54 protein-coding genes and 1 rRNA gene (1 of these 55 running past the window's edge) are annotated in these 57,671 nt (G+C 60.3%); 23 read left to right on the top strand and 32 right to left on the bottom strand.

What is annotated here, in order from left to right; translation table 11 throughout:
* A protein-coding gene (locus N6L25_RS15245; protein ID WP_271981933.1) for a DUF2066 domain-containing protein crosses the window boundary here: on the bottom strand, positions 1-251 show its start. It extends 1,075 nt beyond the left edge of the window; 251 of the gene's 1,326 nt are visible here — the first part of the coding sequence; the start codon lies at positions 249-251; its stop codon lies beyond the left edge, outside the window.
* Positions 252-421: 170 nt separating this feature from the next.
* Between N6L25_RS15245 and purM the strand changes: the two genes are divergently transcribed.
* From purM to N6L25_RS15230, 3 genes are all read left to right on the top strand, one after another.
* Positions 422-1,486 carry a phosphoribosylformylglycinamidine cyclo-ligase gene (gene purM, locus N6L25_RS15240; protein WP_271981931.1) on the top strand — a complete coding sequence of 355 codons (1,065 nt, stop codon included), beginning with the start codon at positions 422-424 and terminating at the stop codon, positions 1,484-1,486.
* Positions 1,487-1,500: 14 nt separating this feature from the next.
* Positions 1,501-2,151 carry a phosphoribosylglycinamide formyltransferase gene (gene purN / locus N6L25_RS15235; RefSeq protein ID WP_442915261.1) on the top strand — a complete coding sequence of 217 codons (651 nt, stop codon included), beginning with the start codon at positions 1,501-1,503 and terminating at the stop codon, positions 2,149-2,151.
* A gap of 203 nt (positions 2,152-2,354) precedes the next feature.
* Positions 2,355-3,119: a DUF3108 domain-containing protein gene (locus N6L25_RS15230; RefSeq protein WP_271981929.1), complete on the top strand. Its 765-nt coding sequence runs from the start codon at positions 2,355-2,357 to the stop codon at positions 3,117-3,119.
* A gap of 13 nt (positions 3,120-3,132) precedes the next feature.
* Here N6L25_RS15230 and N6L25_RS15225 read toward each other — a convergent pair whose 3' ends face one another.
* The 4 genes from N6L25_RS15225 to apbC form a co-directional block, all read right to left on the bottom strand.
* A complete protein-coding gene (locus N6L25_RS15225) occupies positions 3,133-4,395 on the bottom strand; it encodes a valine--pyruvate transaminase (protein WP_271981927.1) in 1,263 nt (420 codons plus the stop codon).
* A 66-nt stretch (positions 4,396-4,461) separates the two neighbouring features.
* The gene (locus tag N6L25_RS15220) at positions 4,462-5,061 is read right to left on the bottom strand and encodes a YjaG family protein (protein ID WP_271981925.1); all 600 of its coding nucleotides are present in this window, start codon (positions 5,059-5,061) and stop codon (positions 4,462-4,464) included.
* 46 nt (positions 5,062-5,107) lie between these two features.
* A complete protein-coding gene (gene dcd / locus N6L25_RS15215; protein WP_271981923.1) occupies positions 5,108-5,674 on the bottom strand; it encodes a dCTP deaminase in 567 nt (188 codons plus the stop codon).
* Between the two features lie 107 nt (positions 5,675-5,781).
* The gene (gene apbC, locus N6L25_RS15210) at positions 5,782-6,882 is read right to left on the bottom strand and encodes an iron-sulfur cluster carrier protein ApbC (protein WP_271981921.1); all 1,101 of its coding nucleotides are present in this window, start codon (positions 6,880-6,882) and stop codon (positions 5,782-5,784) included.
* A 184-nt stretch (positions 6,883-7,066) separates the two neighbouring features.
* Between apbC and metG the strand changes: the two genes are divergently transcribed.
* The 8 genes from metG to nth are packed head-to-tail and all read left to right on the top strand — an operon-like array spanning position 7,067 to position 15,685.
* On the top strand, positions 7,067-9,100 hold the full coding sequence (gene metG, locus N6L25_RS15205; RefSeq protein ID WP_271981919.1) for a methionine--tRNA ligase: 2,034 nt from the start codon (positions 7,067-7,069) through the stop codon (positions 9,098-9,100).
* A 22-nt stretch (positions 9,101-9,122) separates the two neighbouring features.
* A complete protein-coding gene (gene rsxA / locus N6L25_RS15200; RefSeq protein WP_271981918.1) occupies positions 9,123-9,704 on the top strand; it encodes an electron transport complex subunit RsxA in 582 nt (193 codons plus the stop codon).
* 16 nt (positions 9,705-9,720) lie between these two features.
* Positions 9,721-10,299 carry an electron transport complex subunit RsxB gene (gene rsxB / locus N6L25_RS15195; protein ID WP_271981915.1) on the top strand — a complete coding sequence of 193 codons (579 nt, stop codon included), beginning with the start codon at positions 9,721-9,723 and terminating at the stop codon, positions 10,297-10,299.
* Positions 10,299-12,563, top strand: coding sequence for an electron transport complex subunit RsxC (rsxC, locus tag N6L25_RS15190; protein WP_442915259.1), 2,265 nt, complete (start codon positions 10,299-10,301; stop codon positions 12,561-12,563). The genes rsxB and rsxC overlap by 1 nt, the downstream gene beginning before the upstream one ends.
* A gap of 37 nt (positions 12,564-12,600) precedes the next feature.
* Positions 12,601-13,653 carry an electron transport complex subunit RsxD gene (rsxD, locus tag N6L25_RS15185; protein ID WP_271981913.1) on the top strand — a complete coding sequence of 351 codons (1,053 nt, stop codon included), beginning with the start codon at positions 12,601-12,603 and terminating at the stop codon, positions 13,651-13,653.
* 3 nt (positions 13,654-13,656) lie between these two features.
* Positions 13,657-14,307: an electron transport complex subunit RsxG gene (rsxG, locus tag N6L25_RS15180; protein ID WP_271981911.1), complete on the top strand. Its 651-nt coding sequence runs from the start codon at positions 13,657-13,659 to the stop codon at positions 14,305-14,307.
* A gap of 2 nt (positions 14,308-14,309) precedes the next feature.
* Positions 14,310-15,026 (top strand): electron transport complex subunit E, encoded by a 717-nt coding sequence (locus N6L25_RS15175; RefSeq protein ID WP_271981910.1) that lies wholly within the window; start codon positions 14,310-14,312, stop codon positions 15,024-15,026.
* A gap of 17 nt (positions 15,027-15,043) precedes the next feature.
* Positions 15,044-15,685 (top strand): endonuclease III, encoded by a 642-nt coding sequence (nth, locus tag N6L25_RS15170; protein ID WP_271981908.1) that lies wholly within the window; start codon positions 15,044-15,046, stop codon positions 15,683-15,685.
* A gap of 42 nt (positions 15,686-15,727) precedes the next feature.
* Here nth and N6L25_RS15165 read toward each other — a convergent pair whose 3' ends face one another.
* The 17 genes from N6L25_RS15165 to N6L25_RS15085 form a co-directional block, all read right to left on the bottom strand.
* Positions 15,728-16,255, bottom strand: a complete 528-nt coding sequence (locus N6L25_RS15165) for a chalcone isomerase family protein (protein ID WP_271981906.1) — start codon at positions 16,253-16,255, stop codon at positions 15,728-15,730.
* Positions 16,256-16,530: 275 nt separating this feature from the next.
* A complete protein-coding gene (rpoS, locus tag N6L25_RS15160) occupies positions 16,531-17,538 on the bottom strand; it encodes an RNA polymerase sigma factor RpoS (RefSeq protein ID WP_271981904.1) in 1,008 nt (335 codons plus the stop codon).
* A gap of 176 nt (positions 17,539-17,714) precedes the next feature.
* Entirely contained in the window at positions 17,715-18,584 is an 870-nt protein-coding gene (locus N6L25_RS15155) for a peptidoglycan DD-metalloendopeptidase family protein (RefSeq protein ID WP_442915258.1), read from the bottom strand.
* Positions 18,585-18,871: 287 nt separating this feature from the next.
* The gene (locus N6L25_RS15150) at positions 18,872-19,843 is read right to left on the bottom strand and encodes a DUF368 domain-containing protein (protein ID WP_271981901.1); all 972 of its coding nucleotides are present in this window, start codon (positions 19,841-19,843) and stop codon (positions 18,872-18,874) included.
* The gene (locus tag N6L25_RS15145) at positions 19,840-20,505 is read right to left on the bottom strand and encodes a protein-L-isoaspartate(D-aspartate) O-methyltransferase (RefSeq protein WP_271981899.1); all 666 of its coding nucleotides are present in this window, start codon (positions 20,503-20,505) and stop codon (positions 19,840-19,842) included. The genes N6L25_RS15150 and N6L25_RS15145 overlap by 4 nt, the downstream gene beginning before the upstream one ends.
* On the bottom strand, positions 20,505-21,254 hold the full coding sequence (gene surE / locus N6L25_RS15140; protein WP_271981897.1) for a 5'/3'-nucleotidase SurE: 750 nt from the start codon (positions 21,252-21,254) through the stop codon (positions 20,505-20,507). Before surE ends, N6L25_RS15145 begins: the two co-directional genes overlap by 1 nt.
* 196 nt (positions 21,255-21,450) lie before the next feature.
* The gene (gene truD / locus N6L25_RS15135; RefSeq protein WP_271981895.1) at positions 21,451-22,506 is read right to left on the bottom strand and encodes a tRNA pseudouridine(13) synthase TruD; all 1,056 of its coding nucleotides are present in this window, start codon (positions 22,504-22,506) and stop codon (positions 21,451-21,453) included.
* Positions 22,503-22,982, bottom strand: coding sequence for a 2-C-methyl-D-erythritol 2,4-cyclodiphosphate synthase (gene ispF, locus N6L25_RS15130; RefSeq protein ID WP_271981893.1), 480 nt, complete (start codon positions 22,980-22,982; stop codon positions 22,503-22,505). The genes truD and ispF overlap by 4 nt, the downstream gene beginning before the upstream one ends.
* Positions 22,983-22,996: 14 nt before the next feature.
* Entirely contained in the window at positions 22,997-23,734 is a 738-nt protein-coding gene (ispD, locus tag N6L25_RS15125) for a 2-C-methyl-D-erythritol 4-phosphate cytidylyltransferase (RefSeq protein ID WP_271981892.1), read from the bottom strand.
* 52 nt (positions 23,735-23,786) lie between these two features.
* Positions 23,787-24,059 carry a cell division protein FtsB gene (ftsB, locus tag N6L25_RS15120; protein WP_271981890.1) on the bottom strand — a complete coding sequence of 91 codons (273 nt, stop codon included), beginning with the start codon at positions 24,057-24,059 and terminating at the stop codon, positions 23,787-23,789.
* Positions 24,060-24,189: 130 nt separating this feature from the next.
* Entirely contained in the window at positions 24,190-25,485 is a 1,296-nt protein-coding gene (gene eno / locus N6L25_RS15115; RefSeq protein WP_271981888.1) for a phosphopyruvate hydratase, read from the bottom strand.
* A 65-nt stretch (positions 25,486-25,550) separates the two neighbouring features.
* Positions 25,551-26,396: a 3-deoxy-8-phosphooctulonate synthase gene (kdsA, locus tag N6L25_RS15110; RefSeq protein WP_271981886.1), complete on the bottom strand. Its 846-nt coding sequence runs from the start codon at positions 26,394-26,396 to the stop codon at positions 25,551-25,553.
* Positions 26,397-26,478: 82 nt separating this feature from the next.
* A complete protein-coding gene (locus N6L25_RS15105; protein WP_271981884.1) occupies positions 26,479-28,104 on the bottom strand; it encodes a CTP synthase in 1,626 nt (541 codons plus the stop codon).
* Positions 28,105-28,194: 90 nt separating this feature from the next.
* A complete protein-coding gene (gene tilS, locus N6L25_RS15100; protein WP_271981882.1) occupies positions 28,195-29,469 on the bottom strand; it encodes a tRNA lysidine(34) synthetase TilS in 1,275 nt (424 codons plus the stop codon).
* 49 nt (positions 29,470-29,518) lie between these two features.
* Positions 29,519-30,472, bottom strand: a complete 954-nt coding sequence (accA, locus tag N6L25_RS15095; RefSeq protein ID WP_271981880.1) for an acetyl-CoA carboxylase carboxyl transferase subunit alpha — start codon at positions 30,470-30,472, stop codon at positions 29,519-29,521.
* 241 nt (positions 30,473-30,713) lie between these two features.
* Complete coding sequence (gene dnaE, locus N6L25_RS15090) at positions 30,714-34,208, bottom strand: DNA polymerase III subunit alpha (RefSeq protein ID WP_442915256.1); 3,495 nt, start codon at positions 34,206-34,208, stop codon at positions 30,714-30,716.
* 39 nt (positions 34,209-34,247) lie between these two features.
* Positions 34,248-34,712: a TlpA family protein disulfide reductase gene (locus N6L25_RS15085; protein WP_271981876.1), complete on the bottom strand. Its 465-nt coding sequence runs from the start codon at positions 34,710-34,712 to the stop codon at positions 34,248-34,250.
* Between the two features lie 84 nt (positions 34,713-34,796).
* Between N6L25_RS15085 and arsC the strand changes: the two genes are divergently transcribed.
* From arsC to N6L25_RS15065, 4 genes are read left to right on the top strand one after another with little or no spacing between them, the layout of a single operon-like run.
* Positions 34,797-35,150, top strand: a complete 354-nt coding sequence (gene arsC / locus N6L25_RS15080; RefSeq protein ID WP_271981874.1) for an arsenate reductase (glutaredoxin) — start codon at positions 34,797-34,799, stop codon at positions 35,148-35,150.
* A gap of 21 nt (positions 35,151-35,171) precedes the next feature.
* On the top strand, positions 35,172-35,780 hold the full coding sequence (wrbA, locus tag N6L25_RS15075; protein WP_271981872.1) for an NAD(P)H:quinone oxidoreductase: 609 nt from the start codon (positions 35,172-35,174) through the stop codon (positions 35,778-35,780).
* Positions 35,781-35,783: 3 nt separating this feature from the next.
* On the top strand, positions 35,784-36,161 hold the full coding sequence (locus N6L25_RS15070) for a DUF2069 domain-containing protein (RefSeq protein WP_271981869.1): 378 nt from the start codon (positions 35,784-35,786) through the stop codon (positions 36,159-36,161).
* A gap of 9 nt (positions 36,162-36,170) precedes the next feature.
* Complete coding sequence (locus N6L25_RS15065; protein ID WP_271981867.1) at positions 36,171-37,955, top strand: GspE/PulE family protein; 1,785 nt, start codon at positions 36,171-36,173, stop codon at positions 37,953-37,955.
* 19 nt (positions 37,956-37,974) lie between these two features.
* Here N6L25_RS15065 and N6L25_RS15060 read toward each other — a convergent pair whose 3' ends face one another.
* The 9 genes from N6L25_RS15060 to smrA form a co-directional block, all read right to left on the bottom strand.
* Positions 37,975-39,033 carry a DUF3080 family protein gene (locus tag N6L25_RS15060; protein WP_271981865.1) on the bottom strand — a complete coding sequence of 353 codons (1,059 nt, stop codon included), beginning with the start codon at positions 39,031-39,033 and terminating at the stop codon, positions 37,975-37,977.
* A gap of 126 nt (positions 39,034-39,159) precedes the next feature.
* The gene (gene mtnC, locus N6L25_RS15055; protein WP_271981863.1) at positions 39,160-39,861 is read right to left on the bottom strand and encodes an acireductone synthase; all 702 of its coding nucleotides are present in this window, start codon (positions 39,859-39,861) and stop codon (positions 39,160-39,162) included.
* Positions 39,861-40,418, bottom strand: a complete 558-nt coding sequence (locus N6L25_RS15050) for a 1,2-dihydroxy-3-keto-5-methylthiopentene dioxygenase (RefSeq protein ID WP_271981861.1) — start codon at positions 40,416-40,418, stop codon at positions 39,861-39,863. Before N6L25_RS15050 ends, mtnC begins: the two co-directional genes overlap by 1 nt.
* Positions 40,415-41,056, bottom strand: coding sequence for a methylthioribulose 1-phosphate dehydratase (locus tag N6L25_RS15045; protein ID WP_271981859.1), 642 nt, complete (start codon positions 41,054-41,056; stop codon positions 40,415-40,417). Before N6L25_RS15045 ends, N6L25_RS15050 begins: the two co-directional genes overlap by 4 nt.
* A 40-nt stretch (positions 41,057-41,096) precedes the next feature.
* Positions 41,097-42,065 carry an XdhC family protein gene (locus tag N6L25_RS15040; RefSeq protein WP_271981857.1) on the bottom strand — a complete coding sequence of 323 codons (969 nt, stop codon included), beginning with the start codon at positions 42,063-42,065 and terminating at the stop codon, positions 41,097-41,099.
* On the bottom strand, positions 42,062-44,269 hold the full coding sequence (locus N6L25_RS15035) for a xanthine dehydrogenase family protein molybdopterin-binding subunit (protein ID WP_271981855.1): 2,208 nt from the start codon (positions 44,267-44,269) through the stop codon (positions 42,062-42,064). Before N6L25_RS15035 ends, N6L25_RS15040 begins: the two co-directional genes overlap by 4 nt.
* 1 nt (position 44,270) lies before the next feature.
* A complete protein-coding gene (locus tag N6L25_RS15030; RefSeq protein WP_271981853.1) occupies positions 44,271-44,738 on the bottom strand; it encodes a (2Fe-2S)-binding protein in 468 nt (155 codons plus the stop codon).
* Positions 44,739-44,806: 68 nt separating this feature from the next.
* Entirely contained in the window at positions 44,807-44,998 is a 192-nt protein-coding gene (locus N6L25_RS15025; RefSeq protein WP_271981851.1) for a hypothetical protein, read from the bottom strand.
* A gap of 63 nt (positions 44,999-45,061) precedes the next feature.
* On the bottom strand, positions 45,062-45,643 hold the full coding sequence (gene smrA, locus N6L25_RS15020; RefSeq protein WP_271981849.1) for a DNA endonuclease SmrA: 582 nt from the start codon (positions 45,641-45,643) through the stop codon (positions 45,062-45,064).
* Between the two features lie 164 nt (positions 45,644-45,807).
* Here smrA and N6L25_RS15015 point away from each other — a divergent pair, with 164 nt between their 5' ends.
* The 8 genes from N6L25_RS15015 (at position 45,808) to N6L25_RS14980 (ending at position 57,295) form a co-directional block, all read left to right on the top strand.
* The gene (locus N6L25_RS15015; RefSeq protein WP_271981847.1) at positions 45,808-47,721 is read left to right on the top strand and encodes a putative nucleotidyltransferase substrate binding domain-containing protein; all 1,914 of its coding nucleotides are present in this window, start codon (positions 45,808-45,810) and stop codon (positions 47,719-47,721) included.
* A 51-nt stretch (positions 47,722-47,772) separates the two neighbouring features.
* Positions 47,773-48,480 (top strand): 3'-5' exonuclease, encoded by a 708-nt coding sequence (locus N6L25_RS15010; RefSeq protein WP_271981845.1) that lies wholly within the window; start codon positions 47,773-47,775, stop codon positions 48,478-48,480.
* Between the two features lie 219 nt (positions 48,481-48,699).
* A complete protein-coding gene (locus N6L25_RS15005; protein ID WP_271981843.1) occupies positions 48,700-48,963 on the top strand; it encodes a DUF4212 domain-containing protein in 264 nt (87 codons plus the stop codon).
* 5 nt (positions 48,964-48,968) lie between these two features.
* Positions 48,969-50,735 (top strand): sodium:solute symporter family protein, encoded by a 1,767-nt coding sequence (locus N6L25_RS15000; protein WP_271981841.1) that lies wholly within the window; start codon positions 48,969-48,971, stop codon positions 50,733-50,735.
* 98 nt (positions 50,736-50,833) lie between these two features.
* Positions 50,834-51,337: a hypothetical protein gene (locus N6L25_RS14995; protein WP_271981839.1), complete on the top strand. Its 504-nt coding sequence runs from the start codon at positions 50,834-50,836 to the stop codon at positions 51,335-51,337.
* A gap of 87 nt (positions 51,338-51,424) precedes the next feature.
* Positions 51,425-54,943, top strand: a complete 3,519-nt coding sequence (locus N6L25_RS14990; RefSeq protein ID WP_271981837.1) for a hybrid sensor histidine kinase/response regulator — start codon at positions 51,425-51,427, stop codon at positions 54,941-54,943.
* A complete protein-coding gene (locus N6L25_RS14985) occupies positions 54,943-56,586 on the top strand; it encodes a tetratricopeptide repeat-containing response regulator (protein ID WP_271981835.1) in 1,644 nt (547 codons plus the stop codon). Before N6L25_RS14990 ends, N6L25_RS14985 begins: the two co-directional genes overlap by 1 nt.
* Complete coding sequence (locus N6L25_RS14980; RefSeq protein ID WP_271981833.1) at positions 56,579-57,295, top strand: sensor histidine kinase; 717 nt, start codon at positions 56,579-56,581, stop codon at positions 57,293-57,295. Before N6L25_RS14985 ends, N6L25_RS14980 begins: the two co-directional genes overlap by 8 nt.
* A 259-nt stretch (positions 57,296-57,554) precedes the next feature.
* On the opposite strand, the gene rrf is transcribed toward N6L25_RS14980, so the two are convergent.
* Positions 57,555-57,670, bottom strand: a 5S ribosomal RNA gene (gene rrf, locus N6L25_RS14975).
* Between the last annotated feature and the right edge of the window lies 1 nt (position 57,671).

The following is a 57,671-nucleotide window of genomic DNA, read 5'->3' as shown; positions in this document are numbered from 1 at the left end:
AGTGACTCAGCCCGTTCTAGCAACGCACCGGTTTCCTCTCGCTGCAACACCTCCCGACTGCCACTGACCCGCAACAACACCCTACGCAGCCCCTCGACATAGCCCGCCTGAAGCTGCTGCGGCGACGATCCGGCAACCGGCACCTCCACCGAATACAAGCCGTCAACAGAGACTGCCTGAGCGGGCGCGAAATAACCAAGCAGGAGTGACAGCAGGGGGAGAGTCTGCAGGATGAATCGGTAAGTTGGCATCGTCTTTCGACCGGAATCTGGCATGAAGCACCCTGTATGTCAGTGTGATGGCGCATAGGATACACCAAGCCCCCAACGCTGAGTAGCAAAGAGGCAATTGCATTTGGAGCGTCACCTCGCACCTGTTAAAATTCCGCGCTTATCTCACTGCCAAAACGGTTTCCACTACCATGAGCGAACAGAAGCCCTCCCTCACTTATCGCGACGCCGGCGTTGATATCGACGCCGGGAACGAACTTGTCAACCGGATCAAAAACACCGCTGCCCGCACCCGGCGTCCGGAAGTGCTCGGCGGTCTGGGGGGCTTCGGCGCCACCGTGGCCATTCCGGCTGGCTACAAGGAGCCGGTTCTGGTCTCCGGCACTGACGGTGTGGGCACCAAACTGCGCCTGGCCATGCAACTCAACCAGCACGACAGTATCGGCATCGATCTGGTGGCCATGTGCGTGAACGATCTGGTGGTGGGCGGTGCCGAGCCGCTGTTTTTCCTGGACTACTACGCAACCGGCAAGCTCAATGTGGATGTTGCGGCTCAGGTTGTTGAGGGTATTGGCGCCGGCTGCGAACTGGCCGGATGCGCGCTGGTTGGTGGCGAAACCGCAGAGATGCCGGGCATGTATGAAGGCGACGACTACGACCTGGCCGGCTTTTGTGTCGGAGTTGCCGAACGCAGCGAGATCATCGATGGCAGCCGTGTTCAAGCCGGCGATGCCCTGATAGCCCTTGGTTCTTCTGGCCCTCACTCCAACGGCTACTCGCTGATCCGAAAGATCCTCGAGGTCAGCAATGCCGATCTCAACGAGCAGGTCGGTGACCAGAGCCTGGCCGATGCCTTGATGGCGCCCACCCGCATCTACGTCAAGAACCTGCTTCAACTGAACAAAGAAGTCGACATTCGCGCCATGTCCCACATTACCGGCGGCGGTCTGCCGGAGAATATCCCCCGGGTCTTGCCCAAGGGCAGCCGGGCCGCCATCGACACCAACAGCTGGGCCCTGCCGCCGGTCTTCCAGTGGCTGAAGGACGCCGGCGGCGTTGAGGCAAACGAGATGTACCGAACCTTCAACTGCGGCGTTGGCATGATCGTCTGTGTTCCCGCCGATCAGCAGCCCAAAGCCCTGGAGGTCTTGTCCGCCATGGGCGAACAGGCCTGGCCGATTGGCACCATCGAAGCGCTCGACAGCCCAGAAGCCGAACCTGAGGTTCGTTACGCGCCGGGACTGCTGGCAGGATGATGACCGCCGACGTCATGGAACCCAGGATTGTGGTGCTGGCCTCTGGCAGCGGCACCAACCTGCAGGCGCTGATCGAGGCCACCCGGGAACGGGATTTTCCGGGTCAGATCGTGGCGGTGGGCTGCAATCGCCCGCAGGCTTTCGCCCTCGAGCGCGCTCGCCAGGCGGGGATCGAAACCTTCACCGTGGACCACACCGAGTACCCGTCACGGGCAGAGTTCGATGCTGCCTTCAGCGCCGAGATCGAACGACACAGCCCGGACCTGGTGGTGCTGGCCGGCTTCATGCGCATTCTCACCCCCGAGTTTGTACGGGCCTTCCACGGCACCATGCTCAACATCCACCCGTCGCTGTTGCCCAAGTACACCGGGCTGAACACCCATCGGCGCGCACTGGAGGCCGGTGATTCCCTGCACGGCGTATCCATCCATTTCGTCACCGAAGATCTGGATGGCGGGCCGGTGATTGCCCAGGCCCAGGTGGACATCTCTGCAGACGACACCCCGGATTCACTGGCGGAAAAGGTGCAGCAGATGGAGCACGTCCTGTACCCCATCGTCGTTCGCTGGTTCTGCGAAGGCCGGCTGACTCTGTCCGAAGACGGAGCCTGCTTTGACGGCCTGCCCATGACGACCCCCATGGTACTACCCGCCAACGACGCCTGACTCCAAAGCCGGCTCGGGTATCCTTACACGCCCGGGCCGGCCCGCATTCCTGACGATATTGTCATGCTCCTGTCTGCCTTCGCCGGCTACACTTACCAAGTCCATGAATAATAACGCACGCTGCCAGCCGCCGCCGCACACCAGCGGCCTGACGCAGCGCCCGGCGCAAGTCGGGCGGAGGCGATGACCAGGAGTAACAGCCAATGCCTAGCAAGGAGTACCGACCCCGCATCGCCCCCCGGATTGGCGGACTGATCGTTCTGGCAGTGCTGACCCTATCGGCTTACGGCCAGCCACAGGCAACGCCTGCCGCTGATTCCCAAATGCCACCGCCCGCGCCATTCAGCGCTACGTTCCGGGCGTCACTCGACAAAGGCGTAGCGATCGATGGCACCGCCACACGCTCCCTTGAGCAGCTGGACAGCGGCCTTTGGCGCTACCAGTTTCGAGTGGACTCGTTTATCGCCGACATTGAGGAGTCGACCATCTTTCGCTGGGAGAATGACCATGCGGTGCCGCTGCGCTACCGCTACGAACTCTCCGGCATGCTGATCCGCGACCGGGAGCGGACCATCAACTTTGACTGGAGCAAAGGCACGGCCAGCGGCCACCATGAAGGCAAGGCATTCAGTTTGCCGCTGAAATCGGGCGCTCTTGACCCCCTAAGCTACCAATTGCAGCTGCACCAGGATCTACGGGCCGGTCGCACCGACGTGACCTACCAGGTGATCGACAAAGGCCGCTACGACGAAGACCGCTTTGCAATTATCGGTGAAGAGCAGCTGCAGACGCGCCTGGGCACGGCCCAGACGGTGAAGGTGGAAAAAGTTCGAAACGATGACAGCAAGCGGGAAACCCTGATGTGGTTTGTACCGGATTGGGACCACCTGATGGTCCGCCTGACCCAGACCGAACCGGACGGCTCGTTCTACGAAATCCACATTGAGGACTCCAGCCTGACTCCGTGAGGCGCTCGACGCCTCAGTGCTGCGCCCAGACGGCCAACACTTCCTCAGCGATGATACGCAGCCCCGCGGCCACCTGATCGTCGTCCTGGGAATAGGTCACCCGCAGGCATTCATGGCGATGGCGCCAGCCATCCTCTGGCAAACCGGGGAAAAAGTAGTGGCCAGACACCACCAGCACGCCCCTCGCCTTGAGACGCTGGTACAGCTCCAGACTGCTGATGGGCAGATCGGGAAACCATAACCACAGGAACATCGCGCCCTCGGGCTTATGAATGTACCAGCGGCAACGCTCGCCCATGGCCTCCGAGAACACCGTCACCGCCCGCTCCATCTTGGCCCTATAAAACGGGCACACCACGTCCCGGCTCAGCGACAGAATTTCACCGCTGCGCACCAGCGGCTCCGCCAGCATGGCACCAAAGCTGCCGGTGGCCAGATTCATGATGGCGTTGACGCTGGACAGGGCCTTGATAATCCGCTCATCGGCGATCACGATGCCGGTACGGGCCGCCGGCAAGCCCAGTTTGGACAGGCTCAGGCACAACACGACCTGATCATTCCAATGCGGCGTGGCGTCAACAAACAGCAAGCTGGGGAAAGGGGTGCCGTAAGCGCCGTCCACAATCAACGGCACGTCGTGGCTTCGGGCCAGGACCTCCAGACGCGCCAACTCTTCGTCGGTGACCACATTGCCGGTCGGGTTGGTGGGCCGGGACACGCAGATGGCACCGGTTTCCGCCGTCACCTCCACGGCGCCGAAGTCGACCCGGTACTTGAATTCGTGGGCGTCGGTGAAGCTGATCTCGGGCCGCACCGCCTTGAACAACTCCGGCGCGATGCCGGCATCCGCGTAGCCAATGTACTCGGGCGCCATGGGCAGCAAAATGTGCTTGCGCTTACCGTCACCGTACTCGCCACCGAACATGTTGAACAGCATGAAGAACGCCGCCTGACTGCCGTTGGTCAGCGCCACATTCTCCGGCCGCAACCCCCAGCCATACTCCCGGTTCAGCAGCGCCACCAGCGAGCTGATGAACTGCTTTTCACCCTGGGGCGGATCGTAGATTCCCACCAGCCGCCGCATGGCGTCGGAATCGTCCGCCAGCCGTGCCAGCTCCTGGGTCAAGCGCTCCTGCACCTCGGGCACGTGACCGGGATTGCCACCGCCCATCATGATCATATCGTCACCGGAGGCCAGGGCATTGCCCAGGTCTTCCATCAACGAGGTGATACCGGCATCAGCAGAAAATTTGCGTCCGAAGGCAGACAGTTTCATGGGCGGCGTGCCGTGTGCTGGTTTTGAATAAATGTTGAGTGGGTTTTGAGTGAGTGTAGAAGCGAATCAGTCGTTCAGCGAAATGCCCAGGTTGCTGACGCCGTCGTTGGCCGCCAGTTGGCGCAGTTCGGCAATGAACGAGACCGTGGGCACTCGCTGTCGCTTGACGGCAAGCACCAGGTCACGCTGGAACGCCTTATCCGCCTTCATCAATGCATGCTGGTCCAGCAGTCTCACCAGCTCGTCGTCGTCCAGGCCATCACCTTCGGAGACCTCGATAAACTTCAGCACGGTTTCCATGGCCCACTGCGCCGCCTCGCTGGCGCGATGGTTATCGGGATTCAAACGGCACAGCAGGGCCTGCTCCAGCAGACGACAAAAATCGAACGCGGGATAGACTCCGTAGGCATCGTAGGCATCCACATCGGGCGACAGACTCTCCAGTTTGGCCAGTAACTGTGGAATTGCCGACTCGGAGGGGGTCTCCTGCAGCAGGTTCCAGCCCAGATCCAGCAACTGCCGCATCTTGGCACCGGTTTTCAACCCCAGGGCATCGGCGAACAGGGCGTAATTGGGAAAGCCCCGCTCCGCCAGCGCCAACAGAAAGGCACACTCGCGCCAGCCGTGAAGCTGCTCAAGCGCCTTAAGGAACTGATTGGCATTCATCGCAACGACACCTCCAACTGCGGAGATTCAGACGGCATGGTCCGGATCATGTTTTTGGCAACGTGACGCCAGTCTGACCGAGGTACTTGCCACCGCGATCCTTATAGCTGGTCTCACACACCTCGTCGGATTCGAAGAACAGCATCTGGGCCACACCCTCATTGGCGTAAATCTTCGCCGGCAGATTGGTGGTGTTGGAAAACTCCAGGGTCACCTGCCCTTCCCACTCCGGCTCCAGCGGTGTGACGTTAACGATGATACCGCAACGGGCATAGGTGGACTTGCCGAGACAGACGGTCAGCACATTGCGGGGAATGCGGAAGTACTCGACGGTGCGGGCCAGGGCAAAGGAGTTCGGAGGGATAATGCAGACATCCCCGGTCACGTTAACGAAACTGTTCTCGTCAAAGTTCTTCGGGTCTACCGTAGCCGAGTGGACGTTGGTAAAAATCTTGAACTCGTTGCTGCAGCGAACGTCATAGCCGTAGCTGGAGGTCCCGTAAGAGATCACACGCCCTTTTTCGGACTCTCGCACCTGCCCCGGCTCAAACGGTTCGATCATGCCCGCCTCTTCGGACATGCGGCGGATCCACTTATCGGATTTTATGCTCATCGGTTACGTCTCGTGGTGAATTCGAAATTCGTAAGAAAGTCGTAAAAATTTCTGGCGCGGTAGTTTACCTTCCCGCGCCACTCAACGCCAAAGGCTCCTTGACAGCCTCAGTCGTCGCTGATGGAGATGCTCGGAATCGGCGAGCTCAGGTTACGGGCTCGTTGGGACAGTACCGCGCTGACCCGGCGGGCAATGTCCCGATAGCGTCGCGCCACTTCCGAGTCCGGCTCTGCCACCACCGTCGGGTTGCCGCCATCGGTCTGCTCGCGGATGGTCATGTGCAGTGGCAGTTGCCCCAACAGCGTGGTGTCGTACTGCTCCGCCACCCGCTCGCCTCCGCCGTGACCGAACAGCGCCTCCTCGTGACCGCAATTGCTGCAGATGTGGACGCTCATGTTTTCCACCACGCCCAGCACCGGGATATCCACCTTACGGAACATTTCGATCCCTTTCTTGCAGTCCAGCAGAGCGATGTCCTGCGGCGTGGTCACGATCACCGAGCCGGTCACCGGAACCTTCTGCGCCAGGGTGAGCTGGATGTCGCCGGTGCCGGGCGGCATGTCGACGATCAGGTAGTCGAGCTCATCCCACAGCGTCTGGGTCAGCAGCTGCTGGACGGCACCGCTCACCATCGGCCCCCGCCACACCATGGGGGTCTTGTCGGTCACCAGGAAGGCCATGGAGATCGCCTGCAGGCCGTGCGCCTTCACCGGGATGAAATACTTGTTTTCCTTGGTGTCGGGACGGGTACCTTCCTTGATGCCCAGCATCATGCCGATGCTCGGGCCGTAGATGTCGGCATCCAGGATGCCCACTCGCGCGCCTTCCTGGCTCAACGCCAGGGCCAGATTGACGGCGGTGGTAGACTTGCCGACACCGCCCTTGCCAGAGGCCACCGCAATGATGTTCTTGACCCCGGCAATGGATTGCAGATCCCGCTGGGCCTGATGGGCATGAATGCGCTGACTCACCGTGATGGCCACGTCCTCCACACCATCGACGTTGTCCAGGGCGTTGCCCACCAGCTGCCGCAGAGCACCCGCAATGCCTTCAGAGGCATAGGGCAATTCCAGCGCCAGGTTAACCGTGCCCTGCTCGTCCACCGCCAGCGACTTCACGGCGCCCAGCTCGTAAAGATCCTGCTCCAGGTAGGGGTCTTTGTACTCTTTGATGGCGGCTTCCAGTGCTTGCCGGGAAACTTCGGTCATGCCTATCTCCAGGGGTTGCGACACAAAACGGGGAACATCGAACCAAGTCACCGGTCCGAATTAATCAAAACCGCCCACCAGACAACAAAATTGGGGCGTCCAGATGAAAATTTGCCGCCCGGAAGGTATCATCTGTGCCCGCTTCTGACCACAACCATTCTTGATCAAGGTTCGGACATTTAACATGACGCAAGCGAGTGCACAGAAACAGCGCGATATTCTGGTAACCAGCGCCCTGCCCTACGCCAACGGCCCCATCCACCTGGGCCACCTGTTGGAGTATATCCAGACCGATATCTGGGCCCGCTACCAGCGAATGCGCGGTCAGAACTGCTACTACGTTTGCGCCGACGACGCCCACGGCACTGCCATTATGCTACGGGCCGAACGCGAAGGCATCACCTCCGAAGCCCTGATCGACCGTATCCGTCAGGAGCACCAGGACGACTTCGCCGGCTTTCACATCCGCTTTGACAACTACCACTCCACCCACTCGGAGGAGAATCGGGAGTTCTCGGCGTACATCTATCGCCGGCTGCAGGAAAACGATCACATCGCTACCCGCAAGATCACCCAGGCCTACGACCCGGAAAAGGAGATGTTCCTGGCCGACCGCTTCATCAAGGGCACCTGCCCGAAGTGCAAGTCGGAGGACCAGTACGGAGATAATTGCGAGGTCTGTGGCGCCACCTACACCCCGGCGGAGCTGATCAATCCGAAGTCAGCGGTATCCGGCGCCACGCCGGTGGAAAAGGAATCTGAGCACTACTTCTTCCGCCTGCCGGAGTTCACCGATTTCCTGCAGAACTGGACCCGCAGCGGCACACTGCAGCCGCAGATTGCCAACAAGCTGGCGGAGTGGCTCGACGCCGGCCTGCAGGAATGGGATATCAGCCGGGACGCGCCCTATTTCGGCTTCGAGATTCCGGATGCGCCGGGCAAATACTTCTACGTTTGGCTGGATGCCCCCATCGGCTACCTGGCCAGCTTCAAGAACCTGTGCGACCGCGAAGGCATCGACTTCGACCACTTCTGGAACGCCAACTCCGAGGCCGAGGTCTACCACTTCATCGGCAAGGACATCATCAATTTCCACGCCCTGTTCTGGCCCTCCATGCTGCACAGCGCCGGCTATCGCACCCCCAGCGCGGTCTGGGCCCACGGCTTCGTGACGGTCAACGGCAAGAAGATGTCCAAGTCCCGCGGCACCTTCATCATGGCCCGTACCTACCTGGATCACCTGAATCCGGAGTACCTGCGTTACTATTTCGCCGCCAAGCTGGCCAGCGGCGTCGATGACATGGACCTGAACCTGGAGGACTTTGCCTCACGGGTCAATTCCGACCTGGTGGGCAAGGTGGTCAACATTGCCAGCCGTAGCGCCGGCTTCATCACCAAGCGTTTCGATGGCCAGCTTGGTGCTGTCACCGAAACCGACAAACTGAAGGTGTTCGTGGATGCCGGCGATGAGATTGCCGAGTGTTACGAGGCCCGCGAGTTCGGTCGCGGCATGCGCCGGATTATGGAGCTGGCGGACATCGCCAACCAGTACGTCAATGACGAGCAACCGTGGGTCATCGCCAAACAGGACGGGAAGGATGCACAGCTGCAGGCCATCTGCACCAACGCCATCAACATGTTCCGCCTGCTGATGACCTACCTGGCACCAGTGCTGCCGAAGACCGCCGAGGCCTCCGCCGAGTTCCTCGACAGTCCGCTGGACTGGAACAACCGTGGCGAGCTGCTGGAAAACCATGGCATCCACAAGTTCAAGCCGTTGATGAACAGGGTCGAAATGGCACAGATCGAAAAAATGCTGGAGGCATCCAAGGAGCAGGTACCTGAGCAGACCGCAAAGCCCGCCGCCGCAGCCAATCTGGAACCGGTGGCCGATGAGGTAGAATTTGGGGACTTCGCCAAGGTGGATCTTCGGGTGGCCAAGATTGTCAAAGCCGAACACGTCGACGGCGCCGACAAGCTGCTGCGGCTGACTCTGGACATCGGCCACGGCGAGCGCAATGTCTTCGCTGGTATCAAATCCGCCTACCAGCCCGAGCAGCTCGAAGGCCGGTTGACGGTGATGGTGGCCAACCTGAAACCACGCAAGATGAAATTCGGCCTTTCCGAAGGCATGGTGCTGGCAGCAGGCCCCGGTGGTAAGGAGATCTTCATCCTGTCCCCGGATTCCGGCGCCACCCCCGGCATGCGGATTATGTAAGTACCGCAGGAGCAAATGAGCGATGACGGAATACCTGCTGATCCTGGTCAGCACCATTCTGGTGAACAACTTTGTCCTGGTTCAGTTTCTCGGACTGTGCCCCTTTATGGGGGTCTCCGGGAAGCTGGAAACCGCCATGGGCATGTCTCTGGCCACCACGTTTGTGCTGACCCTGGCGTCGGTTTGCAGCTACCTGGCCTACACCTACCTGCTGGCACCACTGGATCTGGCGTTCCTGAAGACCATCACCTTCATCCTGGTGATCGCCGTGGTGGTGCAGTTCACCGAGATGGTGGTGCGCAAAACCAGCCCACTGCTGTATCGGGTGCTGGGCATTTTCCTGCCGCTGATCACCACCAACTGCGCAGTGTTGGGCGTCGCCCTGCTTAACCTCAACAAACAGAACAACTTTGTTGAATCGGTGCTGTACGGTTTTGGCGCCGCCGCCGGCTTCTCGCTGGTGTTGGTGCTGTTCGCCGCCATGCGCGAGCGGATTGCGGTATCGGATGTCCCCGTTGCGTTCCGCGGCGCCGCCATCGGCATGGTCACAGCCGGCCTGATGTCACTGGCATTCCTGGGCTTTACCGGCCTGGTCGGCGTGTAAACGGAGCAAGATCACCATGTTGACCAGCATTCTCATTGCCGTCGCGGTCCTGTTATTGCTCGCCGTCATTTTTGGCGGCCTGCTGGGTTTCGCGGCCGAACGCTTCCGGGTGGAAGGCAACCCCCTGGTGGATCAGATCGACGCCCTGCTGCCACAAACCCAGTGCGGCCAGTGTGGCTTCCCCGGCTGCCGCCCCTACGCCGAATCCATTGCCGATGGCGATGCCATCAACAAGTGCCCGCCCGGTGGCGACACCACCATCAAGGCGCTGGCCGACCTGCTGGACGTCGAGCCGCAACCGCTGGATGCCGAACACGGCGTCGAACAGGACAAGCGGGTCGCGGTGATCCGGGAAGACGAATGCATCGGCTGCACCAAGTGCATCCAGGCCTGTCCGGTGGACGCCATCCTCGGCGCCGCCAAGCACATGCACACGGTGATTGAAAGCGAATGCACCGGCTGCGATCTGTGCGTGGAGCCCTGTCCTGTCGACTGCATCGACATGGTCACCATCGAGCCCGACATCCGAACCTGGACCTGGAACCCGCCGGCCAGCAACATCATTGCGACTGACCGGCAGGGGGTGACCGCCTGATGAGCACCTTGTGGGATTTTCCGGGCGGCATTCACCCGGTAGAAAACAAAGACCTCTCCACCACCCGCCCCATCGCGAGTGCGGGCTTTCCTGAGCTGCTGACGCTGCCGTTACAGCAGCACATCGGTGAGCAGGCCAGCATGCTGGTCTCGGTCGGCGACCAGGTACTTAAGGGCGAGGTGCTGGCCACTGTGGAAGGCCCTGTGGGGGTGCCGGTGCATGCCCCGACCTCCGGCACCATTGAGGCCATTGCTCAGCTGCCCGTCCCCCACCCGTCCGGCATGACCGACTGGTGTATCACCCTGCGCCCCGACGGCGAAGATACCTGGTGTGAACGCCGTCCGGTTGAGGATTTCCATACCCTGGACCGGGAAGACGTGCTCGCTGCCATTCGCGGTTTTGGCATCGCGGGCATGGGCGGTGCCGGCTTCCCCACCAACATCAAGTTGCGCCCACCCAAGGATCGCAAAGTCAGCACGCTGATCCTCAATGGCGCCGAATGCGAGCCCTACATCACCGCCGACGATATGGCGATGCGCGAGCGCGCTGCCGAGGTCGCCGAGGGCATGAAGATCATGGCCTGGATCCTGCGGCCCGAGCGCTGCGTGATCGCCATTGAGGACAACAAGCCCCAGGCGGTTCAGGCCATCCGGGCGGCCTGTGCCGGCACCCAGATTGAAGTCGACGTCATTCCCACCAAGTATCCTTCCGGCGGCGAAAAGCAGCTGGTGCAGATTCTGACCGGCATGGAAGTGCCCCACGGTGGCATCCCCGCGGATATCGGCGTCATGTGCCAGAACGTGGGCACCGCCATTGCCGTACACCGGGCCATCAACCTCGGCGAACCGCTGATTTCCCGCGTGACCACCATCACCGGCGAAGCGGTGGCCAATCCCGGCAATTTCGAGGTGTTGCTCGGTACGCCCATCAGCTACCTGCTGGATCAGGCCGGCCTGCAGGACGACCGTCTGCACCGGCTGGTACTGGGCGGGCCGATGATGGGCTACACCCTGCAGACCACCGCTGTCCCGGTGATCAAAACCACCAACTGCGTCATCGCCGCTACCGCCGAGGAGCTGCCGGACCCGGCCCCGGAGCAGCCCTGTATCCGCTGCGGCACCTGCGCCGAAGCCTGCCCCATGGACCTGCTGCCACAACAGCTGCTCTGGTATGCCAAGGCGGACGAGTTCGACAAGGCCGAACACCAGAACCTGTTTGACTGTATCGAGTGCGGCGCCTGTACCTACGTTTGCCCCAGCTCCATCCCGCTGGTGCAGTATTACCGCTACGCCAAGGGCGAGATCCGGACCCAGCGCGCCGAACAACTTAAGGCCGACAAGGCCCGGGAACGTTTTGAAGCCCGCCAGGCCAGGCTGGAGCGGGACAAGGCCGAGAAAGAAGCCAAGCGCAAGGAGCGCGCTCGAGCCGCCGCGCAAGCCCAGGCCCAGAAACAGGCCGAAGCCAGCAAAGCGGAAACCGACGCTAGCAACGACCGGGCCGTCAAGGCGGCCATGGTGCAAGAAGCCCTGGCCCGCAAAAAGGCGGCCGCCAGCCAGCCCCAGACCGACAACACCGCCCCTGAAGTCGACCTTGACGCCCTGACCAAACAACTAGAGCAGGCCACCGCCAAGCTGGCGAACATGCAGACCCTGCTGGACGAGGCCAAGGCGGCCGGCGGTGACAACGTGGATAAGTTGGAGCGGGCAGTCGGCAAAAACCAGGAGCGAGTGCAACGGGCCCAGGAGGCTCTGGATGAAGCCCGGGCGAAGGCTGCCCCGGCGCCGTCACCCGCCCCCGTAGCCAACGATCAGACCGACGTCCCAGCCCTGGAAGCCCAGCTGGACAAAGCCCGCGCCAAGCTTGAGAACATGCAGGGATTGCTCAACGAAGCCCTCGAAAGCGGCGCCGACACCGCCGAGAAGCTTAAGCGTGCGGTGGCCAAGAACGAAGAGCGCGTGCTACGGGCCGAGGAAACCCTCACCCTGGCGCGGTCCACCAATGCCGGTGCCAATCCCACTGAACCCGTTACGGTGGGGGCTAAGTCTGAGGACCTTCCAGACATAGCCGCCCTTGAGTCCCAGCTTGAGAAAGCCAAGGCCAAGCTGGACACCATGCAGGGTTTGCTTGACGAAGCGCGCACCGCAGGCGGCGATAATGCCGAGAAACTGGAGCGGGCCGTGACCAAGAATCTGGAGCGGGTAGAACGAGCCCAACAGGCACTCAGCCAGGCCCAGCAGCAGCCGATGGAACAACCCGCCGACTGAGCCGTTGGCAACCTTTACGAATCAGGCATAGACCCACATGGCATTACGACAGCAATCCTCCCCCCACGCTCGAGGCGCGCGGCCCACCTCCAGGGTCATGCTCTGGGTGATTCTCGCGGCCTTGCCGGGGCTATTGGCCCAGACTCTGTTCTTTGGCTGGGGCAACCTGATCAACGTGATCTGGTGCATTTCGGTCGCCCTTGGCGCAGAGGCAGTGATGTTGACCCTGCGCAAACGGCCTTTGGCGTTCTTCCTCAAGGACAACACAGCGGCGGTCACCGGCCTGTTGCTGGGGCTGTCGCTGCCCCAGTTCGCGCCCTGGTGGGTGTCGGCGATCGCGGTGATCTCGGCCATCGTACTGGCCAAACAGCTTTACGGCGGTATTGGCGCCAACCCATTCAACCCCGCCATGGTCGGCTACGCCCTGGTGCTGGTGTCGTTCCCGGTGGCCATGACCACCAACTGGGCGGAAGCCGGCCTGCTCTGGGGCAGCGCCCCGGGATTTAGCGAAACCCTGGCCACCATTGCCTCCGGACAGCACACCGCGGTGGACGCCTTCACCATGGCCACACCGCTGGACGAATACAAACACCAGATCGCCACCCACACCGCGGCCGAGGTGCTGCAACACCCCACCTTCGGCGACGGTGTTGCCCGGGGCTGGGAGTGGGTCAACGCCGGCTTCCTGGCCGGAGGGCTGTTGCTGCTGGCGCTCAAACTGATCACCTGGCACATTCCGGTGGCCATGCTCGGCGCCATGACATTGCTGAGCCTGGCGTTCGGCGGTAACGAAGACCTGTACGCTCCGCTCAGCCTGCACCTGCTGGCCGGCGGCACCATGCTGGGCGCCTTTTTCATCGCCACCGATCCGGTGTCGGCCGCCACCAGTCGCCAGGGCAAGCTGATCTACGGTGCCGGGGTGGGCATGCTGCTGTATGTAATCCGCACCTGGGGTAATTATCCGGATGCCGTGGCGTTCAGTGTGCTGCTGATGAACTTCGCGGTACCCTTTATCGACCACTACACCCGGCCACGCACCTACGGTCACCATAAGCCCAGGCGCGGCATTCCCACCAAGACTTCGGGGTAAGTTATGGCAGCTCTCGGACAATCCATTCGCCGCAGCGCCATTGGCCTCGGCCTGTTTGCGATCATTACCGGCGGCACCATCGCCGTAACCCAGGTTATGACCGAAGCACGGATCGACCAGCAGATCGCCCGTGCCGAGGCCCGGGCGCTGTTCGAAATCATTCCCGAACAGCACCACGACAACGACATGCTGGCCGACGCTTTCCAGCTGCCGGCCGATCCCGAGCGGGGTTTTAACCAGCCGTTCACGGCCTGGAAGGCCACCTTACAGGGGCAACCGGTGGGCCTGATTCTCCCGGTCACCGCGCCGGATGGCTATTCCGGTGACATCAAACTGCTGGTTGGCATCGATCCGGCTGGCGAGGTGCTGGGGGTGCGGATTACCAGTCACAAGGAGACTCCCGGACTGGGCGATAAGGTCGAACGGAAAAAGTCCGACTGGGTTCTCGACTTCAACGGCCGGGCTCTCGACAACCCCGCAGCCGAGGGCTGGACGGTGGCGAAAAACGGCGGCGTCTTTGACCAGTTCACCGGCGCCACCATTACCCCGCGCGCCGTCACCAAAGCCGTTCACAAGGCCCTGCTCTACTTCCGGAATCACCAGAGCGACATCCAACTGCAATCCGGCGACGCGAACCCTCAGGAGCAATCATAATCATGGCCACCAAGAGCAACGCCGAGATTATCAAGGACGGACTCTGGCTCAATAACCCGGCCCTGGTCCAGGTACTTGGCCTGTGCCCCCTGTTGGCGGTCACCAGCACCGTGGTCAACGCCATCGGCCTGGGGCTGGCAACCTTGCTGGTACTGATGGGCTCCAACCTGGCGGTTTCGCTGATCCGCAACTACGTCGGTGACTCGGTCCGGCTGCCCGCCTTTGTGATGATCATCGCCTCCTTCGTTACCTGCGCCGAGCTGTTAATGCAGGCCTTCACCTACGAGCTGTACCAGATCCTGGGCATTTTCATTCCGCTGATCGTGACCAACTGCGCCATTCTGGGCCGGGCGGATGCGTTCGCCTCCAAGAACCCGCCACTGCCCGCCCTGCTCGATGGCGCGATGATGGGACTGGGCTTTTTCTCGGTGCTGGTGGTACTCGGCGGACTGCGTGAGCTGGTGGGCCAGGGTACGCTGTTTACCGATATGGAGCTGCTGCTTGGCCCCATGGCCGCAGACTGGGGTATTCGCCCCCTTGAGAACTACCCGGATGTGCTGTTCATGATCCTGCCGCCCGGTGCGTTTGTTGGCCTTGGGCTGTTGATCGCCCTCAAGAACGGCATCGACAACCGCCTCAAGGCCCATCGGGCCGCACGCACCAAGGACACCGTGGTCACCGGCAGCAAGCGGGTGCGGGTGACCGGCAACGTGTCGTAACCCAGGCAGCCAGCAAGATGAACAAGCACAAACGCACAGAAATCTTCACCCGGTTGCGGAATGCCAACCCCAACCCCACCACCGAGCTGAATTACACCACGCCGTTTGAACTGCTGGTGGCGGTCATTCTCTCGGCACAGGCGACCGATGTGGGGGTCAACAAGGCGACGGACAAGCTGTTCCCGGTGGCCAATACGCCGGAGAGCATTCTCGCGCTCGGTGTCGACGGCCTCAAGCAGTACATCAAGACCATTGGCCTGTTCAACAGCAAGGCGGAAAACGTCATCAAGACCTGCGGGATGCTGATTGAACGGCACAACAGCCAGGTTCCGGATAGCCGGGAAGCGCTGGAGGCGCTGCCTGGGGTCGGTCGCAAGACCGCGAACGTGGTGCTGAACACCGCCTTTGGGCAACCGGCCATGGCCGTGGATACCCACATCTTCCGGGTCTCAAACCGCACCGGCATCGCCCCCGGCAAGAACGTGCTGGAGGTGGAAAAACGCCTGCTACGACTGGTGCCCAAAGAGTTTCTGCTGGATGCCCACCACTGGCTGATCCTGCACGGCCGCTACACCTGCACCGCACGTAAGCCCAAGTGTGGCGCCTGCCTGATCGAAGACCTGTGCGAGTTCAAACACAAACGGGATTACATGGAATAAAGCACCGACCGGCGCTCCCCCACCGGTCGGTCGCAAGTGGGATTAGCGCTGTCCCAGCATCTTCTCTTTCAAATCCTGCTGCGCGGGTTGCTCCGACAGCCAGATGCCAAACAGCGCTTTCTTGAAAGTCAAATCTCCGATGGACGCCCTGGCTGCACCGTTCTTCAACACCTGCACGCCCTCCGCCGGCAGATACACCAGATCGAAGACGTCACCTTCTTTGATTTCCTCGGCGAACACCTTGAGGAACGCGTCCACTTCGGCCTGGATTGCGGACAAGTCGCCACCGGTGGCGAGTTCAAAGCCTTCCAGGGTTGCCGAGGTCATCTTGTCGCTGGTGATCAGCCCGGAGATGATGTGCAGGGTAAGGGCCTGCGGCTCGTCGGCGTCGATGATGGCTTGGGCATCACTGCCCTTATGCGGGGTGTACAAACCGCCGACGTAAAGATCCATAAACCATTTGGAGCGGACCCCCGCGCCGTTCAGGGTCAACTCGGTTTCGTCGGCCGAATAGGTATCCGGTACATCGACACCGTCTACGGTCAGGGCGGCAGCAGGTGCGATGAGCACCGCTGACAACAATATGGAAGATAGTACTGTGGAAGCTAGTACCGTGGAAGATAGTACTGTTGAGAAGGCCTTGTTCATCGTTCTGTCCTTAATCGAATTGTTATAGGTTCTCTGAACCGCCGAAGGCTGACTTCCTGACCACCCTCGACCCGGTGATTGTAACAAGGCGACTCAAAACGCTGACGCAACCTGGTTCTCAAATGCAGCGCAATAAAAAACCGACCAGTCTCCTGGTCGGTTTTTTATTGCCAGCCGCCTGAGAAACGGCGGTTTGGTTATTTGAACAGCATGGTTCCGGACAAGCCTTCTTTTTCAAGAATTTCCCGCAACCGGCGCAAGGCCTCAACCTGAATCTGGCGAACCCGCTCCCGGGTCAGGCCTATCTCCTGACCCACTTCCTCCAACGTACTGGTAGGGTAGCCACGCAATCCGAAGCGTCGGGACAAAACCTCCTGCTGTTTGTCGCTGAGCTGATCCAGCCAGCTCTCAATGCAGGAACACATGTTGTTATCCTGAAGCAAATCGGCCGGATCCGAAGCACCCTCGTCTGCAACCGTATCCAGCAGCGACTTTTCGCCACTGCTACCGATGGGCGTGTCCACCGATGCCACCCGCTCGTTCAGCCCCAGCATGCGCTTAACATCGGAAACCGGCTTATCCACCATCCGCGCAATTTCCTCTGCGGAAGGTTCGTGATCCAATTTTTGGGTTAGCTCCCTGGCCGCACGCAGATACAGATTCAGTTCTTTCACCACGTGAATCGGCAGGCGAATGGTGCGGGTCTGGTTCATGATGGCCCGCTCAATGGTCTGACGAATCCACCAGGTGGCGTAAGTTGAAAAACGGAAGCCTCGTTCCGGATCAAATTTCTCAACGGCGCGGATCAGACCGAGATTACCCTCTTCGATCAGGTCCAGCAGGGTGAGGCCACGATTGACATAACGACGGGCGATTTTGACCACTAACCGGAGGTTGCTCTCGATCATCCGTTTGCGGCCTGACTCCTCGCCTTTACGGGCCAACCGGGCGAAGTACACTTCCTCTTCCGGCGTTAACAGTGGCGAGAAACCAATTTCATTGAGATAGAGCTGGGTTGCGTCCAGCTGTTTTTGGCTACCCAGGTATCGACCGTGGGTTGGAAAGTCTGTTTTGGTGCCTGTTTTGGTGTCTGGCTCGTTCTGAGTTGATGCCTTTTCGTCTGGCGATGTGGTCATCAGTTCTTCCTCAGCGTCCTCCGCTTCAGAATCGCGCTCGATGATGAGATCTTCATGTGCTACTGACATAATGCTAGCCCCGCCTTCAATGACCCTGTTTCCGCTTACTGGTTGTTGTTCTGTTAGTAAGCGCCTGCTGAAGTTTCGTTTTCTTGTTAGATCAGGAACATTTTGTCGGCTGGTCGTTTACGGACCACCCTGCATTTATCTGCGGTATTCTATGCGCCAGCGTCTCGCGACTACTGCTAGCGGGGGGGTAGGTATCGCGCGGGGTCGACCGGATTACCGTTCTTTCTAATCTCGAAGTGCAATTTTGGTCGATCTGCTCCGCTACTCCCCAACTCGGCGATGACTTGTCCGGCTTCGACATCCTCCCCTTCCTGCACCAGGATAGTTCGGTTGTGAGCATAAGCGCTGAGGTAATGCTCATTATGATTTACGATAATAAGATTTCCGTACCCAAGCAACCCACTTCCAGCATAAACGACACTACCTGCTGCAGCTGCCCGTATCCGGTCACCGGCATTGCCAGCGATGTCCAATCCTTTGTTAACCTTACCCGAGGTTGAAAATCCAGCAATTACGGTGCCAACGTGCGGCCAGTGCCATTGGATATTGGCGACGGTCTGCGACCGGCCAGGAGCTGGCGTGGACGTCGCGGGGCGTGGAACCACCGGTGCGGTTGCTGTGGTAGTGCCCCTGGAACTGTCCCTGGAACTATCCCTAGCACTATCCCTGGTACCGCCTCTGGCAGTGGCCCCGGTCGTTGCCGGCGGCGCGGTGCGCTCGGCCGTTTGGGCAGGCTGGCCCCGGTTACTGGAAGTAGTCTGCCCGCTGGATGTTACCGTTCCGCGAAGGTCCAACCTAAGCACCTGACCGGCCTGAATAGGGTACGGCGGCGCAATCCCGTTGGCATTGCCCAATTCCCGGTAGTCTCGTCCGTAACGCCAGGCAATGCTGTAGAGGGTTTCGCCCCGTTTAACGACGTGCTGGCCCCAATACACGGGCGGATTATAGGAAGCGTCCTGATAGATTGATGACGTATTACAGCCAGCGAGCGAGGACAGGAGGATGAGGAGCAGTCCGAGGCCCGCCGCCCGAACGCCCGTTGCCAATGCGGCAGATAAACCACAGCGGGACGTCCCCTCCCCGAAACAATGGCGGAAGGGAGCCTGGGCAATGGCAATCAGTCTAGGCCCCGAACACACAAATATAAAAACACCTTTAATATTTCTAATTAGTATAAAAAATACGGCGCCATCTAAACTACATCCAATAACTTACTAATTTATTGCACATTTCCTGGGCAAAACCAAGTTACACCCCATCACCTTTGTTACTTTAAGAAACAGCACAAAGGGCCAAATAGTAACATCTGGATCAGCCTCCCCAAGCTGAACCCTCAGGATTGCTGGGGACGGCCCAACCCGGCTTCCATCTTGCCCAGCCACTCTACCAAGAGCACCAGCGCAAAGCCCAGAATCGCACAGAGCAAAGCCAGTCCCCATTGGGAGGGTTCACCGGTCAGCTCTGCATACTGCAGCGGAGAAATACTGGCTTCGCTCAGAGGCACCTGCTCGCCGGCGCTATTGAGGCGCCAGCTGAGCGTTTCCTTCCAGGGCCAGACCTTGTTGAGGGCTCCCACCATAAACCCGGTGAGTACGGCCAGCACCAGGTCGTGATAGTGACGAATGGCCCAGGTCAGCACCCGGGCGATGGACAACAGGCCCGCCAGGCAACCCACCGCAAATAACCCCAGCGCCGCCAGTTCGGCTCCCTTGATGGCGGCGAGCAACGGCGCGTACATGCCGAGGATGACAAGGATGAAGCTGCCGGAGATGCCCGGCAAAATCATGGCGCAGATCGCCAAAGCTCCCGAACCAAAAAATACCAGACCGGTTGGCGAGGCCTGTCCCGCAGGCAAGGTCGTCACCCACCAGGCGAAGGCAATGCCGAACAGCAGCGGCACCAGCAGAATGCCTTCGAGATTTTGCACCTGGCGTGCCACATGCCAGACAGAAGCCACGATCAAGCCGAAGAAAAAACTCCAGAGCAGAATGGGATAGGCCACCAACAGGTAGCTGATGCCTGAGGCCAGTGTGGCGATGCTAATGACAATGCCCGCCAGCAGGGTCACCAGGAAGTTGCCGTCGCAGCGTGTCCAGAAGGCTTGGAACCGCCCTCTGAGCAAGTCACTGTATAGCGCGCCCGGCACCTCGCCGATGGCCGTCAGTAGACGGAAATAGATACCGGTGATGAATGCGATGGTGCCACCGGAAACTCCGGGAACGATGTCGGCAGCCCCCATCGCCACCCCGCGCAGGAACACCCCCAGCGGACGCTGATTGCGCTCACAGGAGCCCACGTCGGTCATCGGACCACCCCACCCAACAGCGGCACGAAGCGGACGGGTTCGATTTCAGTCGTGACAAACTGGTCTCCCTGTCGCACCACCCGGACCAGCATCTGGCGTGCCTCGCCGACCGGCGCCACCATAATTCCGCCATCGGCCAGTTGCGACATCAGCTCCCGGGATAACTCCTTCGGAGCCGCCGTCACAATGATGCCGTCAAAGGGGCCCTTCTCCACCCAGCCTATGCCGCCATCCGCGTGTTTCAGGATGGCGTTGCGCAGGGACAGCTTACGCAGTCGGTCCCGGGCCCGGTCCTGCAGGGGCTTGATCCGCTCCACGCTGAACACCTCGGCCACCAGTTTGGCGAGGATGGCGGTCTGATAGCCGGACCCGGTACCCAGCTCGAGCACCCGTTTGGGCGGCTCGGGTTGATGCTCAAGCAGGATTTCCGTCATTTTGGCAACGATATAGGGTTGCGACAGAGTCTGGCCGTAACCGATAGGCAACGCGGTGTCTTCATAGGCGCGGTGCGAAAGCGCCTCATCCAGGAAAATGTGACGGGGAACTTCCGTCATCACTTCCAGCACCCGTTCATTACGGATGCCATGATCTCGTAACCGCTGAACCAGCCGTAACCGGGTCCGACGGGATGTCATACCAATGCCCTGCAATTCCTCAACCATCAGCGCACCCCCTCAAGCCAGTCATTCAGGCTTGATAGCGCCTCGTGGCGCGTCATATCAACATGCACCGGGGTAATGGAAACATATCCCTGCCGAATGGCCTCAAAATCCGTACCCTCTCCGGCGTCTCCGCCCTCTCCGGCCGCGCCGATCCAATAACGGGGCTTACCGCGGGGACAGGTCATTGGCACCGCACCCTCAGCGGTGGTCCGATGGCCCAGGCGGGTAACCCGGAAACCGGCCAGCTCAGTCCACGGCAGATCCGGAACGTTGACGTTCAAGATACAGCGCGGCCCCAGCGCCAGCGGTTTATCCTGCTGCAACAGCAACCGTACCACCCGGGCCGCGGTGTCGTAATGGAAGTGGCCAGCGTTGGCCAGAGACACCGCAATGGCGGGCAGACCCAGGTGGCGCCCTTCCGTTGCCGCGGCAACCGTGCCCGAGTAGATAACGTCGTCACCCAGATTGGCGTGGGTGTTGATTCCGGATATTACCCGGTCGAAACTCTGCTCGAACAGGCCATTGACCGCCAGGTGGACACAGTCCGTCGGCGTCCCATCCACCGAACGGAAGCCATTGGAAAGCTGCTCGACGGTCAGGGGGCGATTGAGGGTCAGGGCATTGCTGGCCCCGCTGTGGTCTCGATCCGGTGCAACCACCTCCAGGTCGCCCATGCCCTCCAACCCTTCATAAAGAGCCAGAAGCCCGGGCGAGTGAACGCCGTCATCGTTGGACAACAGAATACGCACGATTTTCTCCGCTAGCCTTCAACCAGCGCCATCGGCCGGTTGCGGATTATTGTTTAGGGGCCTCGGAATAACTCCGGATCATCTCTGGCACTCAGAGGCTCCTTTATAGTCGCCGACAAGATCGATGCTTGCCGATCAGGTTCCGAATATCCCGGAGGCCAATGGCCAACCGGGAACTTCCTATAATATGCCCTGTTTACTGACCTTCCGCGAGCCCCGAAGTCGCGTCGGAATCCTGCAACTGAAACACATTGCCCAGCAGCGTGGTGGCATACTGTCCGGGCGCCAGCTGAAACTTCAGGGTCAGGCGCGTAGGTTCGGGCCAGTGCCAGGAGAACCGACTTGGCCGGAGCACCAGATCCCGTCGTTCCGGCTTCATGCGGGTGTCGGAGAATACCTGCTCCAACTCCGGGTGCTCCGCGACCACCGCTCGCTCCAACAACGCCTGCTCGCCGCCGGCGGAGGTTCCGCCGTCGCCCCAGAGTGGCCCAGTCACGGCTCCAGGCACCGGCTCGCCCGGCAAGGCAGCAAGCCAGCTGTCCTGCTCAACCCGGCGCGCCAGCACCTGATTGAACAACCAGGAGCGGGCGGCCGAAAAATACAATCCCTGGCGGTGATGGTCCCGCCCCTTGCGCCGGCCACGCCGATGACGCTGGGGGTCTAGCCTGATCGCCCGCTCCAGGTTACTGCCGCCGCGACCAAAACGCTGTGCGCCATAGTAATTCGGACAGCCCTGAGCGGCCACCTGCGCCAGCGCCGTGTCGATGTGTTGAGGGTCTCCCACCACATCGAGTAGCGTGATCTCAAAGAAGTTACCTCGATGTTCGCCCCGGCGCAGTTTCTTTACGTAACGATGCGCCCCGAGCAACGTCCAATGCCCGGCCACCTCGGCGAGAAAGGCCGGGTCATCCGCCTCCCGGCCGGGCCGGTAGACGCTGAACCACTGGCGGGTGACGGCATGACGATCCTTCAGCCCGCAGAAACCGATGTCCTGATCCCGGCACCCCGCCAGGCGAGCCAGTTGTCGAGCAACAAACTCGGTGTTATCGCCAACCTTCTCCAACCGAAGGCACAGGTGCTCACCCGCACCGCCGACCTCACGTTCCGCGGCCCGGTTCTGCTCGGGGAAACCGGGTAGCCCCAGGTCTTCATCGACGAAAAAGGTGCTTGGGGCCGCCTTCAGGACCGCACTCGCCACCCGACCAGGCACCGCCGGCCATTCCAACTGCCAAGAACGCTGCGCCTCGGTCATGACTGGCACGCCTCGAGCAGGCAAATGGCCTGACAGGCGATACCTTCCTTGCGGCCGGTAAAACCCAGTTTTTCGGTCGTGGTCGCCTTGACACTGACACAGCCCATCTCCAGGGCCAGATCCGCTGCGATGTTTTGCCGCATGGCGGTTACGTGCGGTGCCATCTTGGGGGCCTGTGCAATGACGGTGGCATCTACATTCACCACCCGATACCCTGCCCCGCTAACCCGGGCCATCACCGTGCGCAATAATTCCCGGCTGTCGGCGCCGGCCCATTCATCACTGGTATCTGGAAACAGGTGCCCGATATCCCCCAACGCGACGGCGCCGAGCAACGCATCGGCCAGCGCGTGCAGCAGCACATCGCCATCGGAATGCGCCTTGAGCCCAAGCTCATAGGGAATGGTGACCCCGCCCAATATAACGTGGTCGCCTTCGCAGAACGCGTGGACGTCATAACCCTGCCCAATCCGCATGTCGCTCTCCTGATTCAATGACTGTGATCGTTACGGTCAAGCTGCCCGAGAATGAATTCCGCCAGGGCCAGATCGGCGGGCACCGTGATCTTGATGTTGTCCGGACGCCCCTCCACCACTTGCGGCGTGCTGCCGGCCATTTCCATGGCGGAGGCCTCGTCAGTCACAGGCTGGTGGTTGGCCTCGGCCTGGCGCAGCGCTCGGCTCAAAGCCTCGTAGCGGAACATTTGGGGGGTGAGAGCCCGCCACAGGCCACTGCGGTCCTCGGTTCCGTCTACGTTTGTCCCGCCACGGCGAACCCGCTTCAGGGTATCGGTGACCGGGGCCGCCAACAGCCCGCCGGTAGGGTGGTCCGCCAGCGACGACAGCAGGCGGTGGAGGTCCTCGCGACTGACACAGGGGCGTGCCACATCGTGTACCAGCACCCAGTCCCCGGCATCAGCCCGGCCGCTCAACGCCTGCAACGCGGCCTGCACCGAATCGGCCCGTTCCCGCCCACCGGTGCAGCTGGAAACCCGACGGTCCCCGCTGGTCTCCGTATTGGCCCAGCACTCATCGTCTGGATGCAGCGCGATCATACATCCGGCAAAGTCGGCACAGTCTACAAAATTGGCAAAGGCGAGCAATCGGGAAACGGTAATGTCGAGGATGTAACGGCCCCGGATGCGGAGGTACTGCTTCGGACAGCCGGCCTGCATGCGTTGACCGATACCGGCGGCTGGAATCACCAGCCAAAAACGAGGCTTATTCATAGGAGGGTTCAAGATCTGTGCGACCGGCAGTGACGTCGGGAAAGTCCGGGATTCAGGGCTCCACCACCAGGTAGAAGGTTTCGTCTTGTCGAATCAGACCCAGATTCATCCGCGCCCGCTCTTCAATCGCTCCCTGCTCGCTGCGCAGGTTGCGAACCTCTGCGTACAGCTGCTCGTTGCGGGCCGCCAGGGTCGCGTTTTCGGCAAGCTGCTCGGCGATGGCTTCCCGAAGGCTCCAGACCTGCGCAAAGCTGCCCTCACCAACCCACAGGCGCACCTGTAGCAGGAGAATCAGCACGATCATGACAGACCACAAAACCTTCATGGCAAATCTCTTGGATTTTCCCGGTCCAGAGCATGGACAAAGGCTGCCGCATCCCGGAGTTTAACCTCCAAAAATAAACAGCAGCCTCACGAGTCTAGCCCAGCCTGCTCAGCTGGGCGAAATTTCGAACTTAACCCTGACCTTTGATTTCACTCAAACCACGGTAGGGCGCTGCGGCGCCAAGTTCGCCTTCAATCCGCAGCAACTGGTTGTACTTGGCGACGCGGTCAGACCGGCACAGGGACCCGGTCTTGATCTGGCCGGCACAGGTTGCAACCGCCAGGTCAGCGATGGTGGTATCTTCAGTTTCACCGGAGCGATGGGAGATCACCGCGGTGTAACCGGCGTCCTGGGCCATCTTGATGGCGTCCAGTGTCTCGCTCAGGCTACCGATCTGATTGAACTTGATCAGGATTGAGTTGGCAATGTCCTTATCGATACCCTGCTTGAGAATTTTGGTGTTGGTCACAAACAGGTCGTCGCCTACCAGCTGAACCTTGTCACCCAGCTTCTCGGTGAGTACCTTCCAGCCGTCCCAGTCGCTCTCGTCCATGCCGTCTTCGATGGACACAATCGGGTAACGCTCGCACAGACCGGCCAGGTAATCGGCGAATCCGGCAGAATCAAAGGTCTTGCCTTCGCCGGACAGCTGGTACTGGCCGTCTTTGTAAAACTCGGAGGACGCGCAATCCAGCGCCAGGGTCACGTCCTTGCCCAATTCGTAACCAGCCTGCTCCACCGCTTCCTTGATGGCGGCCAGGGCCGCTTCGTTGGATGGCAGATTCGGCGCAAAGCCACCTTCGTCACCCACGGCGGTATTCAGGCCCTGAGCCTTGAGCACTTTCTTCAGACTGTGGAAGATTTCAGCACCGACACGCAGAGCCTCGGCGAAACTTTCGACAGCCACGGGCTGAACCATGAACTCCTGAATGTCGACGTTGTTGTCGGCGTGCTCGCCACCGTTGAGAATGTTCATCATCGGTACCGGCATGCTGAACTTGCCGGCAGAGCCGTTGAGCTCGGCAATATGCTCATACAACGGCTTGCCCAGGGACGCCGCAGCGGCCTTGGCGGCAGCCAGGGACACGGCCAGGATGGCGTTCGCGCCAAAGTTGGCCTTGTTCTCGGTGCCGTCCAGCTCCAGCATGATGTTATCCAGACCACGCTGATCGGCCGCATCTTTGCCCACCAGGGCTTCGCGAATGGTGCCGTTCACCGCGGCAACCGCCTTGGTCACCCCCTTGCCCAGGTAACGGCTGGCGTCCTGGTCACGCAGCTCAAGGGCTTCGCGGGAGCCAGTGGAGGCGCCAGACGGGGCACAAGCCCGACCCAGTGTGCCATCCTGCAGGATGACATCGGCCTCAACAGTCGGATTCCCGCGGGAATCCAGCACTTCACGGGCTTTGATGTTGGCAATTGTGGTCATGCGTTTATCTCTCCAACGTTGTCAGTTCGGTTCATAAGCACTAAGAATTATTTCGGCGACACCGGTCAGGCGGTGTCGATGGCCGGGAAGCCCTTGACCAGATCATCCATTGCCTTGACCTGGGTCAGGAACGGCTCCAGCTGACTCAACCGCAAGGCACAGGGACCATCGCACCGGGCCTGGTCCGGATCGGGATGGGCTTCGAGAAACAGTCCCGCCAGCCCCTGGGATATTCCGGCCTTGGCCAGATCGGTGACCTGGGCGCGGCGACCGCCGGCGGAATCTGCGCGTCCGCCTGGCATCTGCAAGGCATGGGTGACGTCGAAGAACACCGGCACATTCAAGGCCTTCATGATGCCGAAGCCCAGCATGTCCACCACCAGGTTGTTATAGCCGAAGCTGGTGCCGCGCTCGCAGAGGATCACCCGGTCGTTGCCGGCTTCCTCGCACTTGCGAATGATGTGGGACATCTCCTGAGGCGCCAGGAACTGGGCTTTCTTGATATTGATCACCGCGCCAGTTTTGGCCATCGCCACCACCAAATCGGTCTGGCGGCTCAAGAAGGCAGGCAGCTGAATGATGTCACAGACCTCTGCCGCCGGTGCGGCCTGATCCGGTTCGTGAACATCGGAAATGATCGGCACATCGAACCGGCTCTTGATGTCGGCGAGGATCTTCAGTCCTTCGTCCAGGCCTGGGCCACGGAAAGAATTGATCGAGGAACGATTGGCCTTGTCGAAAGAGGCCTTGAAGACGTAGGGAATGCCGAGTTTGCGGGTGACCTCGACATAGGCTTGCGCCACCTCAAAGGCGAGTTCCCGGGATTCCAGCACGTTCATGCCGCCGAACAGCACGAAGGGCTTATCATTGGCAATGGCGATGTCCGCAACACTTACTTGTTTCTGTGCCATGAAGGTCTGCTCCTTTCTGATTCCGGCGCCCTAACCCAAAACGCCGACGCGGTCACCCACGTCGGCGTCAACCCTTATGCGCTCAACCTTTGTGGCGAGCCAAGGCCGCCTCGACAAAGCCTTTGAACAGCGGGTGGCCATCGCGGGGCGTTGAGGTGAATTCCGGGTGGAACTGACAGGCCACAAACCATGGATGGTCGGGCACCTCCACCACTTCGACCAGGGCACCGTCGGTGGACCGTCCGGCAATGCGCAGACCGGCTGTCTCCAACGAGGGCAGGAAATGGTTATTCACCTCGTAGCGGTGACGATGGCGCTCGCGCACGACCTTCTTGCCGTAGCAGGCAGAGATAGTGGAGCCCTCGGTCAGCACACAGTCCTGAGCCCCCAGACGCATGGTGCCGCCCAGATCAGAATTGGTGGTGCGTTCTTCCCGCTCACCACTGGCGTCCAGCCACTCGGTGATCAGGCCGACCACCGGGGTCGGCGTGTGCTCACGAAACTCGGTGCTGTGGGCGTCGGACAAGCCGGCCACGTTACGGGCGTATTCAATCACCGCAACCTGCATACCCAGGCAAATACCCAGATAAGGCACTTTGTTTTCACGGGCGTATTGAACCGTACGAATCTTGCCCTCGACGCCGCGTTCGCCGAAGCCGCCGGGCACCAGAATCGCGTCGGCGGATTCCAGCGCGCCGGTGCCGTCGCGCTCGATGTCTTCGGAGTCGATGTAATTGATGTTGACCTTGGTCCGGGTCTTGATGCCGGCATGGAGCAGCGATTCGATGAGGGACTTATAGGCGTCCAGCAGCTCCATGTACTTGCCGACCATGGCGATGGTGACTTCATGCTGCGGATTGAGCTGGGAATCGACCACCTCGTCCCATTCGCCCAGATCGGCATCGCCCGCCTCCAGGTTGAACCGGTCGATGATCAGTTGGTCCAGGCCATGCTCATGGAGCATACGCGGAATGGCGTAGATGGTCTTGGCATCCTGCAACGGAATAACTGCCCGCTCTTCCACGTTGGTGAACAAGGCGATCTTGCGACGGGAACTGACATCCACTTCGTGCTCGGAACGGCACAGCAGGATATCGGGCTGCAGACCAATGGAACGCATTTCCTTCACCGAGTGCTGGGTCGGTTTGGTTTTCACCTCTCCGGCCGTCGCAATATAGGGCACCAGGGTGAGATGCATGAACAGGGCGCGCTGGGAACCGACTTCCACCTTAAGCTGACGAGTAGCTTCCAGGAACGGCAGGGACTCGATGTCACCCACGGTGCCGCCAATCTCAACCAGAGCCACATCGGCTCCGGCGGCTCCTTCTACCACACGGCGTTTGATCTCATCGGTAATGTGCGGAATCACCTGGACAGTGCCACCCAGGTAGTCGCCACGGCGCTCCTTGCGGATGACCTCTTCGTAGACGCGACCGCTGGTAAAGTTATTGCGGCGGGTCATCGGAGTGCGAATAAAGCGCTCATAATGGCCAAGGTCAAGATCCGTCTCGGCGCCGTCTTCGGTGACAAACACCTCGCCGTGCTGAAAGGGGCTCATGGTGCCGGGGTCGACGTTGATGTATGGGTCCAGCTTGAGGATAGTGACCTTAAGGCCGCGTGCTTCCAGGATTGCGGCCAACGAGGCGGACGCAATACCTTTCCCCAAGGAGGACACAACACCGCCGGTGACGAAAATATAACGCGTCATGCAGATTCCGTGTGATTTATCTGGTTCGGTGAAGGAGGGAGATTGTCATCTCAAGATGGGACGCCAGACTACCAGAACCGCCCTGTGTTCTCAATCACAATCCCGCTCCACAACGATCTGCCAGCCACTCTCGGGAACGGCTCCACAGAACCGGGGAGACAACCAGAGGCAACCGATGCCGACCAACTCATCCCGCTCGTAGAAAAGCGGTAACCGCGCCCGCTGCCAGGGCGGTATCGCCTGTTCCTGCAACCAGGTTTTCAGGGACTTCGAGGGGCCACCGGAGGTTGGCCGGAAGCGCTCGCCACCCTGACGAAGGCCTACCCGGATTTTCGGTATTTGCTTACACCCGGCATCGACCCGATGCAGAGTGATTCGCAGTGCATCCCAGCGGACCGACTCACCCGGCTTCAGGCAATCCACGGCCGCCGGCATTTCGGCCCGATCGGCCACCAGATGGAGCCGCCCACGAAACCGCCTGACCACGAAACCATCCCCGCGCAACTCCGGTGCCCGGTCTCGCCCGGCAGCCATAAAATCCGCCACCACGGCAGACCAGTCCTTCAACTCGGGCACTCGATACCCGGCCCGGGCTATCCACCAGCGTAGCAGGTTTTTTTGCTCAGACCGGGAAAGGGATGCCAGCTTGTCCACCACCAGGCCCCCCTCCTTCGTGCCCACCGAGGCGAAGTGCAACCGCGCCAGGGACTCGGACAGCTCGGCGGCTTCCCGGCAGGCGGTGGCGGAGGCGTCAAGCCGGGCCAACAGGGTGGGCCATCGGCGCTTGAGCGTGGGCAGGATGGCATGACGGAGGAAATTACGGTCAAAACGCTGGTCGGTATTGCTCGGATCATCGCTCCAGCGGATGCCGGCAGCTTCGCCCCAGACCCGCAACTGGGCACGGTCAATTTGGAGGAACGGTCGCACCAGCCAGCCCCGCCCCAGCGGTCTACGTGCCGGCATACCCGCCAGACCTGCTACACCGGACCCCCGTAGCAGGCGAAACAGCACCGTTTCCGCCTGGTCGTCCCGGTGGTGGGCCATCAGCAGCACGCCGCCGCCAGCGAGCAGCTGTTCGAACACTCGATAACGCGCATCGCGGGCGGCTTCTTCCAGGCCACCCGCCCCCGCTTTTCCGTGGGCGACCGACACTGGCCGACTCACGAATCCAACGCCAAGCGCCTCACATTGCCGCCGGCACAGAGCTTCGGTTTCGCTGGCATTGACCTGCAACTGATGATTGACGTGAACGGCGGTGAGCTGGGCGGAGGGCGGCAGGCAGTGTGCGGCCACATGCAGCAACACGGTGGAATCGAGCCCACCGCTGAGGGCAATGAATACTGGCGACTCGGCCTGACAAGCCATCACCGGGGTGGTCAGGACGTCAGGCCAAGAGAAATCTGCGGGGCGGACTTTACCGCCCCGTGTCATAGCGTGTCAGGCGCTCGTAGCGACGAGCCACCAACTCATCGGTCGGTAGCCGCTGCAATTCATCCACGCCACTGACCAATGCCGCCTTGAGTGAGACGGCCATGTCTTCTGGACTGCGATGTGCTCCGCCCAGTGGCTCCGGAATGACGTTGTCCGCCAACCCAAGATCCTTGAGCCGATCGGCCGTCACTCCCATGGCTTCGGCGGCCTGGGCCGCGTACTCCGCGCTCTTCCAGAGGATAGAAGCACAACCTTCTGGCGAAATGACCGCATAGGTGGAGTACTGCAGCATATAGAGGTGATCGCAGACGCCAATGGCCAGCGCCCCGCCGGAGCCGCCCTCGCCAATCACCGTAGAAATGACCGGGGTCTTGAGCCGGGACATGACAGCCAGGTTGTAGGCGATGGCCTCACTCTGGCCTCGCTCCTCGGCGCCGATGCCCGGGTAGGCCCCCGGCGTGTCGATAAAGGTCAGGATTGGCATGTTGAAACGTTCGGCCATTTCCATCAGTCGCAGGGCCTTGCGATAGCCTTCCGGGCGCGGCATGCCGAAATTGCGCTTGACCTTGTCGCGCACTTCCCGCCCCTTCTGGTGACCAATCACCATCACCGGTTTACCGTCAAGCCGAGCCGTGCCGCCAATAATGGACAGGTCGTCGGCGTATTTCCGATCGCCGTGGAATTCGTCGAAATCGTCGAACATCAGGTCGATGTAGTCCTGGGTATAGGGGCGGCGCGGATGGCGGGCCAAGCGGGCAATATCCCAGGGTTGCAGGTCGGAGAAGATGCTCTCGGTGAGACTCGTACTCTTGCTCTTGAGCCGGTTGATCTCATCATTGATGTTGATATCGGTGTCGTTCCCCACCATCCGAAGCTCTTCGATCTTGGCTTCGAGATCGGCGATTGGCTGTTCAAAGTCCAGATAATTCGGATTCATGACGTTCCATCATAGTGTTAGTGAGCGAGGAGCCCTGGCCACCGTCAGTACACGCCACTCCTGTGGCGCCGCAGGCCTGACCGCAAGCCGCGGGCTCTCTCCATAGCAGAATTTCGGCTAACGATAGCAGCGCTTCGCCAGAGGCTAAAGCGGACATTGGTATAAGTCGGTGCAAAAATCCCGAATAGCAAGGAGCCTCGGAATTACTCCGGCGCCTTAAAAAGTGCAACAAACGCGGCCTTCAGTCGTAGACCAACTCCACCGACTTTTCACCCACCAGATATTTTAGCTCCAACAATAGCTCATCATTGGGCTGAACGCGCCAACTTTCCCCCAATTCGATACGAGTTTGTGCCTGATCGCCACAATATTCAATCCAGATCGGGCTGCCCTCGCAGCGGAACGGGCGCAGGGTGCTGTCCAGCTTGTCCAGCAGTCCGTTCTGTAACTGGCTCGATTTCAGGGTCAGTTTCAAGCCACGGCTGAATTGCTGTCGTGCGGTTGCCACGTCCATCACCGAGCTGACCCGCATTTTCATCTGCCCGGAATAGTCGTCGTGGCTGACCTGCCCCTCCACCACGATGACCTGGTCCGACCCCAGCAACTCCCTGTTCTCGATGAAGGTTTCCGAGAACAGGGTGGCCTCGATGCGGGCACTCCGGTCATCCAGGGTGATGAAACACATGGTGGAGCCGGATTTGGTCTTCATGGTGCGCTGGGCCACCACCAGCCCCGCCACCCGCTGGGGTGACTTGTTGGGCTTGAGATCGGCAATGGAGCAGCGAACGAAGCGGCGGACCTCGCGCTCGTACTCGTCGAACGGGTGACCGGTCAGATACAGCCCGAGGGTGTCCTTTTCGCCCTTGAGCCGCTGTTTCTCCGGCCATTCCCGCACATGGGCGGTATCGGCAAACAAGTCTTCACCGTCGCCCCCGGTCAGCGCCTCGCCGAACATGTCCACCATCCCCGCAAACTCGTTGCGGGACTGCTGCTGCGCCTGCTGCAGCGCTTTATCGATGCTGGCCATCAACTGCGCCCGGCCCGGCCCCAGCCTGTCCATGGCACCAGCCCGGATCATGGCTTCGATGGCACGCTTGTTGACCTTCTTCAGATCCACCCGATTGCAGAAATCGAACAGATCCTTATAGGGACCACCCTCGGCGCGACTGTCCACCACGCTCTGGATCGGCCCTTCCCCCAGCCCCTTGATGGCTCCGAGGCCATAGACGATCTGGCCTTCGTCGTTGACGGTGAAGGTGTATTCGGAGGTGCTGACGTCCGGCAACACCAGATCCAGCTTAAGGTTGCGACACTCCTCCACCAGCGTCACCACCTTGTCGGTGTTTTGCATATCGGCGGTGAGTACCGCCGCCATGAACTCAGCGGTGTAGTGAGCTTTCAGCCACAACGTCTGGTAGGACACCAGCGCATACGCGGCGGAGTGCGATTTGTTGAAGCCGTAGCCGGCAAATTTCTCTACCAGATCAAAGATGTTCTCCGCCAGCGTCTTATCGATGCCGTTGTTTTCACAGCCTTCCAGAAATATGGCTTTCTGCTTGGCCATCTCCTCCGGTTTTTTCTTACCCATGGCACGACGCAGCATGTCTGCCCCGCCCAGGGTGTAGCCGGCCATCACCTGGGCGATCTGCATGACCTGCTCCTGGTACAGGATGACCCCGTAGGTGGGCTCCAGCACTGGCTGCAGTCCCTGGTACTGATAATCCGGGTGCGGATAGGACAACGGCTGCTTGCCGTGTTTTCGATCGATGAAGTCGTCCACCATCCCCGACTGCAGCGGCCCTGGCCGGAACAGTGCTACCAGTGCGATCATGTCTTCCAGACAGTCTGGCTGCAGGCGCCGGATCAGGTCCTTCATCCCGCGGGATTCAAGCTGAAACACGGCGGTGGTTTCCGCCCGTTTGAGCATATCGAAGGACGGACTGTCGTCCAGTGGGATGGTGTTGATGTCCAGTAACGGCTTCCCCTGCTTCTCCCGCCGGGGATTGATCATGCCCAGGGCCCATTTGATGATGGTCAGGGTTCGCAGCCCGAGGAAGTCGAATTTCACCAGCCCGGCGTCTTCCACGTCGCCCTTGTCAAACTGGGTGACCAGGCTACCCCCGTCTTCATCACAATACAGCGGCGAAAAATCGGTGATCTTGGTGGGTGCAATCACCACGCCGCCGGCGTGCTTACCGGCGTTACGGCACACACCTTCGAGCTTAAGCGCCATTTCCCAGATTTCCTGGGCTTCCTCATCCTGGTCCAGGAACTCCTTGAGCTGCGGCTCCTCCACAATGGCCCGGTTCAGGGTCATGCCCACTTCAAACGGGATCAGCTTCGACAGCTTGTCCGCCAGGCCGTAGGACTTGCCCTGCACCCGTGCCACGTCCCGCACCACCGCCTTGGCGGCCATGGTTCCGAAGGTGATGATCTGGGAAACCGCCTGCCGGCCATACTTTTCCGCGGTGTAGTCAATGACCCGATCGCGACCTTCCATGCAGAAGTCAACGTCAAAGTCGGGCATGGACACCCGCTCCGGGTTGAGGAAGCGCTCGAACAGCAGGTCATACTCCAGCGGGTCAAGATCGGTGATCAGCAACACGTAGGCAACCAGCGAGCCGGCACCGGAACCCCGACCCGGGCCCACCGGCACGCCGTTGTTTTTGGCCCACTTGATGAAGTCCATTACGATGAGGAAGTAGCCAGGGAACCCCATCTGGATGATGATATCCAGCTCGAAGTCCAACCGCTTATAGTAGGCCTCGCGCTTGCTCTGGTACTCCGGGTCATCCTTGCTCAGAATGCCCTCCAGTCGCGCCTCCAGCCCTTCTTCCGAGACCTTGCGGAAGTACTCGTCCATGGTCATCCCGTCCGGGATGGGGTAGTTGGGCAGGAAATACTCGCCCATCCGCACCTTCACCGAGCAGCGTCGGGCAATTTCCACCGTATTCTCGATGGCTTCCGGGATGTCCGAGAACAGCTCGATCATTTCCTCGGGGCTACGGAGGTATTGCTGGTCGCTGAAACGACGATCCCGGCGGGGATCATCCAGGGTTCGGCTCTCGCCAATGCAGACCCGGGCTTCATGGGCCTCGAAATCGTCCGCCGTCAGGAAGTGGACATCGTTGGTGGCAACGACGGGGCAGCTCAGTGCCGCCGCCAATTCGACCGAGAGGTGCAGGCAGTCCTCGTCACCGCTGCGACCGGTGCGCTGCAGTTCCAGGTAGAAGGCGCCTGGGTACAGGTCCATCCAGTACTGCGCCCGCTCCCGGGCCAGCTCCGTTTTTCCCGCCAGCAGGGCCTTGCCGACATCCCCCAGATTGGCACCGGACAGCGCGATCAGCCCTTCCGCCTTCTGCTCCAGCCACTGGCGTTTAACAATCGGCTTGCCGTAGCGCTGGCCCTCGGTGTAGCCCCGGGAAACAATCTCGGTCAGATGCAGGTATCCGGTCTGATTGCGAGCCAACAGGGTAATCCGAAACGGCACTTCGGGGTCGTCCGGATTGTCCAGCCACAGATCGGCACCAATGATGGGCTTAACGCCAGCCCCCACGGCACTTTTGTAGAAGCGAACCAGCGAACAGAGGTTGGACTGTTCGGTCAGGCCCACCGCCGGCATCCCCAGTTCGGCGACCCGGCCAATGAGCGGTTTGACCCGCACCAAACCGTCAACCATGGAATATTCGGAGTGAACGCGGAGATGTACGAAGGTCTGAGGCAAGTTCTGATCCATTAGGTCGATGTTGACGAAAGACGGGGTTGTAGGCTGCCGCTAGCGGCCCATCAGCTCGTGCAGCTGATCCTCGGTCTGGGGGCCAAAGCGGGCTTCAAGCAGTTTTCCTTCTGGTGTCACCACAAAGGTGGCGGGTAGCGCCATGGGGGTCTGCCAACCGAAGTCCGGCCCGGGATCGCGGGTCAACAGCGTGAACTCGATGCCCATGGTTGTCCCCAGGTCCGTCAGGGCGGGGCCGACCACGCCATCAAAGTTCACGCCCAGCACGGTGACGCCGGAAGCCCGATCCAGAGCATTCAACTCCGGGATCTCTTCCAGACACGGCTTACACCACTCGGCCCAGTAGTTGATCAGTACCCACTCGCCACGTAGCGCCTCCCACACCACTGGGCGACCGCTGGCAGTGGGCAGCTCGGTTTGGCTGCAACCAGCCAGAACCAGCGCCAGCACCGGGATCGGCCGACGCAGCAGGGCAAACAGATATCGGGTAACGGGGTACTGCACGACCGGGCCTCCTGTTAGACTACCTGACCAAAGCAACCGGCCCGAATTCGGGCGCGTGTAACGGCTCAGGAAAGACAGAGAACCATGACAGAACCGACCAGAATTTTCCACAACCCTCGCTGCTCAAAATCCCGCCAGACGTTGGCGCTGCTCGAAGACAACGGTGTCCAGCCGGAGATTATACGCTACCTGGAAACGCCACCGACAGCCGAAGAGCTGTCCGACATCCTCGATCTGCTCGGTTTGGCGCCGCGCGAGCTGATGCGCAGCAAGGAAACTCTCTACAAAGAGCTGGGGCTGGATGACCCGGCACTGGATCGCGACACCCTGATCAACGCCATGGTAAGCAACCCCAAACTGATCGAACGTCCCATCGTCATCCGTCAGGGTAAAGCCGTCCTCGGCCGGCCACCCGAAAACGTACTGGATCTCCTTTAAGCTGCCAGCCGGAGCAATCGTATGTCCTCATCACCGCCCTACGTGCTGGTGCTTTACTACAGCCGAAGCGGACAAACGGCAGAAATGGCTTCCCAGATTGGTCGCGGCATCGCCCGCTGCGGCATCGAGGCCCGTCTGCGCACGGTGCCCCCGGTCTCACCGGACACCGACTCGAGTCTGCCCGCCGTGCCCAATAACGGCGCGCCTTACGCCACCAAGACCGACCTGGCGGGGTGCGCTGGTCTGGCACTTGGCAGCCCAACCCGTTTCGGCAACATGGCCGCACCGCTGAAACACTTTCTCGATGGCACCGGTGATCTCTGGCTCAGCGGCGCCCTCAGCGGCAAGCCGGCGGGTGCCTTCACCTCCACCGGCAGCCTCCATGGCGGCCAGGAGACCACCCTGCTGACCATGATGCTGCCGCTGCTGCACCATGGCATGGTGCTCTGCGGCGTGCCCTATACCGAAAAGGCGCTGCATGAAACCCGAGGCGGCGGCACGCCCTATGGCCCATCGCACTGGGCCGGCAGCGAAGAGCAACAACCGCTGAGCGACCCCGAGAAAACCATCTGCCAGAGCTTTGGCGAACGCCTGGCCACGCTGGCACTGAAACTAGGCCCACAGGATTAATTCATGCTCCACACCCCCAAGGCCCGCACGACGGCAAATCTGACATCCGTATTGTACCTGGCCGTGATCGCAGGACTGATTCTCACCACGTTCTATCCGGCACCCATTCCAGGGGTATCCATCCCTCTGATGCTCAGCGTCAAGCTACTGCCACTGCTGCCCTTTCTGGTGGTGGTGTTCCGCGGCAATAACCGGGCCTATATCTGGCTCAGTTTTATCGTGCTGTTTTATTTCACCCGCTACGTGGTCAGCGCCTGGCTGACGGAAGGGGCCGCCGGGCCGGTGGCACTTACCGTGCTGACTTTCTTGCTGTTTACCACCGCCATGGTTCATCTTAAGGTGAACCGCAGACAACCCGATTCGACACCAGCCACCCAATAAGGGAAACCGATGATGGTCGAAAGCCGAGCGCCCGCCCCCCACCGCACCACCCTGACCTTGCGCGATGTCTGCACCGCCCTGGTCACCAGCGGCGAGCTCAGTCAGGAAGATGCCGAACGGGTGCTGACCACCAATCTTGGCGGCGACCAACGAAATCATCACCCGCTGGAGCTGGTGGCTCAGGCCTCACTGAAAAGCCTGCGAACCGGCCACAGTCTGGGGCTGGAGCAGCTGACTCAATGGCTGGCCAGGTGGGGCGACCAGCCCTACTTTCACATCGATCCGCTCAAGATCGATGCGCCGGCCATTGCCCGGGTTATGTCCTACGGTTTTGCCCAGCGTCACAACATCCTGGCGGTTGAAATCGGCCGCCAGGAGGTGGTGATTGCCAGTGCCGAACCGTTCAAGCTGGAATGGGAAGCCAACCTGCGCCATGTGCTTCAGAAGGACATCAAGCGCGTGGTGGCGAACCCGGAAGACATTCGCCGGTTTACGGTGGAGTTCTACCAGCTCGCCAATTCGGTCAGTAAGGCCAGCGGCGACCAGGGCAACGGCAGTTCCGGAATCCAGAACTTTGAACAGTTGCTGGACCTGGGTAGCAATGAACACCCGGACGCCAACGACCAGCACGTGGTCAAGATTGTCGACTGGCTGCTGCAGTACGCGTTTGAACAGCGAGCCAGCGACATCCACATCGAACCCCGCCGCAACGCCACCCAGATCCGCTTCCGTATCGACGGCGTGCTCCACAACGTGTACGAGTTCCCGGAACAGGTGGGCGTGGCGGTGACCAGCCGCCTGAAGATTCTCGGTCGTCTCAATGTGGCGGAGAAACGGCGGCCGCAAGACGGCCGCATCAAGACCCGCAAACCCGACAACAGCGAAATTGAACTGCGACTGGCCACCATGCCCACCGCCTTCGGCGAGAAGATGGTGCTGCGGGTTTTCGATCCAGAAGTGCTGCTGCAGTCGTTCGAGCAGTTGGGCTTTTCCCGTGAAGACCAGGAGCGCTGGCGCGACATTACCCATCGCCCCCACGGCATTGTGCTGGTCACCGGCCCCACCGGGTCGGGCAAGACCACCACCCTATATTCCACACTGAAGCAGTTGGCATCGTCAGAGGTCAATGTCTGCACCATCGAAGACCCCATCGAAATGGTGGAGCCGGCCTTTAACCAGATGCAAGTGCAGAACAACATCGAGTTGACCTTTGCCGCAGGCGTGCGCTCGCTGCTCCGACAGGACCCCGACATCATCATGATCGGCGAGATCCGGGATCTGGAAACCGCCGAAATGGCCGTCCAGGCCGCACTCACCGGCCACCTGGTGCTGTCCACCCTGCACACCAACGACGCCCCCAGCGCCATCACCCGATTACTGGAGCTCGGTATTCCCCCCTACCTGATTCGGGCAACGGTTCTGGGCGTGATGGCGCAACGGCTGGTACGCACCCTGTGCCCTCACTGCAAGACACCCACGCCGCTGGATGACCAGGCCTGGCACAGCCTGACCAAACCCTGGAAGGCCACACTCCCGGAGCGGGTGTTCCAGCCCGCAGGCTGCCTCGAATGCCGGAACACCGGCTACCTTGGCCGCGCCGGGGTCTATGAAATCCTGCAGCTGGACGGCCCGCTGACGGCACAGATCAACGAACAGTGCGAACTGGAGAATTTGCGGCGGGACGCCTATCGTCAGGGCATGAGATCGTTGCGCCTCAGCGGCGCCCAAAAGGTGGCCGCCGGCCAGACTACGATTGAGGAAATTCTTCGGGTCACGCCTGAGAGCCAGCGCTGATCCTCGCCCCCGGGACCTGCTAGCCTGGAGTCAACCCGCACTGCGCCAGCAGCCGCTGCCAACTCTCGGTGTGCCGTTGCATGGCGGCATCCAGTCGGCCCCAGAGCCCCTGGGGGTTATCCACCACCAAATGCTCCCGATACCAGTGCTGAAAGTTCGCCGGCATGGTGTCGGCCTGAAGCTCGGCCAATTGCGCCAGCGGAGGAATCAACTCATCGCGCACCTGGCGCACTTGCGCAAGGTAAGGCTGAACTTTCGCCGAATAGACGTTGTACAGCACCCCCTCCATCTGCTCGGAGCGGTTATTGGGTTTCTGGTCCAGACACAGGGGGCGGCCATTGAGGCGGGTCTGTAGCAGTAGGGTGGCATCGCCCAGGCGGGTGGTCAGCAGGTGCGCGCTGGTAAACAACTGCCCCGCCAGATGCTGGGATTCCCAGCGCTGCTGGATCGGACCGACGCCTTCAAGCGTCAGCGAATGGTCACCGCCAAACAGCGCCGTCAGCAGCTCATTGAAGTGGCGTAGATCCCCCGCCAGCTGAGCCACGGGCTCAGCCCGGGACTCGGTGGGGAGCGGCCCCTTGGCCAGGGTCAGCAGCGACTCGATTTCCTCCGTTCCCCAGGTGGCATTCCACACGGCAATGGGCAGGGCCTCGACTTTGCTGGCGATGGCTTGCTCGATACTGCGCCGAAGTTCCGGCTTGTCGATCTCGGGCAGGCAATCCCGCGCTGCGCGAATAAACCGCAATTCGTAACGTAGCCGGTTCAGCGGCTGCATCACCCGCCCCATCACCGAGTTGCGTTCGCCCACCACATACTGCAGCTCGCAGCCATAAAGCGAGAGGAAGTCCAGCATGTCCATATCCAGCGCAGGCGCCGCCAGGCGTCGTTCCCGTCGCAGGGGCATCAGCTCACCACTGGGCACCGGCTGAAGCTCGGCGGAACGCTCCAGCACCCGCCCCACCCGCTCGACGTACTCATCCATCATCGTGTCGGCCTGGGCGAATGGATCGCACCCCACCAGGCACAGGGCCGTCACCCAAACGGAGCATCCGTACAGCAGGGGCCGAAGGTGTGGCATCAAGCACTCCACGTTCTAGGTGTTACAACAGACCAGGTGTTACAACAGACCGAGTGTTACGACAGACCGAGTGTTACGACAAACCGAGTGTTACAGCAGCCTCGGCGTCACAGCGGACGCGAGGCATTACAATGGAAAATGGTTCCTTAACAGTGTATCCACGTCTTCGAAAGTGCGCATAACTTTTCGTTCCGACTCCGGGTGGCTGCCGTCGCGAACCAGCCATGCCGTGCGCAGACCGGCGGCCTCGGCGGCTTCCAGCTCCGCCTCCACATCCGACAGGAACAACACCGTTTCAGGCGCCACCCCCAGTTCGGCCACGATGTTGTGGTAGGAATCGGGCTCCCGTTTAGCCCCCATCCGGGTGTCGAAATAGCCACTGAAGCAAGGGGTCAAATCGCCCGCTTCACTGAAACCGAAGATCAGCTTTTGCGCCTTGACCGACCCCGAGGAGTATACGTACAGGCGTAAGCCCCGCTCGCTCCAGAGCTTCAGGTAACGGGCCGCATCGTCATACACATGCCCCCGAAAATCACCGCGCTCGTACCCCTGCTCCCACAACATACCCTGCAAGGCCTTGAGCGCGGTCTCTTTGCGATCTTCACGGATCCACCGCTGTAACACGGCAATCAGGCCGTCGATGTCCTTGACGGACACGCCGGATGTTGCAGCAACGGCGTCCAACTGCTCCCTGATGTCCAGGTTGTCTTCGTGACCTTCCCGCACAAAGACCTCAAGGTGCTCGGCGGAATAGGGAAACAGCACCTCATGGACAAAGCTGATGGAGCTGGTGGTGCCTTCGATGTCAGTGAGAATCACCCGGATCATCAGGCCACTCCCGCCAGCTGCTCGTACCGGGGCACCGCCGAGGCAATGTCATTGCCCGTGAACTGGGCGACCCAGCCGTCCGGATTCGAGAACAGCCGAATGCAGGTAAATTCCGGCTCTGGTCCCATGTCGAACCAATGACGGGTACCGTCGGGCACACTGATCAGGTCGTTCTTCTGACACAGAACAGCATAGACCGATTCTCCGAAATGGAGATAAAACAGGCCCTGTCCCCGGACAAAGAAACGCACCTCGTCCTCGCTGTGGGTGTGTTCGTCGAGGAACTTCTGCCGAAAAGCGTCTTTTTGAGGATTATCCGGGTTCAGGCTCACCACATCCGCGGTCTGAAAACCGCATTCGGCCTTCAGGGCGGCGACCTCGTCAGCGTAAGCTGAGAGGATATCCTCTGGCGACGCAGCCGCCGGCAGGTCACGGGTTGGCCACTGTTCGAAGCGCACCCCCTGCTCGGCCAACAGGCGTTTGATCTCGCCGATATCGTCGGTCACCGTTTGGGCAACCGCGGGATCGTTTTGGGAAAAAATACGTAAAGTCGTCATCGACACACTCTCATGGTTTGCAATTCACACTCAAACAGAAACTCGAACGCTTCCACATGACGCAAGCAATCGGCCATGGTACGGCCCCAAGTATATAGACCGTGCCCCCGGATCAGATATCCTGGCTGTAGCGGATTATTCGCCAACCAGCGACGGGTGTCAGCGGACAACTGCTCCATGTCCTGGGTATTGTCAAACACTGGAACGGTCAGGGTAGATTCGTGCGTATCAATGCCGGGAAACGCCTTTAGCAACTCGTAGTCCGCCAGCACCAGCGGTTCGCCGGCGGGCAGCAGGCGACTGAGGACGGTGGCGTTGACCGAATGGGTGTGCAGCACCGCGCCGATGTCGGGCAACTGCTGATACACCACCGTGTGCAGCAGGGTTTCCGCTGACGAGCGGCACTGACTTTGGACCGGGCGCCCATCGGTATCCACCACCATGACGTCATCCAGCCGGAGCTGGCCCTTGTGCCGGCCGGAGACCGTGATCGCAAGGTGGCGCTCATCGATGCGGGCGGAATAGTTGCTGCTGGTGGCCGGCGACCAGCCCTGACCATAGAGGAAGCGGCCGGCCTCCACGATGGACTGGGCGGCAGTGGCAAAACGGTTGACATCAAACTGGGATGCGTCGGTCAATGGAGGTCCCCTGACACTTGGATGGGAATGGTTCCGGATATTATAGGGGCGTCGAGGGCACCAGCAAATCATGCCGAGCCCGAATCAGGTCCGCAACGATCGCGATGGCGATTTCCGCAGGCGTTTTGCTGGGTAATGGCAGCCCGATGGGTGCCTGCAGTCGCTCGAGTTCGGCGTCGGTCATACCGAGACTGGCCAGCCGCTGTCGCCTCGCGGCCGACGTCCGGGCCGAGCCCATGGCGCCGACGTAGAACGCGTCGCTGCGCAACGCGGCCATCAAGGCAAGGTCATCGACCCGCGGATCGTGCGCCAGCGCCAGTATGCCGCACCAGCCATCACCAAACCGGCTCATCACCAGATCATCCGGCAACGCCCGCAACAGGGGCACCCCCTCGTTGCGCCAGCCTCTGGCAAAGGTCTCTCGGGGTTCACACAGGCTGACCTCAAAATCCGCCGCCAGGGCAAACTCGGCGACGTAATGCGCCACCTCTCCAACCCCAACAAGAAGCAGCTGACAGTGGGGGGATAGGGCGTGAACCAGACGCTCGGCGCTGATCTGCACAGTTTTTGAAACCGCCTCAGGCCGGCGCATGCCGAATTCACCGGTTTGCAGGCACACGTCGCGGGCAACGGCCTCACGGCGTTCCAGAGCAGCCAACAATCGGCTCACATGCGTCCCATGGGAGGCCTGCCCCATAGGTTCCAGTAATAGGCGAATCCGGCCGCCACACGGCAACTGGAAGGTATCACGATCACTGTCGCTGACGCCGTAATCGATCAGCTGCACCTGGTCGGGCTGTTGCTCGACACAGCGGAGGATCAGGTCTTCCTCCAGGCAGCCGCCAGAAACCGAGCCAACCCAGTCTCCGGCTGCATTCAAGGCCAACCAGGACCCCGCGGGCCTTGGTGACGAGCCCCATGTCTCGACGATGGTGCACAGCCATACCCGTTGTCCCTGCGATAGCCATTGAGCAACGGTAGTCAGAACCTGCTGCGGCTGGCTTCTCATGCGGAGCGGGCCGCCAGCGGCAAGTGACGCTGGCGCTCTCCCGTCAGTGCGAACAAGGCATTACCGAGCGCGGGAATTACCGGGGGCACGCCCGGCTCTCCGATCCCCGTTGGGGCAGCGGCGCTCTCGACAATATCGACCACAACCTCCGGGCGCTGATGGGCGCGCAGCAGCGGATAGTCATGGAAATTGCTTTCCTGGACCGCGCCGTCCTCGAAGGTGATTTTGCCGTACAGGGCCGCGGTGATGCCAAAGATCACACCACTTTCGACCTGATCGCGAACGATGTCAGGATTCACCACCTGACCACAATCCACCGCACAAGCCACCCGGTGGACGCGGATCTCGCCAGCTTCGATACTGGCTTCCACCACCTGGGCCACATAGGTGCCGAAGCTTCGGTGCAAGGCGATGCCTCGGCCCCGGCCCTCGGCTAGCGGCTCGAACCAGTTGCCGAGCTGTGCCGCCCGCTCCAGCACCGCCAGATGCCTCGGCTCGTGCTGCAGCAGTTCGCGGCGGAACTGGTAAGGGTCCTTGCCGAGCTGGTGCGCCAGCTCGTCCATAAAGGTCTCGACGGCAAAGCCGTTGTGGGAATGTCCCACCGAACGCCACCAGGTCACCGGCACACCGGGATCGGCATGGGTATGGCGAACCTCTACGCTGTCCACCTGGTAGGGGTAGTCCACCGCCCCCTCGATGGCGGACACGTCTTTGGGGGTGAGTACCCCTTCCGCGGCCACCCCAACCCGGGCCAAGGTGCCGTATAGGGCTTTGGGGGCCCAGGGATACTGTGCCGGGGCGGCGTTGCGAACGTACCAGTCCATGATTTGCGGGCCGACAATCTGGTGATGCCAGCCGGTCAGCTGGCCGCCCGAGACACTGGCCTTGAGCCGGTGCAGCATGGCGGGGCGGTAAAGGTCATGACGAGTGTCGTCCTCCCGGGACCAGATCAGTTTCACCGGTTTGCGGACCCGGTAAGCAACCGCCGCGGCCTCTTCGATGAAGTCCTGGGTGAGACGGCGACCAAAGCCACCACCAAGGAAGGTGGTGTGGACTGTCACCTCGTCCGGGGAGAGATCGGTCACCCTGGCCGCCGCGATACGGCCCAGGTCCGGTGCCTGGGTCGGCGCCCAGACCTCCATGCGGCCATCCCGGTACACGGCAGTGGCGTTCATCGGCTCGAGCGTGGCATGGGCCAGGTAAGGCTGCTCATAGCTGGCCTCAATCACCTGGTCGGCCGCCGCCAGGGCTTGGGAGATATCGCCGTCATCACGCTCCTTTGCCCCCTCATCCTCCTCAGCCGCATGCCGGTAGAAATCCATCACCGAATCACTCGAAACCGCCAGCGCTTCGGCGTTGTCCCACTGCACCGTCACTTTTTCCAGCGCCTTGCGTGCCCGCCAGTATTTATCGGCGACGACGGCCACTCCCCGTTCGATGGCGAACACATCGATAACACCCGACATGGCCAAGGCCTCCCCGGCATCGAAGTCAGCCACTGTGGCGCCGTAACGGGGTGGGCGGGTCACCACCGAATACACCATGTCCGGCAGTTCCACGTCGATACCGTATTCGGCGGCTCCGGTGACTTTGGCCCGGGTATCGAGGCGGCCACGCCCCTTGCCAATGTAACGCCATTGGTCCGGCGACTTCAGCGCGGGCTCATCGGCCAGGGATTCAGCCGCCGCCAGCTCCACCAGCTGGCCATAGGCCAGCGAGTCACGCCCATTGGGGTGCAATACCCGGCCTTCCTGCACACGACAGCCCTCAGCCGGTACCTGCCACACCCTGGCTGCCGCTTTCACCAGCAAGGCTTTGGCGGAGGCTCCGGCCACCCGGAGGGGACGCCAACTGGTGGCGAGACTGGTACTGCCGCCGGTCAGCTGCAGTTTAAACAACGGATTGCGGTATTCGTTCGCCACCGGCGCGAAGCGCGGCTGAATCGCCGCAGGCTCCACCTCCAGCTCCTCGGCGATCAGAGTGGTCAGACCGGTATAGGTCCCTTGCCCCATCTCTACCCGTGCCAGGGTGAAAAAGATCTCGCCCTCCAGGGTGATTTCCAGCCAGGCATCGGGCCGCCAGCTGACACTAGCCTCCTGGTACCCTTTGTTGATTCCGGAACAGCCGGCAAGGTTCAGCGACAGCAGCAAACCGCCGGAGCCGGCCGCGGAGACTTTGAGAAAATCGCGTCGGTTCATGCCCATCTCACGCCTCCTCAGCCTTTCCGGCCACCGACTTGATGGCGGCAACGAGGTTCGAATAGGTGCCACAACGGCAGAGGTTACCGCTCATGGCGGCATCTATGTCCGCATCGCTGGGCGTCGGGTTATAGGACAACAGATGGGCCGCGGTCATCAGCTGACCAGACTGGCAGTAGCCGCACTGTGGAACCCCATGCTCGATCCAGGCCTGCTGCAGCTTATGCAGCGTGTCACCAGCGGACAGGCCCTCGATGGTGGTCACCGACTGGCCGGCAGCGACGCTGACCGGAGTGGAACAGGAGCGAATCGGACTGCCATCAAGGTAAACGGTGCAGGCGCCACACAGCGCGCGACCGCAGCCAAACTTGGTGCCCTTCAGACCAACTTCGTCACGGATCACCCACAGCAGCGGGGTATCGTCTTCAACGTCAACCGAATGACGCTGCCCGTTAATCGTTAAGGTTACCGCCACGTCGCTCTCTCCTGTTCTCATCGTTTTTTTTGTGAATAGTAAAGGCGTGAACCAGAGGCTCTCTAGAGCTACTTGATCACTTCTTTACCCGAGGCATCGCGCCAGATGGTGCGTTCGCCAGAGTCCATCTTGCCGTTGCTGTTCCAGATTTCACGGTTTTGGGTCGAGTTGTCCAGAACACCGTTGTCATCCCAGATGACCCGATCCTGGCAGCCGGCCAGACCTGAGAGCACCACCAAAACCAATGCCAGTTTCTTCACTTGCGAATCTCCAGATATCGAATGGGTATGAATGGAAGGGGTACTGAATGGGGCTGAGCGGGATTACCGCTTGCCGTGCCGTTCGCGATTTTCCTGCTTCTGCCGGTCGCCCTTGCGAATCATCACATACACGGCCCCGGTCCCGCCATGGTGTTTCTGTGCGGAATGAAAGGCCAGCACATCGTCCAGTTCCGGCAACCATTTGGCGAGATAACTTTTCAATTGAGCGATGCCGTCAGGGTTACGCTCACCCTTACCATGAAGGATCAGCACTGAGCGGAGCCCATAATGGGCACAGTCCTGCACAAAACCATAAACCTCCCGCCGGGCCTCTTCAACGGTCAGCCGGTGGAGGTCAAGGCGCGCTTCAATGGGGTACTGCCCAAGCCGGAGCTTCTTGTATACGCCGTGTTGAACACCCGGCCGCTGCCATCCCAGGATGTCATGGGCGGTGAGCGGGTCCACCGTATCGGCAGTCAGCGGATTTCGGTCCAACGCTGGCTTGGCCAAGGCTGCCCGCTGGCGCTCAAGATGCCCGGGCGTTATCTCTCGCGGCTTCTTCACATCGGCCCGGTTGGGCCGGCGAATCCGGCGAACGCCCTCCATCTCCTCCAGGAAACTGAGTCGTTCGTCTTTTGTGGTCATACCAATAACCGTAAGCAGCCTGTTTCACCTGCACTTTACCACTCGTTCTCAACGCTATAAAGCGTGCCGTTGCGGCTGGGATTCTGCGACCAAAGCCCAAATCACGACCGGGATTGGCCTGGTCTACACTGTCAACCAAACCAACCACAATCCGGAACCCCGGCATGACCACCCCCCTGGATCGCGAGCTGCCCCAGAATACCCGAGCCGTCATTGGCTTCCTGCGGGAACACGCGCCCTTCTCCAACATGGACGACGCTCACCTCGCCCATTTCGCCGAACACGCATCGCTGCAGTTTTTCGCCGACGGCGATGTGGTTCTGTCGCCAGCAGAAGGTGCCGTCGACCGCTTCTATGTGGTGAAACAGGGCCGGGTCCAGGGCGAACGGGTCAGCGAACGCACCGGGGAAACGGAAACCACCTTCGAGATCAGCCAGGGTGAGTGCTTCCCCCTCGCCGCACTGATCGGTGAACGACCGACCCGCACCTTGCACCGGGCCAGCGGCGACACCTTTTGCCTGAGCCTGGACCATGACAGTTTTGTCACCCTGTTTGCCGATAGCGACACCTTCCGGGATTTCTGCCTGCGCGGGGTAAGCAGCCTACTGGACCAGGTCAATCAGCGTATCCAGTCCGGCGCCATGGCCTCCATCGGACACGGCAGCTCGCTGGATACCCCGCTGGCACGATACGCGCTGCGCAACCCAATCGTCTGCTCGCCGGACACCCCCATTCGTAAAGCCGTGAGCCGGATGCACGACAACAGCGTTGGCAGCATCGTGGTGACGGACGACAACCGCCACCCCATCGGTATCTTCACGCTCCGGGACCTGAGAACCGTGGTGGCGGAAAGCACTGCGCCCCTGGACTCCCCGGTGAGCCAGGTTATGACCCCCGAGCCCTGCTGCCTGCCGGCCACTGCCGATGCCTTTGAGGCCGCCATGCTGATGGCCGAACACCATTTCGCCCATCTCTGCGTGAAGGATGCCGACAATCAGCTCATTGGCGTGGTCTCCGAACGCGACCTGTTTTCCCTGCAGCGGGTGGACCTGGTTCATCTGGCGAGAACCATCGGCACCGCCACTCACCTGCGAACCCTGGTGAGCTTGCGCAGCGAGGTGTCACGGCTGGTGGACTCGATGCTGGCCCATGGCGCGGATTCCGGCCAGGTGGTCAAGATCATCACCACCCTGAACGACGTGACCGTGCGACGGGTGCTGGAACTCAACCTGAAGCGCCATGCCCCAGGCCTCCCCTTCACTTGGCTGACGTTTGGCAGTGAAGGTCGGCGGGAACAAACACTGCTCACGGATCAGGACAACGGCATTCTGTTCCAAGCTCCGGCCGGGGTGAGCGAGAGTCAGGCGCGGGAACGGCTACTGCCATTCGCGGATACCGTTAATCACGAATTGGCCGAATGCGGCTTCACGCTGTGCAAAGGCAACATCATGGCCAATAACCCCAAGCTGTGTCTGAGCCAGCGGGAATGGGACGACTGGTTCCAGCAGTTTATTGATGCCGCCACGCCGAAGAACCTGATGTACTCGTCGATATTTCTCGACATGCGAGCGGTGTTCGGGCCGATCGACCCGTTACAATCGTTACTTGACGGGGTGTTGGGCCGCATTTCCGCCAACCCCCTGTTCCAGAAAATGCTGGCCGAGAACGCCCTCAACCGACGTCCGCCGCTCAACCTGTTCCGGGGCTTTCGTTATGCCTCGGATGGCGAGCCCCACACCCTGGACCTGAAACGGCAAGGCCTGGCGCCTTTTGTCGAGTCGATACGGGTCTTTGCCTTGGCCCACCAGGTGGAATCCGCCAATACCCTGGAGCGCCTGGATGCTCTGGCTGACAAAGGCGTTTTCGACCGCAAGGACGCCAGTGCCTGGAAAGAAGCCTACAGCCTGATTCAGGCCATCCGGATGCGCGCGCACCAGGAACAGCTCAAGCAGCAAAAGCCCCTGTCGAATTTCATCAATCCAGACGATCTGAACCCCCTGGATCGCCGAATCCTCAGAGAATCGTTTCGACAGGCCCAACGCTTGCAACAAAAACTGGAAGTGACCTACCAATTGTGACGAACGATTCGATGGCGGCGTTAGCGCCCCCTCTCCCGCGGGAGCCCGATCGTGCTTGAGCGCTTGCAAGCCTGGTTGAACCGGAGCCGCAGCGGCCGGAAGGCACAGCAGGCCCTTGCGCACTTGCCGGCCCCCAAGACACCGCAGGCCCAACCGCTGACGGACCTTCGGCTGATCGTGCTCGACCTGGAAACTACCGGCCTGAATCCGGCCAAGGATGAGGTCATTGCCATCGGGGCGGTTGCGATCAACGGTCAGCGAATTGCCATGGACGATCAGTTTGATCTGATCCTCCGGCGACCCGAGCTGGACATCAGTGAAACCGTGCTGATCCACGGCATAGGCCCGGAAGCGCTGACCAAGGGGCACGAAACCGAAGACGCACTGCTGCACCTGTTGGAGTGGATGAACGGCGACCCGATCCTGGCCTACCACGCGGCGTTCGATAAGAAGTTTCTCGAGAAGACACTGCGGCAAACGCTGGCCTACAGCCAGCCCCATACCTGGCTGGATGTGGCCGAGCTGATGCCGGCGCTGTTTCCGGATGCCAAACCCGGTGGCCATACCCTGGACCACTGGTCGGCGCAGTTTGGTCTGGCCGCCAGTGCACGCCACCATGCCGCCGCCGACGCCCTGGTGACGGCGGAGCTGACACTCATCGCGCTCAATCGGGCCGGCAAGGCCGGTCTCGCGACGTTGTCGGAACTTAACCGTAAACTACGCGACGTTCGCCGCCTAAATTCGCTAAAACGTCTGTAACCGCTTCCCACGACGAGCTTTTTCCCCAGGCAATTTTAGACCTTTTGCCAATATTCAATTTCCTGTTGACGAGTAAAGTCAAATAGAACTGCAGTCAGAGAAACACACGACAACAAAGCTCGCTTCCAAAAACACAAAGCTTTTCCAAAAAGAGGTCCTCTGAGTAAGCCCTGGCTCCACGCACTAAACGCACCTACAACAACAAACAGGAGTGCTGTTATGTCTGGTCATAGCTACGATTCTGCAAACTACTGGAAAGCAAACCTGCGATTAATCATCGGTAGCCTGATTATCTGGGCACTGGTGTCGTACGGCTTTGCCATTCTGTTGAGACCGATGCTCGCTGGAATTGCTATCGGCGGTACCGATCTTGGGTTCTGGTTCGCCCAGCAAGGTTCAATCCTGACCTTCATCGCGCTGATCTTCCATTACGCATGGCGTATGAACAAGATTGATGAAAAATTCGGCGTGCATGAGGAGTAAGCCCAATGAGCCAATTTGCCGTTAACCTGATTTTCGTTGGGGGCTCCTTCCTCCTCTATATCCTCATTGCCATCTGGGCCAAGGCCGGTAGCACCAAGGACTTTTACGTCGCCGGTGGCGGCGTCCACCCGATCACCAATGGCATGGCCATCGGAGCGGACTGGATGTCGGCAGCGTCATTTATTTCCATGGCCGGCCTGATTGCGGCTGGCGGCTATGCCAATTCCACCTTCCTGATGGGATGGACGGGAGGCTATGTCCTGCTGGCGATGTTGCTGGCTCCGTACCTGCGGAAGTTTGGCAAGTTCACCGTGCCGGAGTTTATTGGTGATCGCTTCTACAGCAAAAGTGCTCGCCTGGTGGCCGTCGTCTGCCTGATCGTGGCCTCGGTCACTTACGTCATCGGCCAAATGGCCGGTGCCGGCGTCGCGTTTTCCCGCTTCCTGGAAGTGGACGCCACCATGGGCCTGATCATTGCCGCCATAGTGGTCTTCGTGTACGCCGTACTCGGTGGCATGAAGGGAATCACCTACACCCAGGTGGCGCAGTACTGCGTTCTGATCATCGCCTACACCATCCCGGCGGTCTTTATCTCACTGCAGCTGACCGGTAATCCGGTGCCGCCTCTTGGCCTGTTCTCTACCCATGCCGATTCCGGTCTGCCGCTGCTGGAGAAGCTCAACCAGATCATCACCGATCTTGGTTTCAACTCCTATACGGACGACGTCGACAACAAGTTGAACATGGTGCTGTTCACTCTGTCGCTGATGATTGGCACCGCGGGCCTGCCCCACGTCATCATTCGCTTCTTCACCGTGCCCAAGGTGGCGGATGCGCGCTGGTCGGCAGGCTGGGCACTGGTGTTCATTGCCCTGCTCTACCTGACTGCGCCGGCAGTGGCCTCCATGGCCCGCCTCAACCTGATGACCACCATCTATCCTGACGGCACCGCAGCCGCACCCATTGAATATGACGAACGGCCGAGTTGGGTCCGCGAATGGGAAGTCACCGGGCTGATCCAGTATGAGGACAAGAACAACGACGGTCGCATCCAGCTGTACAATGACACCGACGCGTTCAAGGCGGAAGCGGAGTCCCGGGGCTGGAATGGCAACGAACTGGTGGTCAACCGGGATATCCTGGTGCTGGCTAACCCGGAAATTGCCAACCTGCCCAGCTGGGTCATCGGGTTGATTGCAGCCGGCGGTCTGGCCGCAGCGCTTTCGACAGCAGCCGGGTTATTGCTGGCGATATCCTCGGCAATCAGTCACGACCTGATCAAAGGCGCCATCAACCCCAATATCACGGATAAAGGCGAATTGCTGGCGGCGAGGATCTCGATGGCGGTCGCGATTGTTGTCGCCACCTACCTGGGGGCGAATCCGCCCGGCTTCGCGGCACAAGTGGTGGCCCTGGCCTTCGGCATCGCGGCAGCCTCGCTGTTCCCGGCTCTGATGATGGGTATTTTCTCCAAGCGGGTGAACAACACCGGCGCCATCTCTGGCATGCTGGCCGGCCTCACCTTCACGCTGGTCTACATCTTCGTGTACAAAGGCTGGCTATTCATCCCGGGAACCAACAACCTGGAAGACATTCCGGCCAACTGGATTCTGGGCATCTCCCCACTGTCCATTGGCGCGGTTGGCGCGCTGATCAACTTCGCCATCGCCTTCGGGATTTCCTCCGTGACCGAGCAGCCACCGAAAGAGATTCAGGAGCTGGTGGAGAGTGTGCGGTATCCCCGCGGAGCTAGTGGCGCCGTGGACCACTAAGCAATAATGTTGACCTCAAACAGCCATTGATCTGTTAAGGTAGACTCGAAACGGGCTTCCTCTCTCCGAGGAGGCCCGTTTTTGTTAAGGAATTCATTATGTTCTGGACATTTGTTGCCACTGTATTCTGCGGCCTGGGTGCCGCCGGTATTGCCCTCGGCATCCGCTCCCTGAGCCGCAAGAAAGCGCCCAGGTGGATCATTCCGGTGTTTGGCGGGCTCGGTATGCTGGGTTACCTGGTGTATGGTGAATACTCCTGGTATGGGCATAAAGCGTCCCAACTCCCACCAGAGGCCGTGATCGTTGCCAAAGAAGAGAAATCGGTGCTCTGGCGGCCCTGGACCTACCTGGTGCCCCAGGTGATGGGATTCACGGTATTGGACAGCAACAGTATCGAAACCTCGGCCAATGACCGCGATGTGCACCTGTTTTACCTGTATCGTTTCGAACAATCCTATACTGATGCGGTATCCAAGCAGGTCCATCTACTGAACTGTTCCACTCAGGAGCTGGTGCCGCTGGATGACAATGGCAGCCCGCAAGTGGATCAACTGCGCAAACTGTCGGACAGCAATCGCCTGTTCATCGCTGCCTGTTTTTAATACCATGCCGGCCAGCTGGGGGGCGAGTTAGCCACCCGCACGGGCCGGCGCTCTCTCACTAGCGAAGGGTCACGAGATCTTGCCACTATGTTCAGCGGCTGGCTGTTAGTTCTAATTTCCATCACCTACATTTCATTGTTGTTCGCCATCGCCTGGATGGGGGACCGACACCCAACGCTGTACCGCAAACGCATTGCCCGAACCCACATCTACGCCTTGTCCCTGGCGGTCTACTTTACCTCCTGGACCTTTTACGGCGCGGTTGGACGGGCAACCCAGGAAGGCATCGGTTTCCTGCCCATTTACCTGGGCCCTTTGCTGGTGTTTCTGTTCGGTGCGCCCTTGTTGCGCCGCATCATCTACATCAGCAAACGCAATAACAGCACCTCGATTGCCGACTTCATCGCCTCCCGTTACGGCAAATCCCAATCGTTAGCGGCACTGATTACGGTTGTAGCCCTGGTTGGTAGCGTGCCTTACATCTCGCTGCAGCTGAAAGCAATCGCCATGGGCTTCAATATCCTGCTGGACGCGGAAGCCGCCCAAGGCGTCACCCAGCACCCGGCCTGGAGTGATTCCGCCTGGTACATCACCCTGGCGCTGGCGGCCTTTACCGTGCTCTTCGGTACCCGTCACCTGGAATCCACCGAGCACCACCGAGGCATGATTCAGGCGGTGGCCTTCGAATCGGTGATCAAGCTGGTCGCGTTTATCGCGGTTGGGCTGTTTGTCGGTTACGGGCTCTACGATGGCTTTGGCGACCTGTTTCAGGCCACTAGCGCCGCGGATCTGATCGGTCCACTGACCACCGATGGGTACGACACCACCGCCTTCGTGACGCAAACGCTGATCGGCATGCTTGCCATCATCTGCCTGCCTCGCCAGTTCCATGTCATGGTGGTGGAGAATACCGACCATCGGGACTTTGAGGTGGCCCGCTGGGCCATGCCGGCCTATCTGGTGATCGCAAGTGCGTTCGTCATACCCATCGCGGCCGCGGGTCTGCTGCTCCCTGGTGCGCAGGAGCTGAATCCGGACACGCTGATTCTCAGCCTGCCGATTCTGGCTGGCGAACGGTGGCTTGCGGTTCTGGTGTTCCTGGGGGGCGGCTCAGCCGCAGCGGCCATGGTGATCGTCTGTTCCGTGGCCATCGCGACTATGATCAGCAACGAAATTGTAATGCCCACTCTGCTCCGGTTTTTCCGTCCGCGTATGAATCAGCGAGATGACTTGAGCCACCTGCTGCTCAGTATCCGGCGCGTTGCCATCGTTGGCGTCCTGCTGACCGCATACGGGTTCTACCGGCTGGCCAGCGAACAATACAGCCTGACCGCTTTCGGTTTGTTGTCGTTCGTGGCCGCCGCACAGTTTGGCCCAGCGCTGGTCGGGGGCATCCTGTGGCGCCAGGGCAATCATACCGGTGCCTTCTGGGGACTGGTTGCCGGGTTTGTGGTGTGGATCTACACCATGCTGATCCCTGCCCTTGCCTCCACCGGGTGGCTGAGCGATACACTGATACAGGAGGGCCTGTGGGGCATCAACTGGATCCGCCCAACAGCGCTCTTGGGGGTGGAGCTGGACAGCGTCAGCCATGGCATCATCTGGAGCCTGGGCGTCAACACCCTGACCTACATCGTGTTGTCGTTACTGACCCGACAGCGGGTCAGGGAAAAGATCCAGATCGCATCCTTTTTCCACGATCCGCAACCAAGGGCGGAAACGCCCCAACAACAGGCCTGGGAGGGTGAAGTCCTGACCGCCGACCTGCACGCCCTGGCGGATCGGTTTATGGGAGAAGAGCGGGCGGAAGCTCTGTTTCGCAACTACGAGCGCCGAAACGCCATCCGACTGTCGCCCCAGCGACCGGCTTCCTCTCACCTGATGAAATACATCGAACGCCAATTGGCCTCGGTTATCGGGGCTTCCACCGCCAGGGTGGTGCTGGAGTCGACCCTCACCGGTCGCGACATGCAGATTGAGGATGTGGTCAGCATTGTTGATGAGGCCTCTCAGGCGATGGCGTTCAGCCGGGAATTGTTGCAGTCGGCGATTGAGAACATCAGCCTCGGGGTATCCGTGGTCAATCATCAACAGCAGCTGGTGGTATGGAACCATCACTACCTGGAATTGTTCGCCTACCCGAGGGGGTTTGTCAGAGTTGGGCGTCCGATTGAAGACATGATGCGCTTTAATCTCACCAGTTCTAACCTGCCGGCGAGAAAAATCGACGAGATCATCCAAACCCGATGCGAGAGTATGCGTTTGGGGGAACGGGTTTCATACGAACGCCATCGTCCAGATGGTACTGTCGTCAAGATTGATGGCAGCCCGATTCCCGGTGGCGGCTACGTAACCACTTTCCAGGATATTACCGCCATGCGCCGCACCGAACGCGCACTGAAAGAAAGCAATATTTATCTGGAGCAACGGGTCAAGGAACGCACCCAGGAGCTCCAGGTCATCAACGAGCAGATGCTGAAGGCCAAGTCCACCGCGGAACAGGCGAACCAGAGCAAAACCCGCTTCCTGGCATCCGCCAGCCATGATCTTCTGCAGCCGCTGAATGCCGCCCGCCTGTTTACCTCCGCATTGTCCGGCAAGACCCACGATCCGGACACCGCCGAACTGGTTGAACACATTGACAGCTCGCTGGGCGCTGCGGAAGAAATCATCAGTACATTGCTGGATATCTCGAAGTTGGACGCTGGCGCTCTCGAGCCTCAGATCAGCCGCTTCCCGATTGACGATTTGCTTCGGAATCTTGCGACCGACTTCTGCGCCATCGCCGAGGATCAAGGCTTAAAACTGGATGTAGTGAAGAGTTCGGCCTGGGTAACTTCGGACGCCAAACTGTTGCGCCGGGTCGTCCAGAACTTTCTGTCCAACGCCATCCGCTACACCCCCAAGGGTCGAATTTTATTGGGCTGTCGGCGATTAAAAGGCTATCTTCGAATTGAGGTATGGGACACCGGGCCAGGGATTCCCGAAGATCAGCTCGCCCAGATCTTCGAAGAGTTCAAGCGCCTTCAACAAGGTCAGGACAAGAAAGGACTGGGACTGGGGCTGGCCATTGTCGATCGCATCAGCGGTATGCTGAACCATCCCGTCAACGTTCAGTCGGTACAGGGACGGGGCAGCGTATTCAGCATCACGGTACCCAGGGCACCCTCATCGGTCGTCAAACAGAGTGAACCGCGTCAGCAGAGAGTCGCTCGCGGCGTCTCCAACCTGCGCGACCTCCAGGTGCTGTGTATCGATAACGACGTGAAGATCCTGCAGGGCATGCAGGCACTACTGACCAACTGGCAATGCCAGGTTACCGCAGCGACGAGCCTCGACAATGCGGTTGCGAAACTTGATGGGCGACAACCTGACATCATGCTGGCTGATTACCAGCTGGATGACGACCAGAATGGGCTCGATGCCATGGATGCGATTCGAGAGAAATCGGGTACCGACCTGCCGGGCATCCTGATTACCGGTTACCTGGGCGAAGAGGTCAAAGAGGATGCCTTACAACGCGGATACCAGGTGCTGTACAAGCCCGTTAAACCCGCCGCACTAAGAGCTTTAGTCAACAAACTACTGAAACAAAGGCGGTCATGATGGATACTGCTGCCAACGGTCACGAGAATTTCTTTAAGAAACTGCGATACCTGATTGTCGATGATTTCGACAGTTTCCGTCTCTCCATGCGCCAGATGCTTCGGAATTTCGGCGCCGAACATATAGAAGTCGCCAACAGCGGAGGCGCGGCCATTCAGCGCTGTACTTATGAGCAATTTGACGTTGTGCTGTGCGACTACAACTTGGGCGAGGGAAAGAACGGCCAACACATCCTGGAAGAGTTGAGGCACAAGAAGCTGCTGAAACGGACCTCACTTTTTTTGATGGTCACGGCAGAGACATCCAAGGAAATGGTCATGGGCGCCAGGGAATATCAGCCTGACGCCTATCTGACCAAGCCCATCAACCGGGCCATGCTTGAAAAACGCCTGGGGAGCCTGGTGGAGCAACGACGGGCACTGCTGCCGATCAACCGCGCCATCGATCTGGAAAACTTCCCAGAAGCGATCTCACTGTGCGTGCAGGCATTGCCCAAACAGACGAAATACAAGACTTGGCTGCTAAAAACCCTGGCGGACCTGTACCAGCAGGTAGGCGATTTCGGCCATGCCCGGAAAATCTACGACGAGGTTCTGACCCAGCGCGACCTTTCCTGGGCTCGTTTGGGTAAAGGAAAGGTGCTGTTGGCGGAGCAACATTTTGACGAAGCCATCAGCACCCTGAAATCTCTCATTGCCGACCACCCGGACTACATCGAAGGTTACGACCTGCTCGCACAGGCACAGGCCCAACAGGGGAAGCTGTCGCTGGCTCAAGACACCCTCAGCAAAGCCGCCGAACTTTCGCCGAACGCCCTGCTCCGCCAGAAGCACTTTGCCGAAATTGCCCAGACCAATCAGGATATGACTACCGCGTCCGATGCCTGGCGCAAAACGGTGCAATTAGGCGCGCATTCCATCCACGACAACGCCGAACATTACCTGGGCCTGGGCCGCAGCCTGTGCGAGTTGAGCGAGGGCGACTCTTCCGAGGCTGGCAAGGCCCACGCCGACGAAGCAATTTTGGTCTTAGGCAGGATGGAAAAACGTTTCCCCGAAGCTCCGGAAGTCGTCATTCGAAGCCGGTTAATCCAGTCCCGAGTCAATATGGGACAGGGCAACACTGCCGAAGCCGAGAAATGCCTGCAAACCGTGGTGACAGATCTTGAAGAACCGACGAGCCTGTCGGCTGATACCGCAATAGAATACGCCAAGACCCTGTTCAGACTCGGCCGGGCTGAAGAAGCCAAGCACCTTCTGGCACGACTCGCCAAACAGCATGAAGACAACTCCGAGCTGCTACAACAGATCGAAAGCCTCCTGGATGAGCCCGTCAGCTATCGCCAGCGCATGGTGGCCCGGGACCTCAACCGGACCGGCATCAAGGCCTTTGAGGAGGGTGCATTGGACGACGCTGCGGCGGCCTTCAAGCAGGCACTGGAGATCGTTCCTTCCCATGCATCCCTTAATCTCAACCTGATCCAGGTGTTAATGAAGATGTATTCGGAGCAACCGGAACGGCAAGCAGCCCTGAAAGACTGTGATCGTCACCTTGACGCCCTTGCTGCACTCCCAGAACATCATCGCCAGCACCGTCGTTACCTTGCGCTTAAGAAGAAGCTGGAGGGACTCAAGAATGCCTGACCCCGTGGGCCCAAGGAAAGAATGCGACGAAGACACTCAGTCCATCGATTTTTCCATGGTGATCGCTTCTGCCGTCCATGACATGAAGAATTCACTGGGCATGCTGTTGAACTCGCTGGATGACCTGCGCTCCAGTCACGCCGATACACTCGCAGACTCCGCAAGCTTCAATACGCTTCAGTACGAAGCCGAACGGGTTCACAGCGACCTGATCCAGCTGTTAGGCCTCTATCGACTCGGTGAGCAGACCTTGTCCGCACACATCGAGGAGCATTATGTTCCGGATTTTCTGGCTCAGCAACTTGCCCGCCATCAACCCCTGTTGTCGGGTCACGGTATTCAGTACGAGGTAGTCGCTGACGATCTAAGCGGGTTTTATGACGAAGACCTGTTAACCGGCGTACTGAATAACACCATCAACAACTCGATCCGCTACAGCAATGGACGACTGAGGCTAACCGCCAGGGAAGAATCCCACTACCTGGTGATCGGCGTCGAAGACGACGGTCAGGGTTACCCCGAGCACATGCAAAAACATGGGCCAGTCAGCTTCAAGTCGCTGGACTTTAATAGCGGCAGCACCAGCCTGGGGCTGTTTTTCGCCTCATCTGTGGCCCAGCTACACAGAAACGGAGACCGGGAAGGTTTCATTCGAATCCGCAACGGCGGTGCGTTGCAAGGCGGGGTGTTCGAGATCTGGCTGCCTTGACGGCTTGCGGTCTTCGTCGGGCGGCTAAACGAAAGAAGCTTTTAGTGCATAGCGCTAGAGCTTGGTTGTTGACCGGAACCGCCAGCGCCTTGCGCTGGAGACGATTCCCGGCCCGGGGCGAGACGCCCCGGTCGTTCGCTCCCTGGCAAAGCGGCGCTTTGCCTGCCCTACGGGCACCGGGACTCACACTCCGTAGGTCACTTTGGTTTGGCTAATAAAAAACCCCAGCATCTTACGATGCTGGGGTTTTGTATTAGGAGCCTGACGATGACCTACTCTCGCATGGGCAGAAGCCACACTACCATCGGCGCAGGACTGTTTCACTTCTGAGTTCGGGATGGGATCAGGTGGTTCCAGACCGCTATGGTCGTCAGAC

It is taken from the genome of Marinobacter sp. SS21, from assembly GCF_028369065.1.
Classification (GTDB): Bacteria; Pseudomonadota; Gammaproteobacteria; order Pseudomonadales; family Oleiphilaceae; genus Marinobacter.
Note: the sequence above shows the minus strand (reverse complement) of the source record. Positions and strands in the feature narration are given on the sequence as shown.

Bases quoted from the DNA above. Each gene is read 5' to 3' on its own strand.
- dnaE (WP_442915256.1), bottom strand. From the start codon at position 34,208: ATGGATCAGAACTTGCCTCAGACCTTCGTACATCTCCGCGTTCACTCC.
- N6L25_RS15105 (WP_271981884.1), bottom strand. From the start codon at position 28,104: ATGACGCGTTATATTTTCGTCACCGGCGGTGTTGTGTCCTCCTTGGGG.
- ftsB (WP_271981890.1), bottom strand. From the start codon at position 24,059: ATGAAGGTTTTGTGGTCTGTCATGATCGTGCTGATTCTCCTGCTACAG.
- N6L25_RS14990 (WP_271981837.1), top strand. From the start codon at position 51,425: ATGTTCAGCGGCTGGCTGTTAGTTCTAATTTCCATCACCTACATTTCA.
- apbC (WP_271981921.1), bottom strand. From the start codon at position 6,882: ATGACCGAAGTTTCCCGGCAAGCACTGGAAGCCGCCATCAAAGAGTAC.
- accA (WP_271981880.1), bottom strand. From the start codon at position 30,472: ATGAATCCGAATTATCTGGACTTTGAACAGCCAATCGCCGATCTCGAA.
- ispF (WP_271981893.1), bottom strand. From the start codon at position 22,982: ATGCGGATTGGGCAGGGTTATGACGTCCACGCGTTCTGCGAAGGCGAC.
- truD (WP_271981895.1), bottom strand. From the start codon at position 22,506: ATGACCGAGGCGCAGCGTTCTTGGCAGTTGGAATGGCCGGCGGTGCCT.
- N6L25_RS15230 (WP_271981929.1), top strand. From the start codon at position 2,355: ATGCCTAGCAAGGAGTACCGACCCCGCATCGCCCCCCGGATTGGCGGA.
- N6L25_RS15150 (WP_271981901.1), bottom strand. From the start codon at position 19,843: ATGACCGACGTGGGCTCCTGTGAGCGCAATCAGCGTCCGCTGGGGGTG.
- N6L25_RS15005 (WP_271981843.1), top strand. From the start codon at position 48,700: ATGTCTGGTCATAGCTACGATTCTGCAAACTACTGGAAAGCAAACCTG.
- mtnC (WP_271981863.1), bottom strand. From the start codon at position 39,861: ATGATCCGGGTGATTCTCACTGACATCGAAGGCACCACCAGCTCCATC.
- ispD (WP_271981892.1), bottom strand. From the start codon at position 23,734: ATGAATAAGCCTCGTTTTTGGCTGGTGATTCCAGCCGCCGGTATCGGT.
- rsxA (WP_271981918.1), top strand. From the start codon at position 9,123: ATGACGGAATACCTGCTGATCCTGGTCAGCACCATTCTGGTGAACAAC.
- dcd (WP_271981923.1), bottom strand. From the start codon at position 5,674: ATGAGCATAAAATCCGATAAGTGGATCCGCCGCATGTCCGAAGAGGCG.
- N6L25_RS14995 (WP_271981839.1), top strand. From the start codon at position 50,834: ATGTTCTGGACATTTGTTGCCACTGTATTCTGCGGCCTGGGTGCCGCC.
- N6L25_RS15050 (WP_271981861.1), bottom strand. From the start codon at position 40,418: ATGACGACTTTACGTATTTTTTCCCAAAACGATCCCGCGGTTGCCCAA.
- N6L25_RS15225 (WP_271981927.1), bottom strand. From the start codon at position 4,395: ATGAAACTGTCTGCCTTCGGACGCAAATTTTCTGCTGATGCCGGTATC.
- N6L25_RS15060 (WP_271981865.1), bottom strand. From the start codon at position 39,033: ATGCCACACCTTCGGCCCCTGCTGTACGGATGCTCCGTTTGGGTGACG.
- N6L25_RS15065 (WP_271981867.1), top strand. From the start codon at position 36,171: ATGATGGTCGAAAGCCGAGCGCCCGCCCCCCACCGCACCACCCTGACC.
- N6L25_RS15035 (WP_271981855.1), bottom strand. From the start codon at position 44,269: ATGGGCATGAACCGACGCGATTTTCTCAAAGTCTCCGCGGCCGGCTCC.
- N6L25_RS15220 (WP_271981925.1), bottom strand. From the start codon at position 5,061: ATGAATGCCAATCAGTTCCTTAAGGCGCTTGAGCAGCTTCACGGCTGG.
- nth (WP_271981908.1), top strand. From the start codon at position 15,044: ATGAACAAGCACAAACGCACAGAAATCTTCACCCGGTTGCGGAATGCC.
- arsC (WP_271981874.1), top strand. From the start codon at position 34,797: ATGACAGAACCGACCAGAATTTTCCACAACCCTCGCTGCTCAAAATCC.
- purM (WP_271981931.1), top strand. From the start codon at position 422: ATGAGCGAACAGAAGCCCTCCCTCACTTATCGCGACGCCGGCGTTGAT.
- rsxG (WP_271981911.1), top strand. From the start codon at position 13,657: ATGGCAGCTCTCGGACAATCCATTCGCCGCAGCGCCATTGGCCTCGGC.
- rsxD (WP_271981913.1), top strand. From the start codon at position 12,601: ATGGCATTACGACAGCAATCCTCCCCCCACGCTCGAGGCGCGCGGCCC.
- N6L25_RS14985 (WP_271981835.1), top strand. From the start codon at position 54,943: ATGGATACTGCTGCCAACGGTCACGAGAATTTCTTTAAGAAACTGCGA.
- kdsA (WP_271981886.1), bottom strand. From the start codon at position 26,396: ATGGCACAGAAACAAGTAAGTGTTGCGGACATCGCCATTGCCAATGAT.
- rpoS (WP_271981904.1), bottom strand. From the start codon at position 17,538: ATGTCAGTAGCACATGAAGATCTCATCATCGAGCGCGATTCTGAAGCG.
- smrA (WP_271981849.1), bottom strand. From the start codon at position 45,643: ATGACCACAAAAGACGAACGACTCAGTTTCCTGGAGGAGATGGAGGGC.
- N6L25_RS14980 (WP_271981833.1), top strand. From the start codon at position 56,579: ATGCCTGACCCCGTGGGCCCAAGGAAAGAATGCGACGAAGACACTCAG.
- N6L25_RS15015 (WP_271981847.1), top strand. From the start codon at position 45,808: ATGACCACCCCCCTGGATCGCGAGCTGCCCCAGAATACCCGAGCCGTC.
- N6L25_RS15040 (WP_271981857.1), bottom strand. From the start codon at position 42,065: ATGAGAAGCCAGCCGCAGCAGGTTCTGACTACCGTTGCTCAATGGCTA.
- N6L25_RS15000 (WP_271981841.1), top strand. From the start codon at position 48,969: ATGAGCCAATTTGCCGTTAACCTGATTTTCGTTGGGGGCTCCTTCCTC.
- metG (WP_271981919.1), top strand. From the start codon at position 7,067: ATGACGCAAGCGAGTGCACAGAAACAGCGCGATATTCTGGTAACCAGC.
- N6L25_RS15070 (WP_271981869.1), top strand. From the start codon at position 35,784: ATGCTCCACACCCCCAAGGCCCGCACGACGGCAAATCTGACATCCGTA.
- N6L25_RS15175 (WP_271981910.1), top strand. From the start codon at position 14,310: ATGGCCACCAAGAGCAACGCCGAGATTATCAAGGACGGACTCTGGCTC.
- wrbA (WP_271981872.1), top strand. From the start codon at position 35,172: ATGTCCTCATCACCGCCCTACGTGCTGGTGCTTTACTACAGCCGAAGC.
- purN (WP_442915261.1), top strand. From the start codon at position 1,501: ATGGAACCCAGGATTGTGGTGCTGGCCTCTGGCAGCGGCACCAACCTG.
- rsxC (WP_442915259.1), top strand. From the start codon at position 10,299: ATGAGCACCTTGTGGGATTTTCCGGGCGGCATTCACCCGGTAGAAAAC.
- tilS (WP_271981882.1), bottom strand. From the start codon at position 29,469: ATGGCTTGTCAGGCCGAGTCGCCAGTATTCATTGCCCTCAGCGGTGGG.
- N6L25_RS15145 (WP_271981899.1), bottom strand. From the start codon at position 20,505: ATGGTTGAGGAATTGCAGGGCATTGGTATGACATCCCGTCGGACCCGG.
- rsxB (WP_271981915.1), top strand. From the start codon at position 9,721: ATGTTGACCAGCATTCTCATTGCCGTCGCGGTCCTGTTATTGCTCGCC.
- eno (WP_271981888.1), bottom strand. From the start codon at position 25,485: ATGACCACAATTGCCAACATCAAAGCCCGTGAAGTGCTGGATTCCCGC.